Annotated in this window: 37 protein-coding genes (1 of these 37 cut by a window edge); 18 read left to right on the forward strand and 19 right to left on the reverse strand. The window is 68.7% G+C overall.

All coding sequences use genetic code 11. The features are described 5' to 3' along the window. From ABD089_RS00675 to argG, 3 genes are all read left to right on the forward strand, one after another. A protein-coding gene (locus tag ABD089_RS00675; protein WP_343884219.1) for an NAD(P)H-quinone oxidoreductase crosses the window boundary here: on the forward strand, positions 1-115 show its 3' portion. Its footprint begins 893 nt before the window's first position; 115 of the gene's 1,008 nt are visible here — the last part of the coding sequence; the start codon falls outside the window, past its left edge; its stop codon occupies positions 113-115. A gap of 3 nt (positions 116-118) precedes the next feature. Continuing rightward, positions 119-1,288, forward strand: coding sequence for an MFS transporter (locus tag ABD089_RS00680; RefSeq protein ID WP_343884220.1), 1,170 nt, complete (start codon positions 119-121; stop codon positions 1,286-1,288). A gap of 73 nt (positions 1,289-1,361) precedes the next feature. After that, a complete protein-coding gene (gene argG, locus ABD089_RS00685) occupies positions 1,362-2,780 on the forward strand; it encodes an argininosuccinate synthase (protein ID WP_343884221.1) in 1,419 nt (472 codons plus the stop codon). Between the two features lie 161 nt (positions 2,781-2,941). Here argG and ABD089_RS00690 read toward each other — a convergent pair whose 3' ends face one another. Continuing rightward, the gene (locus ABD089_RS00690) at positions 2,942-4,684 is read right to left on the reverse strand and encodes a pyruvate dehydrogenase (protein WP_343884222.1); all 1,743 of its coding nucleotides are present in this window, start codon (positions 4,682-4,684) and stop codon (positions 2,942-2,944) included. A 98-nt stretch (positions 4,685-4,782) separates the two neighbouring features. On the opposite strand from ABD089_RS00690, the gene ABD089_RS00695 reads away from it, so the two are divergent. From ABD089_RS00695 to ABD089_RS00705, 3 genes are all read left to right on the forward strand, one after another. Continuing rightward, positions 4,783-5,421 (forward strand): Crp/Fnr family transcriptional regulator, encoded by a 639-nt coding sequence (locus tag ABD089_RS00695; protein ID WP_343884223.1) that lies wholly within the window; start codon positions 4,783-4,785, stop codon positions 5,419-5,421. Positions 5,422-5,552: 131 nt separating this feature from the next. Next, positions 5,553-7,199 carry a hydroxylamine reductase gene (gene hcp / locus ABD089_RS00700; RefSeq protein WP_343884224.1) on the forward strand — a complete coding sequence of 549 codons (1,647 nt, stop codon included), beginning with the start codon at positions 5,553-5,555 and terminating at the stop codon, positions 7,197-7,199. Beyond that, complete coding sequence (locus ABD089_RS00705) at positions 7,196-8,275, forward strand: 2Fe-2S iron-sulfur cluster-binding protein (RefSeq protein WP_343884225.1); 1,080 nt, start codon at positions 7,196-7,198, stop codon at positions 8,273-8,275. The genes hcp and ABD089_RS00705 overlap by 4 nt, the downstream gene beginning before the upstream one ends. Before the next feature lie 86 nt (positions 8,276-8,361). On the opposite strand, the gene ABD089_RS00710 is transcribed toward ABD089_RS00705, so the two are convergent. The 3 genes from ABD089_RS00710 to ABD089_RS00720 form a co-directional block, all read right to left on the reverse strand. Then, on the reverse strand, positions 8,362-10,302 hold the full coding sequence (locus tag ABD089_RS00710) for an ABC transporter ATP-binding protein (RefSeq protein ID WP_343884226.1): 1,941 nt from the start codon (positions 10,300-10,302) through the stop codon (positions 8,362-8,364). Next, the gene (locus tag ABD089_RS00715) at positions 10,299-12,191 is read right to left on the reverse strand and encodes an ABC transporter transmembrane domain-containing protein (protein ID WP_343884227.1); all 1,893 of its coding nucleotides are present in this window, start codon (positions 12,189-12,191) and stop codon (positions 10,299-10,301) included. Before ABD089_RS00715 ends, ABD089_RS00710 begins: the two co-directional genes overlap by 4 nt. Before the next feature lie 104 nt (positions 12,192-12,295). After that, on the reverse strand, positions 12,296-13,534 hold the full coding sequence (locus tag ABD089_RS00720) for a hypothetical protein (RefSeq protein WP_343884228.1): 1,239 nt from the start codon (positions 13,532-13,534) through the stop codon (positions 12,296-12,298). A 93-nt stretch (positions 13,535-13,627) separates the two neighbouring features. On the opposite strand from ABD089_RS00720, the gene ABD089_RS00725 reads away from it, so the two are divergent. Further along, positions 13,628-14,227, forward strand: a complete 600-nt coding sequence (locus tag ABD089_RS00725) for a TetR/AcrR family transcriptional regulator (RefSeq protein ID WP_343884229.1) — start codon at positions 13,628-13,630, stop codon at positions 14,225-14,227. On the opposite strand, the gene ABD089_RS00730 is transcribed toward ABD089_RS00725, so the two are convergent. After that, positions 14,182-15,501, reverse strand: coding sequence for a DUF4921 family protein (locus ABD089_RS00730; RefSeq protein WP_343884230.1), 1,320 nt, complete (start codon positions 15,499-15,501; stop codon positions 14,182-14,184). The genes ABD089_RS00725 and ABD089_RS00730 overlap by 46 nt on opposite strands. A gap of 418 nt (positions 15,502-15,919) precedes the next feature. Between ABD089_RS00730 and ABD089_RS00735 the strand changes: the two genes are divergently transcribed. Together ABD089_RS00735 and ABD089_RS00740 are read left to right on the forward strand one after the other, a co-directional pair. Beyond that, positions 15,920-16,522, forward strand: coding sequence for a WhiB family transcriptional regulator (locus ABD089_RS00735; RefSeq protein ID WP_343884231.1), 603 nt, complete (start codon positions 15,920-15,922; stop codon positions 16,520-16,522). Positions 16,523-16,631: 109 nt separating this feature from the next. Continuing rightward, on the forward strand, positions 16,632-17,396 hold the full coding sequence (locus ABD089_RS00740; protein ID WP_343884387.1) for an HAD family hydrolase: 765 nt from the start codon (positions 16,632-16,634) through the stop codon (positions 17,394-17,396). Positions 17,397-17,423: 27 nt separating this feature from the next. On the opposite strand, the gene serS is transcribed toward ABD089_RS00740, so the two are convergent. Both serS and ABD089_RS00750 read right to left on the reverse strand, forming a co-directional pair. After that, entirely contained in the window at positions 17,424-18,698 is a 1,275-nt protein-coding gene (gene serS, locus ABD089_RS00745; RefSeq protein ID WP_343884232.1) for a serine--tRNA ligase, read from the reverse strand. 28 nt (positions 18,699-18,726) lie between these two features. Further along, positions 18,727-19,461 (reverse strand): response regulator transcription factor, encoded by a 735-nt coding sequence (locus tag ABD089_RS00750; RefSeq protein WP_343884233.1) that lies wholly within the window; start codon positions 19,459-19,461, stop codon positions 18,727-18,729. Between the two features lie 121 nt (positions 19,462-19,582). On the opposite strand from ABD089_RS00750, the gene ABD089_RS00755 reads away from it, so the two are divergent. Further along, positions 19,583-21,157, forward strand: coding sequence for a bifunctional phosphatase PAP2/diacylglycerol kinase family protein (locus ABD089_RS00755; RefSeq protein WP_343884234.1), 1,575 nt, complete (start codon positions 19,583-19,585; stop codon positions 21,155-21,157). Between the two features lie 34 nt (positions 21,158-21,191). Here the strand turns inward: ABD089_RS00755 and ABD089_RS00760 are convergent, their stop codons facing one another. The 6 genes from ABD089_RS00760 to aat form a co-directional block, all read right to left on the reverse strand. Then, positions 21,192-22,247 carry an LLM class flavin-dependent oxidoreductase gene (locus ABD089_RS00760; protein ID WP_343884235.1) on the reverse strand — a complete coding sequence of 352 codons (1,056 nt, stop codon included), beginning with the start codon at positions 22,245-22,247 and terminating at the stop codon, positions 21,192-21,194. Between the two features lie 294 nt (positions 22,248-22,541). Continuing rightward, positions 22,542-22,979, reverse strand: a complete 438-nt coding sequence (locus tag ABD089_RS00765) for an SRPBCC family protein (protein WP_343884236.1) — start codon at positions 22,977-22,979, stop codon at positions 22,542-22,544. Beyond that, on the reverse strand, positions 22,979-23,893 hold the full coding sequence (gene pheA / locus ABD089_RS00770) for a prephenate dehydratase (protein ID WP_343884237.1): 915 nt from the start codon (positions 23,891-23,893) through the stop codon (positions 22,979-22,981). Before pheA ends, ABD089_RS00765 begins: the two co-directional genes overlap by 1 nt. 59 nt (positions 23,894-23,952) lie before the next feature. Then, on the reverse strand, positions 23,953-24,561 hold the full coding sequence (locus ABD089_RS00775; RefSeq protein ID WP_343884238.1) for an HAAS signaling domain-containing protein: 609 nt from the start codon (positions 24,559-24,561) through the stop codon (positions 23,953-23,955). Positions 24,562-24,597: 36 nt separating this feature from the next. Then, positions 24,598-25,461 (reverse strand): Fpg/Nei family DNA glycosylase, encoded by an 864-nt coding sequence (locus ABD089_RS00780; protein ID WP_343884239.1) that lies wholly within the window; start codon positions 25,459-25,461, stop codon positions 24,598-24,600. Further along, entirely contained in the window at positions 25,454-26,173 is a 720-nt protein-coding gene (gene aat, locus ABD089_RS00785; RefSeq protein ID WP_343884240.1) for a leucyl/phenylalanyl-tRNA--protein transferase, read from the reverse strand. The genes ABD089_RS00780 and aat overlap by 8 nt, the downstream gene beginning before the upstream one ends. Before the next feature lie 183 nt (positions 26,174-26,356). On the opposite strand from aat, the gene ABD089_RS00790 reads away from it, so the two are divergent. Further along, entirely contained in the window at positions 26,357-27,037 is a 681-nt protein-coding gene (locus tag ABD089_RS00790; protein WP_343884241.1) for an EcsC family protein, read from the forward strand. Positions 27,038-27,109: 72 nt separating this feature from the next. On the opposite strand, the gene alr is transcribed toward ABD089_RS00790, so the two are convergent. After that, positions 27,110-28,306 (reverse strand): alanine racemase, encoded by a 1,197-nt coding sequence (gene alr / locus ABD089_RS00795; RefSeq protein WP_343884242.1) that lies wholly within the window; start codon positions 28,304-28,306, stop codon positions 27,110-27,112. A 143-nt stretch (positions 28,307-28,449) separates the two neighbouring features. On the opposite strand from alr, the gene ABD089_RS00800 reads away from it, so the two are divergent. The 4 genes from ABD089_RS00800 to ABD089_RS00815 are packed head-to-tail and all read left to right on the forward strand — an operon-like array spanning position 28,450 to position 32,513. Then, the gene (locus ABD089_RS00800) at positions 28,450-29,112 is read left to right on the forward strand and encodes a LuxR C-terminal-related transcriptional regulator (protein ID WP_343884243.1); all 663 of its coding nucleotides are present in this window, start codon (positions 28,450-28,452) and stop codon (positions 29,110-29,112) included. 44 nt (positions 29,113-29,156) lie between these two features. Continuing rightward, complete coding sequence (gene hemG, locus ABD089_RS00805) at positions 29,157-30,686, forward strand: protoporphyrinogen oxidase (protein WP_343884244.1); 1,530 nt, start codon at positions 29,157-29,159, stop codon at positions 30,684-30,686. Further along, on the forward strand, positions 30,683-31,906 hold the full coding sequence (locus tag ABD089_RS00810) for a TIGR04053 family radical SAM/SPASM domain-containing protein (RefSeq protein ID WP_343884245.1): 1,224 nt from the start codon (positions 30,683-30,685) through the stop codon (positions 31,904-31,906). The genes hemG and ABD089_RS00810 overlap by 4 nt, the downstream gene beginning before the upstream one ends. 7 nt (positions 31,907-31,913) lie before the next feature. Beyond that, positions 31,914-32,513, forward strand: coding sequence for an HAD-IA family hydrolase (locus tag ABD089_RS00815; protein WP_343884246.1), 600 nt, complete (start codon positions 31,914-31,916; stop codon positions 32,511-32,513). A 19-nt stretch (positions 32,514-32,532) separates the two neighbouring features. On the opposite strand, the gene ABD089_RS00820 is transcribed toward ABD089_RS00815, so the two are convergent. From ABD089_RS00820 to ABD089_RS00830, 3 genes are read right to left on the reverse strand one after another with little or no spacing between them, the layout of a single operon-like run. Beyond that, positions 32,533-33,144: a peptidyl-tRNA hydrolase gene (locus ABD089_RS00820; RefSeq protein ID WP_343884388.1), complete on the reverse strand. Its 612-nt coding sequence runs from the start codon at positions 33,142-33,144 to the stop codon at positions 32,533-32,535. A 59-nt stretch (positions 33,145-33,203) separates the two neighbouring features. Next, positions 33,204-33,722 (reverse strand): signal peptidase I, encoded by a 519-nt coding sequence (lepB, locus tag ABD089_RS00825; protein WP_343884247.1) that lies wholly within the window; start codon positions 33,720-33,722, stop codon positions 33,204-33,206. After that, positions 33,625-34,212, reverse strand: coding sequence for a DUF6448 family protein (locus ABD089_RS00830; protein WP_343884248.1), 588 nt, complete (start codon positions 34,210-34,212; stop codon positions 33,625-33,627). The genes lepB and ABD089_RS00830 overlap by 98 nt, the downstream gene beginning before the upstream one ends. Before the next feature lie 109 nt (positions 34,213-34,321). Here ABD089_RS00830 and ABD089_RS00835 point away from each other — a divergent pair, with 109 nt between their 5' ends. Together ABD089_RS00835 and ABD089_RS00840 are read left to right on the forward strand one after the other, a co-directional pair. After that, positions 34,322-35,011 (forward strand): Crp/Fnr family transcriptional regulator, encoded by a 690-nt coding sequence (locus tag ABD089_RS00835; RefSeq protein ID WP_343884249.1) that lies wholly within the window; start codon positions 34,322-34,324, stop codon positions 35,009-35,011. A 569-nt stretch (positions 35,012-35,580) separates the two neighbouring features. After that, complete coding sequence (locus ABD089_RS00840; protein ID WP_343884250.1) at positions 35,581-37,641, forward strand: bifunctional metallophosphatase/5'-nucleotidase; 2,061 nt, start codon at positions 35,581-35,583, stop codon at positions 37,639-37,641. A 150-nt stretch (positions 37,642-37,791) separates the two neighbouring features. Here the strand turns inward: ABD089_RS00840 and ABD089_RS00845 are convergent, their stop codons facing one another. Both ABD089_RS00845 and ABD089_RS00850 read right to left on the reverse strand, forming a co-directional pair. Continuing rightward, on the reverse strand, positions 37,792-40,977 hold the full coding sequence (locus ABD089_RS00845) for a GH92 family glycosyl hydrolase (protein ID WP_343884251.1): 3,186 nt from the start codon (positions 40,975-40,977) through the stop codon (positions 37,792-37,794). Positions 40,978-41,059: 82 nt separating this feature from the next. Then, positions 41,060-42,547, reverse strand: coding sequence for a DUF2079 domain-containing protein (locus tag ABD089_RS00850; RefSeq protein WP_343884252.1), 1,488 nt, complete (start codon positions 42,545-42,547; stop codon positions 41,060-41,062). Between the two features lie 484 nt (positions 42,548-43,031). On the opposite strand from ABD089_RS00850, the gene ABD089_RS00855 reads away from it, so the two are divergent. Then, positions 43,032-43,238 carry a cold-shock protein gene (locus ABD089_RS00855; protein WP_343884253.1) on the forward strand — a complete coding sequence of 69 codons (207 nt, stop codon included), beginning with the start codon at positions 43,032-43,034 and terminating at the stop codon, positions 43,236-43,238. Positions 43,239-43,253 lie beyond the last annotated feature (15 nt).

The following is a 43,253-nucleotide window of genomic DNA, read 5'->3' on the forward strand; positions in this document are numbered from 1 at the left end:
CCCACTGCGCGAGGCGCGGGCCGCGCACGAACAACTGGCCGGCGGGGACAACATCGGCAAGATCATCCTGGTGGTCGAGGACGCTGCGTCCGACGCCCCTGAGCCCGCACGCTGACAGGTGGACTTCTCCGCCTACCGTCGCCTCTGGGCCATCCCGGTCGTCCGCAACACACTGCTGGTGGGGGTGCTGTCGCGCCTGCCCCAGTTCGCCATGGGTCTGGTGCTGACGCTGCACGTCGTCGGGAACCTGGACGACCGCTACTCCGCCGCTGGCGTGGTGGCCGGCGTGTTCACCGTCGCCGCCGCCATCGCCGGACCCTGGCGTGGGCACCTGCTCGATCGCCATGGCCTGCGCCGGACGCTCGTCCCCTCGGTTGCCGTGCTGTTGCCGGTCTGGGCGATCGCACCCTTCGTCGGCTACTGGGTACTGCTGGGGCTGATCGTGGTGGCCGGGGCGATGACCTTCCCGGTCTTCTCGGTGGTGCGGCAGGTGCTGGTCACCAATGTCCCGCCGGACCTTCGCCGCAGCGCGCTGTCGTTGGACTCGGCCATAGTCGAGTTGTCGTTCATGGCCGGGCCAGCGCTCGGGGTCATGGCCTGCCAGTGGTGGAACCCGCGCTGGGTGCTGCTGGTGTGCGCAATGGGCTATGTCGCCGGCTCGACGGCCCTGCTCGTGCTCAACCCGCCGATCGCCAACGCCGTCGAACTGGACGCCGAGGGTGCCGGGTCGACGTCCTGGCTGGGATTGCGCGCCTTGGCGATCCTGCTGGCGGTGGCGGCGGCGGGCTTCGTGCTCTCGGGCACCGACCTGGCGATCGTCGCCTCGCTGCGCGACCTCGGTCACGCATCCTGGGTCGGTATTGCCTTCACCCTGTGGGGGTTGGGATCGGCGATCGGGGGCATCACCTACGGGGCGATCAGTCGCTCCATCCCCACCTTCGTGCTGGTCTTCGGGCTCGGCATCACGACCGCCCCCTTGGCCTTTGCGCACCATCCGGCGCTGATCGCAGTGCTGCTGGTGCTGACCGGACTGTTCTGCGCGCCGTCGCTGGCCAGTTCGGTGGACGAGTTGTCGGCCCTCATTCCCGCCTCGGCGCGCGGACAGGTGATGGGCTGGCACGGTTCGGCAGCCACCGCCGGCAATGCGATGGCACCACCGCTGGTGGGCTGGGCGATGGACTCCCACGGCTGGGCCTGGGGTTATGTCGTCACCGGCATGATGGGCGTCGTCGCGGCGCTGGTGCTGATGAGTGCCGTCATGGCGCGTCGGACGATCAGGAGAGCCTGAGCGCGGACGTCCACCCGCCCAGTTTGGAATACCTATTCGGTGGACGGAATAGTTATGCGATAGAGTCTGGGACGTGTCCAAAGTCCTGACCTCACTGCCCGCCGGCGAACGCGTCGGCATCGCCTTCTCCGGTGGCCTCGACACCTCGGTGGCCGTTGCCTGGATGCGCGAGAAGGGCGCCGTCCCGTGCACCTACACCGCCGACATCGGCCAGTACGACGAGCCCGACATCGAGTCGGTGCCCGGCCGTGCGCTGGAGTACGGCGCCGAGCTGAGCCGCCTGGTCGACTGCCGCGCGGCCATGGTGGAGGAGGGTCTGAGCGCTCTCGCGTGTGGCGCCTTCCACATCCGGTCGGCCGGGCGTGCCTACTTCAACACCACCCCGATCGGACGCGCCGTCACTGGCACCCTGCTGGTGCGCGCGATGGCCGACGACAATGTCAACATCTGGGGCGACGGTTCGACCTACAAGGGCAACGACATCGAGCGCTTCTACCGCTACGGCCTGATGGCCAACCCCCAGCTGCGCATCTACAAGCCGTGGCTGGACGAGAACTTCGTCGGCGAGCTGGGCGGGCGCGACGAGATGAGCCAGTGGCTCTCACAGCGCGACCTGCCCTACCGCGACTCCAAGGAGAAGGCCTACTCCACAGACGCGAACATCTGGGGCGCGACCCACGAGGCGAAGACGCTGGAGAGCCTGGACGTGTCGCTGGAGACCGTCGAGCCGATCATGGGCGCGAAGTTCTGGGATCCGTCGGTTCAGATCGACACCGAGGACGTGGCGATCACCTTCCACCAAGGTCGTCCCGTCGAGATCAATGGCGAGAGCTTCGCCTCCCCCGTCGAGCTGGTGATGAAGGCCAACGAGATCGGCGGACGTCACGGTCTGGGCATGAGCGACCAGATCGAGAACCGCATCATCGAGGCCAAGTCGCGTGGCATCTACGAGGCGCCCGGCATGGCCCTGCTGTTCGTCGCCTACGAGCGGCTGCTGAACGCGATCCACAACGAGGACACGCTGGCCAACTACCACTCCGAGGGCTTCCGCCTCGGCCGTTTGATGTACGAGGGCCGCTGGCTGGACCCGCAGAGCCTGATGCTGCGCGAGTCGATCACCCGCTGGGTGGCCAGCGCGGTGACCGGTACCGTCACCCTGCGCCTTCGCCGTGGCGAGGACTACACGATCCTCAACACCGACGGCCCCAACTTCAGCTACCACGCGGAGAAGCTGTCGATGGAGCGCGTCGAGGACGCTGCCTTCGGCCCCACCGACCGCATCGGCCAGCTGACCATGCGCAACCTCGACATCGCCGACAGCCGCGAGAAGCTCGAGATCTACGCCAGCCAGGGCATCCTCGGTGGCGCCTCTGCCGACCTTGTGGGCGAGCTCAAGGCCGGTCAGGCAGGGTCCATCCCGTCGATCGGCAAGGGTTCCGACAACTCGGACGCGGTGCTGGAGCGCGCCGCCTTCGACCTCGGCACCGACTAGGTCACTGACTGTCTGTGGTGAGTCACCCCCATCACAGCCAACCGAACGCCCGGGAGCTTGCTCCCGGGCGTTCCGCTGTTCTTGGGGTACGCCCCGCACCACCGCCGCGTAGCAGCCGCCGCGAAGAGTCCTTCAGCGGCCTCCCAGTCTGGACGAAAGCCCTAGCCGCGCGGAATGTTGCGCAGGTTCGACCTGGCCATCGCGACCACCTCCCCGGCGCCTGAGTTGAACACCGTCCGGCTCATCGCCGTCGCGAAACCGTAGACCTGGTCGAGGGTCACCTGCGGCGGGATCGACAACGCATTCGGGTCGGTGATCACCTCCACCAGCACCGGGCCGGGCTCCGCGAAGGCCTGCCGGTAGGCGTCGGCGAGGTCCTCCCCACGCTCCACCCGGATGCCCTTGATGCCCACCGCCTCCGCGACCGCGGCGTAGTTGGCGACCGGCACGTCCGTCCCCGTGCTGGGCAGGCCGTTGACCAGCATCTCCAGCTTCACCATGCCCAACGTCGAGTTGTTGAACACGACGAGCTTCACCGGCAGCCGGTAGGTGGCCACGGTCAGCAACTCCCCCATCAGCATCGACAGCCCGCCGTCCCCGCAGACGCCGATCACCTGGCGACCCGGGTAGGCGAACGCAGCGCCGATGGCGTGGGGCAGGGCGTTGGCCATCGAGCCGTGCAGGAAGGATCCGATCAGCCGGCGCCGACCGTTCGGGGTGACATAGCGCGCGGTCCAGACATTGCACATGCCGGTGTCGGCGGTGAAGACGGCGTCGTCGGCAGCCATGTCGTCCAGCACCGCGGCGGCGAACTCGGGATGGATCGGCGTCAGGTGCTCCACCTTGCGCGTGTAGGCATTCGTGCCCTTGTCGACGATCCGGTGGTGCTTCTTCAGCATCTGCTTGAGGAAGCGGTCCGAGCGCTTCCTCTTCACCAACGGCAGCAAGGCTGCGAGGGTGGGCGCAACGTCCCCGTGCACGGCCACGTCAACGTCCGTGCGTCGTCCGAGCTTCTCGGGGTGCCGGTCGACCTGCGCGGTGCGAACGTCAGGCAGGAATTGGTCATAGGGAAAGTCGGTGCCGAGCAGGACGAGCAGGTCGGCATCCTCCATGCCCGCAGCAGCGGCGCCGTAGCCGAGCAGCCCGGTCATGCCGACGTCGTAGGGATTGTCGTACTGGATGAAGTCCTTGCCACGCAGGGTGTGCCCGACCGGGGCCTTCACCAGTTCGGCGAGCTGCAGCACCTCGTCCCGGGCGCCCTCGACACCGGCACCGGCGAAGATGGCAACCTTGTCGGCGGCGTTGATCGCGTCGGCGAGCGCGGCGAGGGACTCCGGAGCCGGGGTCACCGCACCCCGCACGAAGGGCGTGTACAGCGGGGGCTCGTTGGTCACATCCAGGTCGGTGATGTCGCCGGGAACGGTGATCACCGAGACGCCCTGCATCGCGACGGCGTGCTGGATCGCGGCCGACACCACCCGCGGCGACTGGGCCGCGGTGGAGATCATTTCCGAGTAGACCGAACACTCCACGAACAGCCGGTCGGGGTGCGTCTCCTGGAAGTAGGCCTGACCGATCTGGGAGGACGGGATGTGCGAGGCGATCGCCAACACGGGAGCGTGCGAGCGGTTCGCGTCGTACAGCCCATTGATGAGATGGAGGTTTCCCGGACCGCACGAACCGGCACACACGGCCAGTTCCCCGGTCAGCTGCGCGTCGGCGGCAGCGGCGAAGGCAGCCGCCTCCTCGTGCCGGACGTGGATCCAGTCGATGCCACCCTTCTCGGAGCCTCCAGTGCGTCGGACGGCGTCCACGATCGGGTTCAGCGAGTCGCCGACGATCCCGTAGATGCGGCGAACCCCGGCGGCCTGCAACTGGGCGACGATTTGTTCTGCGAGCTTCATGACTTCCACGCTAGGTCGCAGCACAGGTCCGCCCAACACCCGCGGGTGGGTTGCGCTACCGGGGAAAACAGCTACCTGGCATGGTTTGATCGTTCCCGATGAGCACTACCGTGAGCGAACACCTGCGACGCCTCCCCCTGTTCACCAGCCTGCCTGATGCGGCCCTCGACAAGCTGGCTGCCGCCACCACGGTGGAGACCTACGGCGTCGGGGAGCTCGTCTTCACTCGCATGACCCCGGCGAACTGCTTCTTCGCGCTCACCGGGGGCGCCGTCCAGCTGCAGGTCGGCAACAGTCAGGGCACCGAGAAGGTGGTCGAGATCATCCGCCCCGGCCAGACCTTCGGGGAGGCCGTCATGTTCGTCGGACGTCCCTTCCCCGTGGACGCCGTCGTCACCGAGGCGGCCGAGGTGTTGCGCGTCCCCGCGTCGGCCGTCGACGAACTGCTGGCCACCGACCCATCGGCAGCGCGCGCGATGCTGGCCTCGTTGTCGATTCGGCTGCACCAGCTCGTCCAGGACGTCGAGATGTACACCGTCCAGCCGGCCCGCGAGCGGGTGTTGGGACACCTGCGCCAGCACGCCGATGCCAGTGGACGGGTCGTCTTCACCCCCTCCAAGCGGGCGATCGCCAGCCGTCTGGGCATCACCCCCGAGACCCTTTCGCGCACCCTGCGCCAACTCGCGGACGAGGGATTGCTCGCCGCAGCCGGGAGCGCCGTCGTCCTGCTGGGCTGACCCCTGCTGGGCTGATCCCTGCTGGAACAGGAATTGCCAGCCCGCCGGACCTTGACGCAGGTCAAGGCGTAGACCCCTCATCACCTCCTAGCCTCGGGTCGACTACACCCCCAACGACTCGGAGGATTCCCATGTTCTGCTACCAGTGCGAGCAGACCGACCGCAGCGACAACCTGCTGCTCGGCTGCCACGCCCTCAAGGGAAACTGCGGCAAGGACGACCGCACCGCGGCGCTCCAGGACATCCTGGTGCGCATCTGCGAGGGCATCGGCCAGTACGCCACCGCCCTGCGGGCCCTCGGCCAGCCGGACGAGCATGCCGCCGCCCGCGGCGCTGAGTGGATGTTCACCACCCTCACCAATGTCAACTTCAACGCCACCGCCTTCCAGCGCTACATCGCTGACGCCTACGCCTTCGAGCTGGAGCTGAAGGAGCGCTACGAGGCGACCGGCGGCCCGGAGCTGACCGGCGCCGCCCAGTTCGTCCCGGCCACCGGGATGGCCGGTCTGCTGGCCCAGGCCCCGCTGGTGCGCGTCGACGCCGACATCGACGTGCTCGGCGGCGACGTCGTCGGTGTCCGCAACCTCAACCTCTACGGCCTCAAGGGCACCTGCGCCTATGCTCACCACGCCCACGTGCTGGGACATCGCACCGACGAGACCGACGCCGGCATTGAGTCGGCGCTCGCCTTCCTGGGCAACCCGCCCACCGACCTGGACGCCCTGCTCGCGCACGCGATGACGCTGGGCCAGGTGAACCTCAAGGTGATGGAGATGCTGGACGCCGCAAACGGCGGCACCTTCGGCGCCCCCACCCCGACGCAGGTGAAGGTGACGCCGGTCATGGGCAAGGCGTTGCTGGTCAGCGGCCACGACCTCGGTGACCTGGTGGCGATCCTCGAGGCGACCGCCGGCACCGGCATCAACGTCTACACCCACGGCGAGATGCTGCCCGCCCATGGCTACCCGGGTCTGAAGAAGTACGAGCACCTGGCCGGCAACTACGGCTCGGCCTGGCAGAACCAGCACGCCGAGTTCGCCGCATTCCCCGGCCCGATCGTCATGACGTCCAACTGCCTGATCGAGCCCCAGCCCTCCTACCGCGCCCGCATCTTCACCATGGGTCCGGTTGGCTGGCCCGGCGTCCGCCACCTCACCCACGACGACCTGTCGGTGCTGGTCAAGGCGGCCTCCGCACTGCCCGGTTTCACCGCCACGGAGCCCGAGCGGACGATCACCGTCGGCTTCGGCCACGAGAGCGTGCTCAGCCAGGCTGACGCCATCGTCGAGGCCGTGAAGGCCGGCGACATCAGCCGCTTCCTGGTGATCGGCGGCTGCGACGGCGCCAAGCCCGGCCGCAACTACTACACCGAGATCGCCGACAAGTCCGGCCCGGACACCGTGCTGCTCACCATGGGCTGCAACAAGTTCCGGATCAACGGCCACGACTACGGCACCATCAGCGGCATCCCGCGGCTGCTCGACATCGGCCAGTGCAATGACTCCTTCACGGCCGTCAAGATCGCGCTCGCGCTGGCGGACGCCTTCGAGTGCGGCGTGAACGACCTGCCGCTGAGCATGTTCGTGTCGTGGTTCGAACAGAAGGCCGCCGCCGTGCTGCTGACGCTGCTGGCACTGGACATCAAGAACATCCGCCTCGGCCCGACCCTGCCGGCCTTCCTGACCCCGGCCGTGGTCGACATCCTGGTACGGAAGTTCGCGCTGAAGCCGCTCGGTGACCCCACCGAAGACCTCGCGAATGCGATGGCGGGCGCATGAGCGAGGTCTTGGCCGACGCAGGCGTGAACCCGCGCGTCCGGCTGGTCACCACCGACGGTGACGAGCGAATCGTCGAGGCCATGCCCGGCCAGTCGGTGGTTGAGGCCGCTGCGGCGGCGAGCATCATCCTGCCGTCGCTGTGTGGCAAGGGAACCTGCGGCACCTGCGTCGGCCGGTTGTGGTCGGGGGAGGTGCACATGCGTCCCTTCGAGGACGACGCGCTGGGCCCCTCGGCCGGTGAGGACGCGGTGTTGTTGTGCTGCGCCGAGCCGACCGGAGACCTGGAGGTGGGGCTGCCCTTCGACTCGTCCAAGCTGGTCGAACAGGCCCCCGCCGAGCGCACGGTGAGCGTCACCGACCTGACCCACCTGACGCCGCACATCGTGCGCCTGCGGGCGCAGCTGGAGCCGGACGAGCTGATGGGCGCCGCCGCGGAGTTCGAGGCCGGGCAGTACATGCAGCTGCAGGTGCCCGGGACGGACGTGCTGCGCGCCTACTCCATGTCGAATGTGTCGAACTGGGACGGTGCGCTGGAGTTCCTGATCCACATCCGTGACCAGGGCCTGTTCTCCACCTGGCTCGACCAGCAGGCGTCAGTCGGCGACCAGCTGCGCGCGGTGGGGCCGCAGGGCACCTTCGCGCTGGTCGAGAACGGGATGCGGCCGCGCTGGTTCGTCGGCGGCGGGTGCGGACTGGCGCCGCTGCTGTCGATGCTGCGCCGGATGGCCGAGTGGGGCGACCCGCAGCCCACCCGGCTGGTACTCGGTGTCAACACCACGAACGACATCTTCGCGCTGGACGAGGTGCGCGAGCTAGCCGACCAGCTGCCCGAGCTGACCGTCACCCTGGCGGTCTGGGAGGGCGAGGTGCCCGACGACGAGGGCCAGATCCGCTACGTCAAGGGCTCCTCGGTGGACGTGCTGGCGCACGACCTGGACGCCGTCGACGATCCGGAGCAGCTGCCGGACATCTACGTCTGCGGTCCGCCCGGGATGGTGAAGGCGTTGGAGGAGTCGGTTGCCGAGCGTGGCATCGACCCCGAACTCGTCCACACCGAACGGATCACCCAGAACTGACGATCCACGACAGCGGGTCCGCTCCCTCGAGGGGGCAGGCCCGCTGTTCTCCTTCCCCCTCGACAGGGCTCGGGGATCGCGGAAGGTCAGCTGGTCCAGGCGCGCCACAGCCCGGCGTACTCACCGTCGCGTGCCATCAGCTCGTCATGGCTGCCCAGTTCGGCGATCCGCCCGTCGATCACCACCGCGATCCGGTCTGCGTCATGGGCGGTGTGCAGCCGGTGCGCGATCGCCACCACCGTGCGTCCGTGCAGCAGGGAGGCCATCGAGCCCTCCAGGTGCCGCGCGGTGGTGGGGTCGATCAGGCTGGTCGCCTCGTCGAGGACGAGCGTGTGCGGGTCGGCGATCACCAGCCGGGCCAGCGCCACCTGCTGCGCCTGCGCCGGGGTGAGCACCTGGTTGCCGGAACCCACCTTGGTGTTCAGCTGCTCGGGCAGCCGCTCCACCCACTCGGAGGCGTCCACCGCCCGCAGCGCCGACCACACCTCGTCGTCGGTGGCGGACTCCTCCCGGGCCAGCACGATGTTGTCGCGCAGGCTCCCGACGAAGACGTGGTGCTCCTGGGTGACCAGGGCCACGTCGGTGCGCAGCCGGTCCAGCGGCAGGTGCATCACGTCCACACCGCCGACGGTGACCGCGCCGGTGCGCGGGGCATTGATGCCGGCCAGCAGCCGCGCCATCGTCGACTTGCCCGAACCGGACGGCCCGACGATCGCGAGCCGCTCCCCCGGCACCAGTTCGAGGTCGACGCCGTGCAGCACGTCGTGGCCCTCGCGGTAGGCGAACCGCAGGTCACGGCCGACCAGGTGCTCGTCAACCGGAACCTCATCGGTCGAGGTGCGATCCTGCGGCACGGACGCGATGCCGAGCAGACGGGTGGTGGAGGCCATACCGACCTGCAGCCGGTCCATGGTCTGGATCATCCGGTCCATCGGTTCGATCAGCTGCTGGGTGTACAGCGCCGCGGCCGTGATCTGCCCCAGTGTCACCCAGCCGTTGGCGTGGCCCCAGGTGCCCAGCAGGACGATGAGTGCCAAGGGCCCTTGGTAGGCGTAGTCCATGCTCAGGAACATCAGGTTCCGCAGCGTCATCGTGTAGCGCTCGGCCTGGGCGGAGTTCTCGATGTCCTCGTCCGTGCGCTCCGTCCGCTGCCGGTCCAAACCCAGCGCCTCGATCGTCCGGGCGCCCTCGATGGACTCCGTCAGGCCGGTGTTGATGCGCGAGTAGGTGCCGCCCTCGGTGATGTACCCCTTGGGCGCGTGGCGCAGGTAGGGGCGCACGACCACCACCAGCAACAGCACCGACGCGAGCGACGGCAACGCCAGCAACCACGAGTTCCAGAAGACGGCGACGAAGGTGAGCACAAGCGTCACCACCGAGATCACCAACTGCGGCAACGCCCAGCGCACCGCCTCCGACATGGTGCTGACGTCGCGCGTCACGCGGGTGACCAGGTCACCGGTGGAGGCCTGTTCGACGGTCGACAGCGGCAGCCGCAGCACGAAACGGACAACGTACTCACGCGCTTCGGCCAGCAGGTCCTGCCCGAAGATGGACGAGGTGAACCGGGCGCCATAGGTGAGCAGCGCCTGCGCCACGACGACGGCGACGACGACCAGTGCGACCTGGTTGAGGCTGTTGGCCAGCCCGGCTCCCTCGCGTCCGGCCCGGTCGACGAGGTTGCCCAACAGCCTGGGCACCAGCAGCCCGGCGACGCCGGCGAGCGCGTTCAGCAGCACCAACAGCAATGCGACCGCGCGGCGCTTGGCCAGCAGCCGCCGAACGAACGCCACCACGGCCGAGTCATCGGCAACGGGAAGACCACGTTCGGGGTTGCGGCTGGTGGCCCAGAAGGCCTCGGCGCGCTCGCGCCGCGTGAGGAATCGCTGGTGCCAGCCCTGCATCCGTCCGAAATAGCCCTTGTTCAGGTCGACGCGCAGGTCGTCTGGCACCCGGTCGACCCGGGTGCGGTCGTCGCGCCAGGTCTCGGCAGAGCTGGCCAGCAGGTCGATGCTCGCGGGGCTCATCGCTGGCCTCCTTGGGTCTCGTCGGTGTGTGCGGAGTGCTTGGGGCCCTCGGTGCCGCGCGCCACCAGCGCGCGATAGTCGTCGCGGGCGAGCAACTGTTCGTGGGTGCCGTGGGCAACGGCCCGCCCATCGGCCACCAGGACGACGTCGTCGGCGTGGTGCAGCCACAGCGGGGAGACGGTGGTGACGACGGTCGTGCGCCCGCGGCGGAGCTCGGGGACGCGTTGCGCGATCCGGGCCTCGGTGTGGGCATCGACGGCCGAGGTGGGTTCCACCAGGACGAGCACCTCCGGCTCGGCCAGCAACGCACGGGCCAGCACGAGCCGTTGGCGCTGGCCGCCGGACAGCCCTCGTCCGCGCTCGTCCAGACGCCCCTGCCAGCCGCCCGGGAGCGCGTCGTAGACGTCCTCGGCGGAGGCCGCCCGCAACGCGGCCTCGGCCTGCTCGCGTGTGGATCGTCCATGCGGGTCGAGCAGTTCCTGCAGGGTCCCGGCGAAGACCAGCGAGCCAGTGTCGCTGACCAGCACCGTGCGACGCAGTTCGGCGAGGTCGACGCGCGACAGGTCGACGCCGCCGATGGTGACACCCCACTCCTGGTCGGCGGCCTGCTCGTCCTCGGCCGCGATCTGGTCGCGGAGTTCGGCCTTCTCGGCACGGGCGCGCTTGGCCGCGCGTCCCTTGAGCCCCTCCTCGATCTCGAGGCTGACGGGCTCGGTGGCGGCAGGAAGATAGCGTCCGAGCCGGTCGGCCAGCGCGGCGGTGCTGTCTGGGACGGCGCTGACCAGGACGGTCAGCCGACCGGGCTGGATGCGCAGCCCGGAGGGCTCGTCGACGATCTGGGCGGCGCTCGGGATCGCCACCGGGGCGGCCGGCTGGTTCCACGGCGGCTGCTGCCCCAGCACGGCGATCGTCTTCTTCGCGGCGACGGTCGCTTGCACCCACTTCTGCGCGAACTCGAAGATCGTCGAGATGGGCCAGACCAGGAACATCGCGTAGCCGAAGAAGCTGACCAGCTGCCCGATGGTCAGCCGTCCGGCGATCAGTTCGCGGGCGCCGAGCCAGGTCAGGGTCACCAGCAGCAAACCGGAGAGCAGGACGCCGAGTGAGTCCACCGCGGCCTGCCAGGCACCCGTCCGCACGCCCGCGGAGCGGACCCGCTGCGACTGCGCCGCGTAGTTCTGCCCGAAGGTCTGCTCGCCACCAATGCCGCGCAGGATGCGCAGGCCCGCCACGATGTCGGTGGCCATGCCGGTGAGCTCGGACGACCGTCCGCGCTCGGTCGCCTGGGCGCGCTGGAGCGGACGCAGGAGCGGGGAGGCAGCGCCCACCAGCACCGGCGCCGCGACCAGCGTGACGATGCCCAGCACGAAGGACTCATTGAGCACCAGCACCGCGACGAAGATGAAGGCCACCACGGCGGCGATGGTGCGGGCGACGATCTCGGCCAGCGCGCCGAAGGTGTCGGCGTCACCTGAGGCCACCGAGAGCATCTCGCCGGCGGGGGTGCGGCGCGGGGCCACGTGGCCCATCTGCACCACCTTGCGCAGCACCAGCTTCATGGTCTTGTACATCGCGACCAGCCAGGCGGTGACCACCGCGCTGTGCATCGCGACGCCACCGACGACGCCGACGGTGATCGCCACGGCCATCCAGGCCGCCCACTTGAGCGCGGCCACCATGTCGTGGCGCATGACGCCATTGTCGATCGCCTGGCCGAGCAGCCAGGGGTTCACGGCGCTGGGGACGAACCACATCAGCCCAAGCACGGTGCACAGCGCCAGCAGGTCCTTCTGACCCCGCAGCACCCAGCGAAGGAAGGCCTGCGGCGAGCGGGTGTCGGGGTCGTCAGGGTGCGGCCGGGCGCCATACAGCTGGCTGCGTGAGCGCACGCTGAATGCTTCGGTGGTCGGTGGGAATGTCTGCATGTCGGGGCCCACCCTAGAGGCGGGCCCCGACACTTTTCACCGGGTTTTCAGGGGCCTGCCAAACAGGTTCATTCGGCCTCGACGGCACCCTGGATGTGGATGACCTCGTCGTCGCGGTGGTGGCCGACGACCAGCAGCACCATTCCAACGAGCAACCAGCCCAGCAGCACCAGCCAGCTGGTCAGTTGGGGAGCGTCGGGGAAGTAGGACTCGATGCGCATCAGGTTGCCTGCGGCACCGGGGACGAAGTACTGGCCGATCTGGCCCCACGCGCCTGGCAGCCACTCCTTGGGCATGGCCAGCGACGAGATCGGGTTGCCGACGAACATCGTGACCACCGCACCCAGGGCGATGCCGGGCTGGCCGAGCAGGGCCTGGGCGCCGGTGATGAAGGCGGCGGTCGCGGCGATCGCGGCACCACAGACGGCCCAGATCATCGCGAAGCTGCCGGTGACGAAGCCGAACCAGGTGTGCAGCACCAGCGCGAGGCCCAGGCCACCGAGGATCCCATAGCCGAGTACGGCGACGGCGCGACGCTTCCAGCCGACGACCAGCATGGAGATCATCACGCCGCCGATCATGCCGCCCATCGCCAGCGGAAGGCCGGCGATGGCGAAGCCGGAGCCGCGCGAGTCGCTCGAAGCCAGCGGGACGATGTCGGCCACCTGCACCGACGGGGTGGTGATCGCCTCGACGGCGGCCTTCTGCTTGACCACCTCGGCGGCCAGTGTCTTGGCCTGGGCCTGGGCGGTGGCGAGCTGGGTGGCCAACGCCTTCTGCTGGGCGGCGGGCAGGGACGCCTGCACCTGAGCCAGCGTCTGGGCGGAAGCCTGCGCTGCCGCGGCCCTGGCGGCCGTGGTGGCGAGTTGCTGGGCAGCGGTCTGCTTGGCGGTGGCCGCGACAGTCATCTGCTGGGCGGTCATCTTCTGCGCCATCTGCGCGAGCATCTGGGTCGCGGCGGACGATCCGGCCGAGGCGGTCAGCACCTGGGTGGCCTCCCCCGCCTTCGTCGGCATGATGACGGCGCCGTAGACCTCACGCTGCTTGATGGCCTCCTCGGCCTCGGCGGTGCTGGGGTAGCTGGTCAGTTCGAAGGGATCGTCTGCGGCATCAAACGCCTGCTGGAGCTGGGCCTGCTGCTCGCTGGTCGCGACGACGCCCAGCGGCATGTCCTTGACCTTGGCGGTGTAGGTGGGCCAGCCGAAGGCCAGCAGCACGAGGACGACGACCAGCGAGGCGCCGAGGATGGTGCGGATGGTGGCGTTCCACGTCGAGTGGACCTGCGGGGTGGTGACCGAGGACGACATCGGGCTTCCTTCCAAAAAGAATGTTCGTTCTCCATGGTGGGGGCTCTCCACGGGGCTGTCAAACTGAACATTCGTTTTGTTAAGCTGCCTCTCATGCCAAAGGTCTCCGACGAACACCGGCTCGCCCAGCGCGACCGCATCCAGCACGCCGCGATCGCGGTGGCACGCCGAAAGGGCGTACAGGCGGCGACCATGGCCGAGATCATCGCCGAGTCCGGGCTGTCGGCCGGTGCCATCTACGGCTACTACGCCAGCAAGGACGACCTGATCCTCGACCTGGCGCAGACGGTTCTCGGCTCGCGGATCGGGATTGCCGAGGGCCTGCTCGGCCTGCCAGAGGTCCCACCCCCTGCCGTGGCGATGCAGGTCCTTATGCGTGACCTCCCTGAGGACTGGCTCGCTGGCGGCCTGATGCTGCAGTTCTGGGGCGTGGCCGCCGCAGACGACCGGATGCGCGAAGCCGCACTCGAACTCGGCCATACGATGATCATGGTGATGGAGCGATACCTCACCGCGTGGTACCACCACGGAGGTGCCGATGTCGATCAGGCAGCTGCCATGGCCGGGAAGGCCACTCCGGCCATGCTGGCCCTGGCTCAGGGCTACATCATGCAGCGCAGCATCGGCCTGCTGACCGACTTCACGCCCTACGGCGAAGCCATCGAGCAACTCGTGGGCAATGCCCCCCGCTGAATGCCGCACTCGTCCCCCAGCCGGACGTCCGCGATCGCCCTCTGTTGCCGCAGGGTGCGCAGCTTGGGCAACAACCGATCACGCAGCGACCAGGGCGAGATGGTGTTGAGGTAGATCCCGGTGCTGCCCTCGAAACCGGCCAACGTCGAGATGCGCCACACGACCTCCACCCGCCAGGGCACCAGCTCGGCGACATCGGGAGGGCGGTGCGTCCACTCCTCATTGCACGGGATCTCTGGGCCGGACGCTGCGTGCATCGCATGGACGAGGTCCGACATGGCGGCGACCTGCTCGTCCGACTGCTCCCACGGACGACGGCTGGACCGTGACCAGACCTCGACGGTCGGATAGCGGTGCCCGAACCCCACCCAGGCGACCGCATGGTCGTTCTCGGCCAGCACCAGACCATGCTCGAGGGCAATGTCGAGCCCCAGCACATTGCAGGCATTCGCGTCCCGGGCCAGTGCCGCGGCGATGGCTTCGACGTCCTGCCCGTGCTCGTCGATGGCCACGACCTGTTTGTGCAGGTGGTCGAAGGATGCCCCGGCCGGTTTGAGCCAGTTCTGGAAGGTGGCGACGTAGCGGACGTGTGAGTTGGCCCGGTAGAGGTGCGCCATCGCGTCCAGCGTCATCCGCAGGTACTGCCGGTGCTCTTCGACAGCAAGGGTTCCCGAGGACGCCAACTGGTCGGTGGAGACGGCCTCTTCGACGAAATGACGGCGCGGTACCACGAGCTCATGGCCACTGGAGAACCATCCCAGTGAGATCTTGACGATTTCCTCAAGACCATTCTCCTTTTCAATTCCCGCAGCCTTTGCCCGTGCCTCCACAAGGGCCGTGAGGTGGCGTTCTCCAGCCTCGTCGGACACATAATCGCGCGCCCGCTGCTCGTCCTCGGCCGGGGGCTGAAAACCGTGGTTCTGCGTCCAGTAGGGGAGGGGCAGGATCTCGAAGAGATTGGGAATGCGCCGAAACTCGGCCACGGTCTCCTGTAGTTCACGGGCCATCAAGCCCTTGACCTCCATCATGGTGCCGGACGCGTTCACCACTCGTGACTTCTCTGGGGGCGTGTCCAGGTAGCGCTCGCTGCAGAAGGCGCAGAAGCGGCGCTCCTCGCCGGCGAGCAAGGGACGCGCGTCGATGGTTGGGCTCGCCAGCGGCCTGTTGCCTCGCCCTGGGACGGTCCACACCTGCGTCCCCGTGAAGGGATTGCGCTGCTTGGTGGTGCCGTCGGGCAACGCCACGAGCGCCTCATCGGGTCGTACACCAGCCATGCAAGGAGACTAGCCTCCGCCAACCCACCACGAACCCAACTCCGTGTCGAAACCTGTCCACTGGCTGAGACTCAGTATTCACTTTCGGCCAGAACTTCGCAGCAATTGCGCAGTCATGACCCTCGCATACGGAACATGTCCGGCCCCAACGCGTTTCACCTTCGCCCATTGAGAGTTCAGCGTGAGTCCATCAAATGTTGAATCAATCATCCCCTCAGAGCATGAGTATCGATACTCAGATCAGCGTAGGTGTGAGCACCAGCCCCGCTCAGTGGAAGGGGTTTTGCGTGAGTCGATTGGCCCAAGGAGTTCGTGCAAGTCTAGGAATGCGGGGGCGAAATGTCGGGAACGGAGCAGGTCTCCGTCTCGTCGGAATGTGCGGTACACCCCTGCTGCACCGACAGAGAGACGAGCAGTCATGAGCCTTGAGATCACCACGGATGTGAGCAGCATGACCCACGACGGGCCCGCGCCCTGCGCCACCAACAGCGAGTTGTTCTGGCATCCCCTGGTGGAGGACGCGCGCCCGGCTGGCAGCCCCGGCGAGCGTCGCGAGCAGCAGCAACTCGTGACCCGCGCCCTCCAGGTGTGCAGCGGCTGCCCCTTGGTCCAGCAGTGCCTCTACCAAGCGGTGGCCGAGCACAATGTCTCGGGCGTGGCGGGTGGGACGACCCCGCGCCAGCGGAGTCTGATCCGTTCCCACCTGGGTCTCCACGTGGCCGACGAACGCCTGGACGCCTTCGCGAGCACGCCCGGCGGGCGGGGTCTCGACCACCTGGCCGTGCTGCGGATGCGGCTGTCCAACCCGAACGAGAGCCTCGAGAACCTGGCGCACCGCCTCGGCTGCAGTCTGTCCACCGTCAAGCGTCACCTACGCCGCGCCCGCGAACTGTCGAACAACACCCATCCGGCGCCCCACCTGCAGTCGGTGCAACCGAGCCGGGAACAGGTTCTGCACGCAGCGCGCGTCGTCCTGGGCGGCGGACGCCCCGAAGCGGTCCGTTCCCAGCGGGCCGCCTGAGGCAGCTCGGGCCGGGTCACATCCGAGTGGGTCAGGTCCGGGCCACCAAGAGTCAACCTTCTGGAAACCCGGGCGTGGCACTGTGGTCTCCATGACCTTTCGACCACACCTGGTCGCCTTCGACATCGACGGAACGCTCGTCGACCGCGAAGGGCGGCTGCCGGACGAACTGGTGGAGGCCGTGGGGCGCATCAAGCGCAGCGGCACCCCCATCGTCTTGGCCACGGGCCGCAGCTGGATCGACGCGCTGCCGATCCACGAGGCACTGAACCTGCCCGCCGGCCCGAACATCGTCTCCAACGGCGCAGTCATCTGTGACTACCCGCCTTTTCGCCTGCGCAAGCAGGTGACCTTCGACCCGGCACCGGTCATCCAGAAGGTGGCGACCCTCGCACCACACCTGCACATCGCCGTCGAGGACCCGAACGGTGGCTACCGCCTCAACCAGCCCTTCCCTGACGGTGAGCTGCACGGCCCGATGAACCTGCAGAGCGTGGACGAGCTGTGCTCCTCGCCCGTGGTGCGCGTGATCATCCGCGACCCCAACGGCTCGTCCGACGACTTCAAGGGTCTGGCCAAGCAGCTCGGCATGCACGAGGTGAGCTACTTCATCGGCTGGTCCGCGTGGCTCGACATTGCGCCGATGGGCGTCACCAAGGCCACCGCGCTCAAGCAGGTGGCTGCCTGGCTGGGTGTCAAGCGCAAGCGCGTGCTGGCACTTGGGGATGGACGCAATGACGTCGAGATGCTGAAGTGGGCCGGTCGAGGGGTCGCGATCGGCGACGCCCCGCCCGAGGTGCAGGAGGTCGCCGACCACGTCACAGGCCTGTTCGACGAAGGCGGGACCCTCGCCGAGATCAACCGCTGGTTCTGAGCCGGTCGAGCGCGCGCCCCAGGGCTTTCAGGCCTTGGGGACGAGCTTGTCCAGACCGCCCATGTAGGGGCGCAGGGCCGCGGGGACGTGCACCGAACCGTCGGCCTGCTGGTGGTTCTCCAGCAGCATGATGATCATCCGGGTCATCGCGCACAGCGTCCCATTCAGGGTTGCGACCGGACGCACACCGTCCTCGAAGCGGCCGCGGATGTTGAGCCGGCGCGCCTGGAACTCGGTGCAGTTCGAGGTGGACGTGATCTCGCGGTAGCGGTTCTGGGTGGGCAGCCAGGCGTAGCAGTCGTACTTGCGCGCCGCGGACAGGCCCAGGTCACCGGAAGCGACGTCGAGCACCTGGAAGGGCAGCTCGAGGGCGGTGATGAACTCCTTCTCGAAGCCCAGCAGCTTCTCGTGCTCCGCCTCGGCCTGCTGCGGGTCGCAGTAGACGAACATCTCCCACTTGTCGAACCAGTGGACGCGGAAGATGCCGCGGGTGTCCTTGCCGTAGCTCCCCGCCTCGCGACGGTAGGCGGGGCTGAAGCCGGCGTAGTGCAGGGGCAGGCTCTTCGCGTCCAGGATCTCGTCGGAGTGGTAGGCCGCCAACGGCACCTCCGCGGTGCCGACCAGGTAGAGGTCGTCCTCGGCGAGGTGGTAGACGTCCTGGGCGGCCTGGCCGAGGAAGCCCGTGCCCTCCATCGCGGACGGCTTGACCAGCGCCGGCGGGATCATGGGCGTGAAGCCCCATTCGAGGGCCTTGGCCATCGCGAACTGGCTCAGCGCGAACTCCAGCTGGGCGCCGACGCCGGTGAGGAAGTAGAAGCGGCTGCCGGAGACCTTGGCGCCACGCTCCATGTCGATGGCGCCGAGCATCTCGCCGATCTCGAGGTGGTCACGCGGGGTGAATCCCTCGGCCTCGAAGTCGCGGGGGGCCCCGACGGTCTCGACAATTGCCCCCTCGTCCTCGCCGCCGGTCGGGACGCCGTCGATGACGAGGTTGCCGAGGGTCTTCATCAGGTCGGTGAAGGTCGCGTCGGCCTCCTCGGCCGCCGCCTGGGCGGTCTTCACGTCGGCGGAGAGCTGCTTGGTGCGGGCCAGCAGCGCCTGCTTCTCGTCCCCGGACGTCTTGGCGACCTGGCTGCCGAGCTGCTTCTGCTCGGCTCGCATCGTCTCGAAGGCCTGGATGTTGGCGCGACGGGCCTCGTCGGCGGCCAGCAGCTGGTCCACGACCTCGGGCGATCCGCCGCGAGCCACTTCGGAGCGTCGGAGGCGGTCGGGGTCGGTGCGCAGCAGCTTGGGATCGATCATGAGTCCCAGCGTATCGAGCGCCGGGCGGTCAGCGCGCGGCGAGGGCGCGGCGGACCAGCTCCCGCTGGGCGACGAGGGCCGGGTAGGTGTCACTGGGGCTGATGCCCAGTGACCAGGCCAGCTGCGCCGTGGAGGTGCAGCCGAGATGGGGTGCGAGCTTGGCCTCGAGCGCTGCCAGGTGTTCGCGGGCGACTCCCTGGGTGATGAACATCTCCTGCGAGAGCTCGCGCCAGGAGCGGCCGGCGAGGCGCCCCATCAACACCTGCCACTGACGGTCGGTCAGCATCGGGACGCCGAGCCGACAGACCCCGGCCAGTGCTGGCACCGACGGACTGGTGAACCCGCTCTCACTGCGGGCAACGGCCTCGAGCGCGACGCGCAGGGCCGCCGGACCGTCGGCCTTGCTGACGATGGCCACGGCACCTGCACGCTGCGCTCGCGCCAACACCAGCGGACGTTGCTCGAGGGTGTGCAGGATGACCTGGTAGCCAGCCTGCGTCAGGGCCTCCACCTCGAAGCGCCGGACGAGTCGGTTGCCGTGCCCCTCGAGCATGTTCATCTCGACCAGCAGGACGTCCGCCGGGGGACGGTGGATGAGTACGTCCAACGGATCGACCTCGACCCCAGCCCCCTGCACCTGCGGGCAGGTCGCCGACAACCCCGCGTGTACGACCGCGGCTGGATCCACCACGACGACACGAAACTGGTCCTGCTGGGCCCTGTGCTCGGTGACCGGCGGCAGGAGGGTCAAGGTGGCCGACATCTTCTTCCCTTCGGTGCTCTGCCTCGACACTAGGGCGCACGACATGGATCGTCACGTCATCACAATTGATGACGCTCCCCCGAGCGATCAGCGAACCCACGGCCAATGGCAGACTGGCGCCATGCGCCGCCGGATCTCCAGACACGCCTCACTGGCGGGATTCCTGATGTTCGGCGCGGCGTTCGCGGTGTGGACCTGGGTGGTGCTGCGCACCTCCTGGCTGGTTGCGCTCGACCGCCACCAGCTCAACCCCCACCTGCAAGCCAGTTCCACCGCCGCCCAGTACTGGGCAGCCTTCGCGATCATCACCCAGCCGGGCATCGTCGCCGTGGCCCTGCTCGCCATGGCGGCCTGGGCCTGGCAACGCCGGTTCCGTCGGCTGTGCAGCGCGCTGGTGCTCGGGGTGGGGTTCACCTGGCCGGCGTCGGCACTGGTGAAGCACCTCGTCCACCGGGTTCGGCCCCCGTCCCCGCTGGCTGACGTGGTGACCCACCACGGCTGGTCATACCCCAGCACGCACATGTCGATGGCGATGCTGGCGGCCGTCATGGCGATCGCGGCCATGACCACCACCCGGCAGGCACGGGACATCCTGTGGGCCTGGCGGATCGCCTCGGTGCTCGGCGTGCTCTCGGTCGCCTGCTGCCGGTGGGTGATGAACGCCCACTGGCCGAGCGACATCGTCGGCGGAGCGCTCCTGGGTGGCACGACAGCTTCTCTGGCCGCCTGGCTGGCGGGCCTGCACATGATCCCGGAGCTGGACCGGCCCCGGCGCCAGAGCGGCGTGGCCAGCCGGCGCGCCGCGGTGATCTACAACCCCACCAAGGTCTTCGACCGGGCGACCTTCCGGCGCAACCTGGAGTGGGAGTTCGAGTCCAGGGGCTGGCTGGACCCCCTGTGGCTGCAGACCCGCGCCGATGATCCCGGACGCGAGATGGCGCAGGCCGCGATCAAGGCCGGGGTCGACCTGGTCGTCGTCGCCGGCGGTGACGGGACGGTTCGCGTGGTGTGCTCGGAGCTGGCGTCGACGGGGGTTCGCCTCGCGATCGTCCCGGCTGGCACGGGAAACCTGCTCGCCCGCAACCTCGGCGTCCCGCTGGATGAACCGAGCGCGCTGCACGTCGCCTTCTCCGGCAAGGCTCGTCCGATTGACCTGGTGAAGGTGACGATCGATGACGAACCGGCGTCCGCGGACCACTTTGCGGTGATGGCCGGGATCGGCATCGACGCGCGGATCATGGATGCGACCCGCCCCGAGCTGAAGCGCACCGTGGGCTCGGCCGCATACTTCCTGGCGGCTCCCCAGCAGCTCGCCTCCAACCCGATGGAGCTCACCTTCAGCGTCGACGGCGGTGCCGCCCAGGAGCGCCGCGCGATGATGGCGGTGGTGGGCAATGTCGGTTCGCTGCAGGGCGGGATCCAGTTGTTCCCGCACGCGTCCGCGATGGACGGGAAGCTGGACGTGGTGATCGCCTCACCGCGTCGGATCGTCGACTGGGCGCCGATGCTGGCGAAGGTGCTCACCCGGCGTCCGCAGGACGAAGGCCTGGTGGACGAACTGGCCGGCCGCAACGTGCGCATCGAGGTCGCCGAGCGGATGCCCTACGAGCTGGATGGCGACACGGCTGGCACCGCCCGGGTCTTCGAGGCCGAGGTGGTGCCGGGGGCGCTCCAGCTGATGCTCCCCCGCGACTGACCCGGGTGTTTCAGGCGCAGATGCACGGAACCGATCAGGCCAGCGGGTAGCCGGTGACGGGACCCTCCGTATTGGGCTGCCAGCCCAGCGCCGGAGCGACGTGCTCGGCGAAGGAGCTGAGCAGGTGCAGGTTGAGCTCTGGGCCCATCTGCGAGGGGATGGTCAGCATCAGCGTGTCCGCGCTCATCACGGCGGCGTCGGCCTTCAGCTCGTCGATCAGTTCGTCGGGCTCGCCGACATAGGTCTTGCCGAAGGTGGAGGTGAAACCGTCGATGACGCCCACCTGGTCGCGGCCCTCGCGGCGGAGCTGGCCGAACATGGCCTGGTCATCGGCGTCCACGATCGGGAAGATCGAACGGCTGACGCTGGTGCGCGGCGTAAACAGGTGACCGCCCTCGGTGAAGGCGGTGCGGTAGCGCTCCAGCTGCTCCGCCTGCAGGTCGCCGAAGGACTCCCCCGTGGCCTCGGTGAGCAGGGTCGAGCTCATCAGGTTCACCCCGACGCGACCAGCCCATTCGGCGGTCTCGCGGGTTCCGGCGCCCCACCAGATGCGCTGGGCCAGGTCAGGGACGAAGGGCTCGATGCGTAGGCGTGAGCCCATCCCGAACTGCTTCGGGTCGGCGTCCACCATGGTCTCGCCCTTGATGGCGCGCATGAAGGTGTCGAACTTGTCGCGCGCGAGGTCGGCGCCGCGCGGGTCGGACGAGCCGGTGTAGCCGAAGGCCTCCCAGCCGCGATCGGCCTGCTCGGGCGACCCACGGCTGATGCCGATGGCGAGGCGCTGGTCGGCCAGCAGGTCCAGCTGGGCCAGTTCCTCGGCGAGGTAGAGCGGGTTCTCGTAGCGCATGTCGATGACGCCGGTGCCGACCTCGATGTTCTTGGTGCGCGCCGCGATCGTGCTGAGCAGTGGGACGGGTGAGGCCGCCTGCCGGGCGAAGTGGTGGACGCGGAAGTACGCGCCGTTCACACCGATCTCGTCGGCGCCCTCCGCGATCTCGACGGCGTCCTTGAGGGACTGCTTCGCGTCGGGGTCACCGGGGCCACGGCCAGAGCCGTAGTGGCCGAAACTCAGGAATCCGAATGCCTTCATGCCCCTCCCAACTTGGTTGAGCGGTCAATTATTCCTGGTCGGCCCCGCCAAAACGTGCGCGCGGGTGCGATTCGGCCCCGCCACGGGACCGATTTGCTCTCAGGTGGCGAAATTGGCGGACGGACACTCACCGTCCACGAACTGTTCTGGGGCAGGACATTGGCCCGTCGACAGGGATTCCTGGCGTGGCGCTGGCCGGAGGGACCCTTCGACAGGCTCGGGGAACGTGCAGGGGGGCGGCTCAGGAATGTAGGGGTGCGGCTGGGTGATCGCGCCGGTCGGGGGAACGTCCCGTCAGGCGTTGGCCTCGCACCAGGTGCGGAAGCCCTCCATCGCGTGCTGCGTGTTGGTTCGGAAACCCTCAACGGCGTCCGGGCCGAGGCCCTGCTCCATCCCCGGCGGGAACTCGAAGACGTGGTCGGCGGTCCAGCGCGTCCGTCCGTCCCCGAGGTCATCGAAGCGATTGACGTTGACGTTGCGCACGGGTCCATGACGGTAGACCACCTCGAACTCCGTGGCCTCGACGCGCACCACGTGCTCGACCATCACGCCGTCGCCGGGAACGCCGTCGAAGCGCAGCTCGTTGACTGAACCGGCGCGGCCTCGCTCCCCCTTCACGGTGTCGTGGGAGCGCAGTCCGCTCGTCCACTCCGGCGCCCGGTCGAAGTCGGTCATCAGCTCGACCACGCGTGCCACGGGCGCGGCGATCTCCACCTGGCAGACGTAGTGCATCAGTCGCGCCCCGTCGCACGCAGGGTGCCCAGCCAGTCGGTCGCCAGCCGGTACTCACCGTCGCTGGCGCCGTAGGGCACCTCGGCCGGAACCTCGTCGGCGCGCGGGTAGGAGCCCAGGAAGACCACGTCCTGGCAGACGCGGTGCAGCCCGCGCAGGGCCTCACCCATCCGCTCGTCCAGTACGTGCCCCTCGGCGTCGATGCTGAAGCAGTACGACCCGAGCTGGGTCTTGGTCGGGCGCGACTCGATGCGACACAGGTCGACCCCGCGCAGGCTGAACTGCTGCAGGATCTCCAGCAGCGCGCCGGGTCGGTTCTCGTGCATGTAGGCGACCAGCGTGGTCTTGTCGGCGCCGGTTCGCTCGCTGGGAGCGCCCTGGTGGCCGACCAGGACGAAGCGCGTCACGGCCGCTTCATTGTCGGCGATTCCGGAGGCGGCGGGCACCAGCCCGTACATCTCGCCAGCGACGGCCGCGCAGACCGCCGCATCCCACTGCGACCCTGGGTTGGCGACCTCGGCAGCCGCGGCGGCCGTCGAGCCACCCTCGGTCACCGTGGCCTGCGGGACATTGGCGGCCAGCCAGCCGCGGGTCTGGGCCGCCGCGTGCGGGTGGGTGAGGACGCGTCGCACGTCGGCCAGGTCGGTGCCGGGACGCACATACAGGCCGAACTGGACGGGGAGCAACACCTCCCGGATGATCATCAGCCGCTCGCCGTCGGCCAGGGCATCGAGCGTCGCGGAGACCCCACCCTCGACCGAGTTCTCGATTGGGACGAGCGCGGCCTCCACCTCGCCGGTGCGCACCGCGTCCAGGGCAGCAGGCACCGTGGGATAGGGGCGCGCCTCGTCCTGGGTCACGGTCTGCAGGGCCTGGTGCGTGAAGGTCCCCGCGGGGCCGAAATATCCAAGCATGGGCTCAGGCTAGCGAGGCGGACGCGACCCCCATGCCCACGCTCACCCCCGGATCTGCTTCACCGGCGCACGCGCCGCAGTGCGAATCCGAGCCAGCCGAGCACCAGCAGCTGCGTCACCGCGAACAGGCCGATCAGCATCGGGCCGATGTTGGGCTGGGTCACCGTGTCCTCACAGTTGTCGACCCCTTCGATGCAGGAGGTCTGGGTGACATTGCCCCAGGCCGTCAGGCCCGCGCCCACGATCAGTGGCACCGCCAGACCCAGCACGACCAGGGCGATGATCTTCTGCGGCCAGGAGAACACGCGCGAGGTGAGCAGGCAGTAGACGCCGGCCGCGGCGAGCAGCAGCGCCACCGGCCAGATGACGAACATCAGCTCGGCCAGCACCAGCAGCACGAGCGCCATCACCTCACGTCGCCCGTCCTCGCGCGGCGCCTCGGCAACGGTCGGTGCCGGGGCGACAGCCGCGACGACCTCAGCCGGGGAGCCCAGCCGATCGAGCACGGTACGCGCCTCGGCCTCGGAGTGGACGCTGCCCTGGGCTGCGGTGAGGTGCTCGGTGATGTCGGCGACGACGTCGTGGGCGTCCGTGGCGGGCAGCGCGGAGGCGCGCCGAGTCAGGTCGTCGAGGTAGGCGGAGAACAACGGGTTGAGCTGGGTGGTCATTGGTTCGTCCCCTCCAGGATCGTGTCGACCGAGCCGCTACTTGAGGAGCTTCGACATCCGGCGATCGGCCAGCGGTTTGCCGCCAGTCTGGCAGCCCGGGCAGTACTGCAGGGAGGACTCGGCGAAGCTCACCTCGGCGATCACCGATCCGCAGACCGGGCAGGGATTGCCGGTCTTGCCGTGCACCTGGAGGTTGGTGCGCTTGTCGTCCTTCAGGTCCTTCGCGGCCAGTCCGGCCGCCCGCTCGATCGCTGCCCGAAGTTGGGCCTGCATCATCTGGAAGAGTCGCGTCCGCTCCTCGTCCGAGAGCCCATTGGCGGGCTTGAAGGGGCTGAGCCTGGCGGCCCACAAGATCTCGTCGGAATAGGCATTGCCGATGCCTGCGATCGTCTTCTGGTCGCGAAGTACCCCCTTGAGCTGGGAGCGCCCCGCGCCGGTGATGATCGCGTCGAAGGCGGCCTGGTCGAAGTCATCCGCCAGCGGGTCGGGGCCCAGCGACGCGATGCCGGGCACCTGCGATGGGTCGGTGACCACGTACACGGCCAGGTGCTTCTGCGTCCCCGCCTCGGTCAGGTCGAAACCCGAATCATCCTCGAGCACGACGCGCAGCGCCAGCGGACCCTTGCCCGGTTTGGGTGGCGTCGTGGGCGCCAGCTCATGCCACTTGAGCCAGCCGGCGCGGGCCAGGTGGAAGACCAGGTGCACGCCCTGGGCGTCAACGTCGAGGAACTTGCCGTGCCGCGAGACCTGCTCGACCTCGAGCCCGGCAAGCGCCTCCAGTGGCGGGTCGAAGGTCTTCAGGGCGCTGATCGCGGCCAGCTGGACGCGTGCGAAGCTCTTGCCAACCAGGCGTTTGATGAGGAAGCCGCGCAGGGCCTCCACCTCGGGCAGTTCAGGCATCAGGGGCTCCTTCGACCTCGACAGGCTCGCACATCGTGGTGGGCGGCTCGGGCCACTCGACCGGGGGTTGGTCCAGGGCGCGTTCCAGCAGGAAGAGATAGGTGGGACGCTCGACCTCGACCACCCCGAGCGAGGCCAGGTGGCCGGTCTGCCACTGGACGTCCAGCAGCCGGTCGGGGTTCCCGTCGTCCAGCACCTCGACGAGCCGCATCAGCGCCACCTTGGACGCGTCCCGACCCAGCACCGGGTCATGGAACATGGACTCACCCGCGAACAGCCCGCCGATCGCGATGCCGTACAGACCGCCGACCAGGCGCCCCTCGGCGTCCCAGGTCTCGACGGAGTGGGCGATGCCCTCCTCATGCAACTGGCGGTAGACCCGCCTGATGTCGTCATCGATCCAGCCATGCTCACGCCCCGGGTCAGCGCAGCGCTCCAGCACCAGCCCGAAGGCCGCGTCGATGGTCGTCGTGTACCTCCTGGACGACTTGCGCAGCGAGCGTGGGACGCGCAGACCGTCCAAGGGCAGCACGCCGCGGAAGACCGGCGACCACCAGCCCATCTCGCCGTCGAAGCCGGTCTCGTGCAGGGGCATGGGGAAGACGCCGGAACAGTAGGCCGCGACCGCCAGTTGGGCGTCGAACTCGGCGGAGAAGCCGATCAGGTCCTGCTCCGGCCATTCGCTCTCGTCCCCGAACACCTTGGCCAGCACGCACGCGAGTCTGCCACCGCCCACTGACAGTTTTCGCGAGGCTGCCCTGTGCGACCTACGCCCGTGGCGAAGGGGACGGGATGAGCGGGGCTGCACTCGCCACCTGCTCCCACCGGGCGGCTACCGTGGAACATGACACGTCACCCCGCATCGTGCCGCGACGTGGCAGAACGAGGAGGAACCGTGGCCATCGCCAAGGACATCGGACGTCAGTTGCTCGCGCAGGCCCCCCAGGTCGCGCCCGGAATGGCGAGCACGGTGCTGCGCCGCGCCCTGGACCTGTCGATCGATGGTTTCTCGAAGGTGCCCGGCGCCAAGGCCACCGCCGCCAGCGCCCTGCAGAAGACGACCAACTCCGAGGCGGCGATCGACCTGCTGGTCAAGCAGCACGTCGCCATGGCCGGCGCGCAGGGCTTCGTGACCAACCTCGGCGGCCTGGCCACGCTGGCGGTCTCCATCCCCGCCAATGTGTCCGGCGTCACGATCGTCCAGTGCCGCATGGTCGCCGCCATCGCACACCTGCGTGGCTACGACATCGAGGACCCGCGGGTGCGCTCGGCGATCCTGATGTGCCTGATGGGCCCCGGGACGACGAAGGACGCGATCCAGTCCCACGAGCTGCCCAGCTCCCCGATGGCGGTCGCGACCGCGCCGGTCTACGACTCCGCGCTGGACGCCACCATCGCCGAGAAGGTCTTCTCGAACCTGGTCGAGCAGGTCGGCGGCAAGCGCGTCACCCTGCTGGCCGGCAAGCGGATCCCCGGCATCGGAGGTGCCGTGGGCGCCGGAACCGACGGCTACGCGACCTGGAACACCGGACGCTTCGCGAGGCAGGAGTTCCGGAACCGACGCGCGGCGAGCTGAGCGCTCGACAGGCTCGGGCGGCGCCGTCTGGGCGCTCGGGGATCGTGAAGAAGGGGTCCAGTCTCGCCGGACCTAGTACCAGTTGGCCGAGCCGGCGCCGCGCCAATCCTCGTCCAGGTAGGTGCGGGTGACCCGCGGTGCGATCAGACAGGTGACCTCGTAGCTGATCGTCCCCATCTGGGCCGCCAGCTCATCGGCGTCCACGACCTCGTCCCCGCTGCGCCCCATCAGGACGACCTCGTCACCGACGCGGACCTCCGGCGTGCCCGGGCCGAGGTTGATCATGGTCTGGTCCATGCACACCCGTCCGACGATCGGGTAGCTGCGGCCGCGCACCAGCATCCGTCCCCGGTTCGAGTTGAGCCGCGAGTAGCCGTCCGCGTATCCCACCGGCACGGTGGCGACCCAGCTGTCCTCGGTCGCGGTCCAGGTCCGTCCGTAGCCCACCGACTCTCCCGCAGGCACCTTCTTGACGAAGGACACCCTGCTCACCAGTGACATCGCCCGCTTCAGGTCCACCGGCCGAGCCGTGCTCGCGTCCGGGAAGTAGCCATAGGCAAGGATCCCCGGACGGACCATGGTCATGCCTGCCAGGTCGTGCTGCAGCAGGCCACCCGAGGGGGTGGCGTGCACCAGGTTCACTGGTCCCACCGCGGTGGTCACGGCGTCGACGGTGGCACGGAAGCGCTCCAGTTCGGTGCGGGTGAACGCCTGGTCGTCATCACCCCCCATGTCGCTGACGGGAAGGTGGGTGAAGATGCCCTGCAGGCTGAGGTTCGGGGACGCGACGATGCGCGCGGCCAGTGCCGCCGCACCCGCCGGTTCGACACCGATGCGGCGCATGCCCGTGTCCACCTTGAGCTGCACCGGGTGCTCCCCGCCGAGCCGGGCACCGGCGGCTTGCGCCGCGTCGATGGACGCTTCGTCCACCACGGCCACCGAGATGTCGTGCTCGAGGGCGGTCATCACCTCGTCCCGGAAACAGTGCGAGAGCTTGAGGATCGGCAACCCGACCCCTGCCTCGCGCAGCTCGACTCCTTCCGGGACGGTGGCGACGCCCAGCCAGTCGGCACAGCCGGTGCGCGTCACCATCCGCGCCACCTCCACCGCTCCGTGGCCGTAGGCATTCGCCTTCAGTGCCAACAGCACCGCCCGCCCGTCCGCCAAGCTGCGCGCCTGCGCCAGGTTGTGCCGGATCGCGGCCAGGTCGACGATCGCCCGGGTCGAGTACATGGAGCCAGCGACTCGGGGACCGGGGGTCTGGGACATGGCATCCATCTTGGACCCAGCCGCCCCCCGACAGCGCCATCGTCCAGCCACCCCTTTGGGGGAGAGATGCCAGGCCACCCGCCGACGATCCCAGGTAGGCTCCTGACGAGCAGTTTCACGGTGGACGTGGAATAATCGACAAAGTGATCCACTCGCCGCTGCGCATTGCGCTCATGAACGACTTCGAGATCGTGCTGGCCGGAATTCGCGAGATGCTGGCCCCCCACCGGGACCGGGTCGAGGTCGTGGAGTTCGATGTCAACGAGACCCAGGTGAAGAACCCGGTCGACATCGTCCTCTACGACACCTACGGGCAGGACACTGCGGCGCTGGTCCAGGTGCGCGATGCCCTCAATTCCCAGCGCGTGGGCAAGGTGGTGCTGTTCAGCTGGAACTTCGACGCCAAGCTCGTCGAGGCCGCCCGCGCCGCCGGCGTCTCCGGGGTGCTGGCGAAGTCCCTCACCTCCGACCAGTTGGTCGCCGCACTGGAGAGCATCGCCCACGGCACGCCGCTGGTCAGCCCGCAGCCGCTTCGCCCCCGCGACCTCAAGCCCGAGGAGCGTCGCAGCAATGACTGGCCGGGACGCACCGCTGGGCTCACCATGCGCGAGGCCGAGATGGTCAGCCTGATCTCCCAGGGCCTGAGCAATGCGGAGATCGCCTCGCGCACCTACCTGAGCCCCAACTCAGTGAAGTCCTACATCCGCAGCGCCTACCGCAAGATCGGCGTCCAGCGCCGCTCACAGGCCGTCGCGTGGGGCATCGACAACGGGCTCGTTCCCGACCGGGGCCGCAACTACGCCTGACCCGGCCGCAAGGACGGTCTGACCCTCTCGGTACAGTGCCACGCATGGACGAGCCACGCAGGGACGAGCCGCACATGTCACCCAGGGTCATGATCATCGGAGCCGGTGTCACCGGCCTGGTGGCGGCCCACGAGCTGGGCAAGGTCCGCGGGGCTGACGGCCAACCACGCTTCGACATCACCGTCCTCGAGTCCGCTGATCGCGTGGGCGGGCAGATCCGCACCGTCGACGTCGACGGAGCCCGGGTGGACGTGGGAGCGGAGGCTGCGCATCTGGGCGCTCCGCACGTCGCAGCCCTGGTGCGCGAACTGGGAATTGGGGAGTCGGGCATCGGCGCCGAGCCCGGCAGTTCCGTACTGGTGACCCGCAAGGGCGCCATCCCACTGCCTGAAGGCGTCGGACCCACCGGCCCCACCAAGCTGTGGCCCGTGCTGAAGTCAGGCATCCTCACCCTTCCCGGCATCGTCCGCGCCGGCCTCGAACCGATCACCGCTCGACGCCGCCACAGCGACGACCTGAGCGTCGGCGAGTTCACCCGTCGTCGTTTCGGACGCGAGGTGACCGACACCTTCGTCGACCCGCTGCTGGGCAACCTGCACGGCGGCGACGTCCACCAGCTCTCCCTGCATGCGACCGCCCCGCAACTGGTCGCCACCGCCGCCAATCGCGAGTCGATGGTCTGGAAGAACCTGCGCAACGCACTGCCCGGTGGCAAGGCCAAGGCCGCTCCGGCGCCGACGCAGCCTCGTCGTGCCACTGCCGAGCAACCGCTGCCGATGTTCGCCAACTGGCCCGATGGCCTGTCCACCTTCACCGACGCGCTCGCCAAGGGCTCCCGGGTGCGGCTCAACTCACGCGTGAAGGGCGTCGACCGATCCCCCACCGGTTGGTACCTGACGCTAGCCGACGGCCAGGTGCTCGAGGCCGAACACGTGCTGTTCACCACCCCAGGGCCCGACACGGCACGCCTGCTCAAGGACATCGCCCCCCAGACCGCGGCCGCGCTCGACCAGGTGCGTACCGCCTCGGTCGCCACCGTGCTGCTCGGCTACGACAAGCAGGCCGCGGCCACCAGCCGCATCCTGCGCGAGCACAACGGCGTGCTGGTGCCGAACCGCTATGTGCGCACCATGAAGGCCGCCACGAACCTGGGCCGCAAGTGGCCGCATCTCGGCTCCACCCACCACCTCGTCCGCGCGTCGGTGGGTCGCAGCGACAACGACCTGGCCACCTCGCTGAGCGACGAACAACTCATCCGCCGCGTGGGCGAGGAGTTCGGTGACTTCGTCGGCCTGGACGCTGAGCCGACCTTCGGCGCCGTGTATCGCTGGCCCGAGGCGATGCCCCAGCTCGCGCCGGGCCACCTTGAGCGGATGCGCGTCGCCCGCGAGGAGGTCGCTGCCTTGCACGGCCTGCACCTGGCGGGTTCTTCGGTGGACGGCCTGGGCATCGGCGGCACCGTGAAGTCAGGCCAGCGCGCCGCCGCCGAGATCGTCGCCGCCACAGCCACTGCACCCACCGTTTCCCCGACTGCCAGCAGCACCGCCGTCACGACCTTTGAGGACGCACAGTGACCACCACCTCCCACCCGCACCACGCGCCCCTGGTGCGCACGATCAAGCACGACCTGAACGAGAAGCCCTTCATCGTCATCTGGGAGACCACCCGCGCCTGCGCGCTGGTCTGCAAGCACTGCCGCGCCGACGCGCAGCACCGCGCGCACCCCGACCAGCTGACCACCGAGCAGGGAAAGGCCCTGCTGGACGACCTCGCGGCCTACAACGCCCCTCGTCCGATCATCGTGTTCACCGGCGGTGACGCCTTCGAGCGCGAAGACCTGGCGGAGCTGTGCCGCTACGGCACCGACAAGGGCCTGTCGATCTCGTTGTCGCCCTCGGTCACCCCGCTGGTGACCCGGGAGCGCCTGCACGAGATGCGCGAGGCCGGCGGCAAGGCGATCTCGTTGAGCCTGGACGGTGCCCGCGCCGAGACCCACGACGCCTTCCGCGGCTTCCCGGGCACCTTCGACGCCTCGCTGGAGGCGGCCCAGTGGATGCGCGAGGAGGGTTTCCGGCTGCAGGTGAACTCGACCTTCACAAAGGGCAATATCCACGAGGCCCCCGAGCTGCTGGAGACCGTTCTGGGGATGGGTGCCTTCATGTGGTACACCTTCATGCTCGTCCCCACCGGCCGTGGCGCCGACCTGCAGGCGCTCACCCCAGACGAGCGGGAGGACGTCCTGCACTGGCTGCACGACATCTCCGACCGGATCGCCATCAAGACCACCGAAGCGCCCCAGTACCGCCGCATCGCCATCACCCGCGACCGCCTCAGGGAGGCTGGCCTGCCGATGGAGCCACGCGGCGAGCTGTACCACTACCTCACGGAGGAGACGACGAAGCGTCTGGGCGCGCAGGCCGAGAAGCCCCGCCGTCCGCGGGCACCGATGGCCGTCAACTCGGGTTCGGGCTTCGCCTTCGTCGACCACATCGGCGACGTCTACCCCAATGGCTTCTTGCCGATCCACTGCGGCAACGTGAAGCAGACACCCTTCCATGAGGTCTACAAGGAGTCGCCGGTCTTCCAGGCGCTGCGCCGGCCCGACCAGTTCAAGGGCAAGTGCGGGGTGTGCGAGTTCAACAAGCTGTGTGGTGGCTCCCGCTCGACCGCCTACGCAATGACCGGTGACCACCTGGCGAGCGACCCGACCTGCGCCTACATCCCACCGGCGTGGGCCGCGAAGCTCTCCGAGGGCCCGGTCGACGTGGCCACCAGCCCCCGTCGCATCGGCTAGGCACGCGATGGCGATCCGGGCCGTCCTGTTCGACCTGGGCGGCGTGTTGGCGCACGAGACCGACCAGGTGACGGCGCTTGCCGACACTCTCGGACTCGACCTCGAGGCGGTGCGCGCCAGCTACTGGCAGTACCGACCCGACTACGACTGGGGGCGCTCCACCGACGTCCAGTACTGGTCGGCGGTCGCCGGACGAACCTTGGACGAGCGACGCGCCACCCAGTTGGCGTCCGAGGACTCGGCGCGCTGGATGCGGATCCGTCCGGCGGCCAGGGAGATCCTGGGCGATCTGCGCGACGCGGGGGTCCCGCGGTTCGTCCTGTCGAATGCGCAGGCGCCGATCCAGGCGGCGATCGACGCTGCCGAATGGCGGCACCTGGTGGACGGACGCTTCGTCTCCGGGCAGCTCAGGCTGGCCAAGCCGGGGGCCGCCATCTACCGCCACGTCGAGGACGCTCTGGAACTATCAGGAGCCGAGCTGGCCTTCATCGACGACCGTCCCGCGAACCTCGAGGTGCCGGTGGAACTCGGCTGGCAGACCCACCTGTGGCGCGATGACGCCGACACCCGGGACTGGCTGGTCGGGCTGGGGCTGCTGCCTGCCTGAGCCCTGTGGCCCGGCCGGATCACCACCAGGCGCGGGTGGTCTCCGTCGGGCCCTCGAACTCGGTGAAGCCGGCATCGACCACCTGGACCCGTCCCACATCACTGGCCCAGCGGGCCTCGGCGATGGTTTCGACGCGCAGCCGGAAGTCGTCCGCCTGCCACCGGTCGCGTTCGGTCTCGGTCATCGCCTCCCACGCGAGCTGGGCCGCGTGCCCGCACTGGGCGCAGGCCTTGCCCGTGGTCATCGCCGCCAGCGGCGATACCCCCACCAGCACCATCGCGCCCTCGGTGTGGGAGGTCTGCTCGTCGGGTAGTTCGGTGCCGCTGACCTGAAGCTTGTCCAGCGCCGGCGGCAGCGGACGGGCCGGGCCCGGGACGAAGGCCCGTGCGGCCGCCCGCCCCTGATCGATGGTCACCCCGGGCAGCGCCTGGACGTCGTCCCAGCGCTTGCCACGCGCCCGGCGGACCAGCTTGCAGATGCGCCCATCGCGCCAGTACTCCACGGCTGCGCGCCACTCGCCCTCGCGGGCCTCGGTGGACGCGAGCAGCGAGACAACCGCGCGGGCGGCCGCCTCACAGGCGTCCACCCGCGCGGCGGGATGCTGCTTGTCGTGGCGAAGGGCGATCTGCATCGCCCACGGGACCTCATGGTCGGCGGGAATTTGCTCGAAGAAGTCCTCAGTGCTCTCGGTCACCGGTTCACGATAGGCGCGACGCCCAGCACGCGCCCCTGGATGGCCGAGGACGGGACGAAGGGTTCGGCCCAACTTCGGGAATCCGTGGAGACGGAGCGGTTGTCCCCCACCACGAACCAGTGCTCCGGGGGCACCGTCCACGTCTGGACGAAAGCACCCGGGACGCGAGGACCATCCAGCTCGACGTCGTTGACCCGCAGCCGTCCCGACTCCAGCTCCACGATGTCGCCGGGCCCGGCGACAAGGCGTTTGACCAGCCGGGGACCGGCGCCGAGGTGCAACGCCACGACGTCCCCGCGGCGGGCACGGCCCCCGACGGGCAGGGTCATGACGACCCTGCCGTCCGCAAGCGATGGTTCCATCGAGTGACCCCGGACCAGAAGCAGCGGCCGCCAGCGACGAGGCCGACCCGTGACCTCAGTGCGCATGGACGTTCTGGTTGCCGTGGTCGTGATGGGCATCCCCGTGGCCGTGGTCGTGGTCTTCCCCCTCGGCGTACTTGAAGTAGGAGACATAGGCGGCGACGAAGTCACGTCCGGCGGCAACGTCGTTCGGGTCGAAGCCACGCTTCGACCTGGCCACCTCGAAGCGGCGGACGAGTTCGTCGCGGCGGCCGGCGGGAACCAGGGCGCGCAGCGGCTCGGGGTCACCGGTGTCCAGGGCCCGGTCGGCGGCCACGACGACGGGTTCGATGTGTGCCCCAGTGGGGGCGATGCCCGTGAAACCCACCCCTTCGGCCATCCGGTGCACCCGGACGAGGGTTTCGAGGAAGAGTCGGTCGGCGATCACGCTGGCCTCCGGGCTGAGCGTGCGGACGCGCTGGCCCAGCTCGAACACGGCCCGCACCTCGGGCTCGCCGCTGGCCGGGATCCACTTGAGGGCGTGGTTGAGGTTCCCGGTCTCCAGGGCGCGACGCCCGTCGGTGACGGCGGGACCGTCGGTGGTGTCGCAGTGAGCCTCGGCGACGGGGATGAGGCGGTTCAGGTGGCTGATGAGGTTGGACATCTTTCTGGGTTCCTTTCGGTTGCTGGTGACACCCAAGCTAGGAGCGACTGGGCGCCGCCGCCTTGTCACATGACAAGTGCCCGGGTGCGGCATCTGTCAGGCTGGAACCATGCGCGACTTGCCCGTGGTCCAGCCCGTGGTACACACCTGCGTGCGCCACGTTCCGGTCTTTGCGCGGCTGCCGCAGGACGAACAGGACGCGATCGGTGCCCTGGCCCGGCCACTGGGCGTCCGGGCGGGGGACTTGGTCTTCCATGCCGGTCACCGCACGGCGCGGCTGTTCGTCGTCCACCACGGAGCGCTCCGGGTCGAACGCACCACCGCCGGTGGACAACGGCGTTTGCTGCAGTTGGCCGAGGCAGGCAGCGTCGTCGGCGAACACGCCTTCCTGACTGGTGTACGGCCCGACGTGGAGGTGCAGGCCGTCACGGACGCCGAGGTGTGCGTGTTGCGTCATGACGACCTGGCCCAGCTCGTGTCGGCCAGGCCCCGGATCGCGCTGGCGCTGCTGCGCTCTGTCACCGGACGGCTGGAGGACGCGGAACGGCGGCTGGGCCTGTTGGCGCTGGAGGTGCCGCAACGGGTCGGTACCTTCCTGCTGGACCAGCCCGTGGAGCCGGGTTCCGATCCTGGCCGGGCGACGGTGAGGTTGCCCTGGCCCAAACGCGACGTCGCCGCCTATCTGGGGACCACCCCGGCTTCTTTCAGCCGGGCGCTGCAGTTGCTCAGCCGGCGCGGCGCCATTGCCGTGGACGGTGACTTGGTGCACCTGTTGGACGTCGAGGCACTCGAGGGCTGAGGAACTCGGTCGCCGGGTGACCAGCCTCGGCAGGCCACTGCGGGATCGACTCGGTGGCCCTGGGTGCAGTCGAAGTTGATGGCGAGCTCGTCCCCCAGGGACGGTGTGGGCTGGCCTGCTTGGCCCCCATCAGCGGGAAGGGGCAGACCTCGCCGCCGGTTCCAGGATGTGGTTTGCCGTGGTGGTTCTCCTTGGTGTGTACGGAATGCGGTTGGGTGTGGCGTTGATCGGACGGGTTGATGGGTCAATGGTGCCGGTGTCTACGGAGCATGGGTCTTCCCCTTCGCGGGGTGTGGATGAATCCATCGGTGGCATGTCCGATGGACATGCGAGCTCGCGTCCATGACGCGGACGATGCCGATGGCGCGCCGCGTCCCCACCGGTGCGGGAATGGCGCCTTGGGTCGTGATCCGGGGTTGCGTCGGCGCCTTCGGGAGCCCGTGAACGTTTGGCGAACTGGCACCCTGCCGCTTGCCATGATGCGCTTCGATCAGCGACCGTTGGCAGTGACCTGCGGCCCTCCCCACGGTGCCGTGGAAACCATCCGTGAACCACTCACAGGAGTAGCCATGACCAAGCCCGGACTGGCCAGGGCGGCCGCATCACTTGCCGCCGCCGCCGTCTTAGCCACCGCCGTCGGAACCGCCGACGCAGCCACCAAGACCAACCCCGGCTCGAAGGCCCCGGTTGCGTGCACCGACCACACCGCCCAGCTGTCGCTGCTGAGCTTCAACGACTTCCACGGACGCATCGCCACCGCGAGCCCCGACACCGTCGCCTTCTTCGGGACGATCGAGAAGGAGCGCGCCGCCGCTGGCGAGGGCAACAGCCTCGTGCTGAGCCAGGGCGACAACATCGGCGCCTCGCTGTTCGCATCCGCCGTGCAGGACGACAACTCCACGATCGACATGCTGAACGCGATGGACATCGACTCGTCCACGATCGGCAACCACGAGTTCGACAAGGGCTTCGCCGACCTGACCGGTCGCGTCGAGACCCGCTCCGACTTCGGCTACCTGTCGGCCAACCTGTACAAGACGGGCACGACCGAGCCCTACTTCCAGCCCTATGAGATCTTCGACCGTTCGGGCGTGAAGGTGGCCGTGATCGGCGCCGTGACCGGTGACCTGAAGTCGCTGGTGGCCCCGGACGTGTTCAACAACGTCGACCTGGTCGACCCGGTCGAGGCGGTCAACCGCTACGCCGCCCTGCTGAGCGACGGCAACCCCTCCAACGGTGAGGCCGACGTCATCATCGCGTCGTACCACGAGGGTGCCGCGGTCAGCGAGCCCAAGACGCTGGCCGACGCCACCGCCTACGAGGCCTTCGACTCGATCGTCAACGAGACCTCCCCCGAGGTGGACGCGATCCTCACCGCGCACACCCACCAGAGCTACGCCTACACTGCGCCGGTCCCCGGCACCGACCGCACCCGTCCGGTGGTCGAGTCGGGCTCCTACGCCGCGCTGGTTGGCAAGACCGTCCTGACCATCGACACCACGCCCGTCACCACGACCAGCAAGGGCAAGGGCAATGGTAAGAGCAAGGGCAAGGGCAAGACCATGGGCGAAGGCCTCGCTGGCACCGTGTGCTCTTTCACCACCGCGAACCTGCAGCCGGTCGCGAGCACGCAGGTCGCCGGTCTGGTGGCTCAGTACCCGCGCCTGGCCGAGGTGCAAAAGCTCAACACCGACGCGATCGCACAGGCGAAGATCGTCGGCGAGCGCGTCATCGCGTCCTCGACCGCCCCGATCACCCGCGGTGTGAACGCCAATGGGACGCTGGACAACCGCGCCGTGGAGTCCACCGCGTCCGACCTGGTCGCGCAGATGTTCTACGACACGCTGAGCAATGGCGACGCCGACTTCATCGGTGTGCAGAACCCCGGTGGCACCCGGGCCGACCTGCCTGCCGGTGACATCACCTACGCCGCCGCCGCGGCCGTGCTGCCCTTCGCCAACACGCTGATGACCACGCAGATCACCGGCGCGCAGGTGAAGACGATGTTGGAGCAGCAGTGGCAGACCAACGCCGATGGCACCATCCCATCGCGCGCCTACCTGCAGCTGGGCCTGTCCGAGAACGTCACCTACACCTACGACGAGACCCGTTCGATCGGTGACCGGATCACCTCGATCTCGGTCAATGGTGCGCCGATCGACGCGGCCAAGCGGTACACGGTGGGTTCGGGCAACTTCCTGATCACCGGTGGCGACAACTTCCGCGTGCTGGCCCAGGGCCAGAACACGCGCGACACGGGCGCCTCGGACCTTGCCGCGTGGGTTGACTGGCTGACCGCGCAGGGCACCGTCTCCCCCGACTTCGCCCGTCAGGCCGTCTCGGTACAGGGCCCGACCACGCTGACCCGCGGCACCTCCGCCACCTACAGGGTGGGCGTCCCGGCCGGTCTGCAGGCCGACACCCTCGACATGAAGTCGACCGGTGCCGTGGCGAACACCTCGCTGGTCGCCACCATCGGCGGCGTCGAGGTCGGCACCGCGTCCGTCACCAACGGCCAGGCCACCATCACGGTGACCGTCCCGGCCACGGCGGCCGCCGGTTCGGCCACTCTGGTGCTCACCGCCCAGCCGTCCGGCACCACAGTCACCCTCCCGGTGACGATCGCCTGACCCGTTCACGCTGAAAACATCGACTCGCACTGAACACGGCGACCCCCGAACTGGGCTGGCTTCAACGGTCCTGTTCCGGGGGTCGTTGCGTGTTGTGCATGCGCGATCAGTCAGGGGATGTGTGACTCGGCAACGAGCAGTGCGCGGCAGTCAGTAGACCTCAACCTGCGAAAGGTGGGTGGCAGCCGTCGCGCGCAACCGCAGGCCGGTGATCGGGGCCGGCGGCAGCAGGTAGGCGCGGGTCTGGTCCGGGTGCTGGGGGGCCTTCGGGACGAGATCCGTCGGCACCCAGCAGCCGTCCGACTGGACCTCGACCGTGAGCGCTGGCGCGGCGGCCTCGGGGGTGGTCAGCGTCAGGAAGGACGGTGTGAACTCCTCGCGCCAGTGGAGTTCGACGACCTCCTCGGGCGCGAGCTCCACCGAGCGCTTGCCCCGGTCGTCCACCAGGCACGGATGCCCGACCAGCTTCGCGTCCCTGGACCTGTCACCCTGCCAGGAGCGCAGTGAGCCGTCCGGTGTCCGACTGGCGGAGAAGGGACGCGTCCCACGCCCCCAATCGCTCGGCTCGGGCCCCAGCTCGAACTCCAGCAGGCAGTCGCCCTGCATCACCGCCACCGGGATCGTCACCGCGTCCCACGGCTTCCCGTTGACGCGCAGCGACTGGATGTAGCGGTGTTCAACGCCATTGGCTCGCACCTCGAGCCGAGTGCCGTTCGACCGCGTGAAGGCGAAGCGCTCGAACAGCGGGCTGGTGATTGCCCATTCGCCACCGCCCACGAACAGCGGGAAGAGCCCCATCGCGAGGCAGAGCCAATAGCCGGACATTTCGCCGTTGTCCTCATCGCCGGGATAGCCCTGGCCGATCTCGGACCCGACGAACTGCTTGTCCAGCAGCTCGCGCGTCAGCCACTGGGTCTTCCACGGCTGGCCCGCGTGCAGGTACATGAAGGGGATGTGGTGCGCGGGCTGGTTCGAGATCGCGAGCTGCCCGAGCCCCGCGGCCTGCGCCTCGTTCATCTCCTGGGTGTTGTAGGTGTAGGTGCCGTACATGCTGGGACGGGTGACAGCGGGCGTGGTCTGCATCTCGTCGATCGCGGCGGCCAGGGCGTGCTCACCGCCAAGAAGTGCGGCCAGCCCCGCGCCGTCATGGGGCGCGTGGAAGCGCTGCCCCCAAGCGGAGGTCTCGGTGTAGTCATGGCCCCACTGGGCGGGGTCGAAGTTCTTGGGGTCGACGCGCCAGCTGCCGTCGGGCTTGCGTCCGAGGTAGAAGCCGGTGCGGGTGTCGAGGCACAGCTGGTGGGCCAGCGCTCGATTGGCGAACCAGACGGCGTTCGCGGCGAACTCGTCGTGACGGGCGAGGAGTTCCGCTTCGGCGAACCCTTGGACAGGCTCGGGGAACGATCGAGCTGCCAGGCGCGCAGACCACAGGCCGATGCCAGCATCGCAGTTGGCATTGTCCATGGTCCAGGCCAGGCCCTCCTCGGTGTCGGTGTCGACGTAGCCGACGAAGCGCGCGCGGCCGATCCCCTTGCGGCCGGTCAGCACGTCGTCCGATGGCCGGGTGGCATTGAGCAGGGCCGAGTCGTAGGCGTCCAACTCGTCGCGCAGGCAGGCGAAGGTGCCCTGGATCGAGGCGTCCGCGAAGACCGCGTCCGAGCTCGTGCCCGGCATGCAGTCCACATAACCTGGCGCCGACCAGCGGGCCAGCCAGCCGCCGTCGCGGTACTGCTGCAGGATGCCGGTCAGCAGTTCCGGCGCCTTCTCGGGTGTCAGCAGCGAGTACAGCGGCCAGCAGGTTCGGAAGGTGTCCCAGTAGCCGTTGTTGACGCTCAACATCCCGTCCACCAGCTCGCACCCGGTGTGGGACGGCGTGTGCAGCCCACCCCGACGGAAAGGGGACGCATAGCCCCAACGCCCCTCGGGGCGCGTGTCATCGACCAGCCACTCGTGGTGGTCGTTGGGCCAGGAGTACAGCGCCGCCAGGTTCGACCAGGCATTCGTCCGGTCGTCGAGGGTGCCGCCGTCGATCTCCAGCCGTCCCAGCAACTCGCGCCAGGTCTGCTGCCCGCGCCCGGCGATGTCGTCGAAGCTCGCGTCGCCGACCTCGCGGCGCAGGTTCTCCCGCGCCTGGTCGACCCCGATGAAGCTCATCGCGGCGCGCAGTTCCAGCGTTGGAGCCTCAGTCTCCAGGATCGCCGCCTGCGGACGCGGCACCGGCAGCCGCACATTGCGCCCGAACCATGAGTTCGACAGCCGACGGCCGCGGATGGTGATGCTGTCCAGGGGCGAGCGCGTCTCCCAGGCCCGGAGCACCTTCACGGGCGCGGAGGTCTCCCCGTAGACATAGGCGGGCGGCTGCGGACGGTGCGAACCGGCCGACCAGCCCTCCTGCGGAGCGATCGCCGCGCGGAAGGCCAGTCGCCCGTCGGGGAGTTCCTCGGTCGACATCGTCCCGAGGAAGGGCTGGTCGAGGATCACGCCGTGGCGGGTCTCATGGTCGTCCCAGCTGAAGGAGAACACCCCGGCGCGCGAGGTCGGCGTCATCTCACACGTGATGCCTCCCTCCAACCGCACCCGGTAGTAGTGCGGACGATCACACTCGTCCCCGTGGTCGAACTCGCGCGCCCGGCGCATCGGCGTCACCGACGGTCGATCGGTCTGCCAGGCCATCACCTGGAAGGCGGATCGGTCGGCTATCCAGGGCGAGGGCTGGTGACAGAAGGCCAGCGCCTGCAGCTTCGGACGAGGCCCACCGTCGCGGTGGTAGCCGTAGAGCCAGTTCCGGTCGCGCGCCTCGGTCAGGGGCACCAGGAAGTTGAATCCCTGGGGCAGGCAGGTCAGCGGCAGGGCATTGCCGCGCGAGTACAGGAAGGCCGAGTGGGTGCCACGGGTGGTACGCACCCGGTCGACCACGTCGGGTTCCTCGGCCGGGGTCGGGGCCGCCCCGAGGGTCTGGAACCAGCCCGACCCGTTCTGCCCGTCCGGGCTGAGCAGCCGGACCTCGCCGACGTGCTCACCGGCCAGGGGCGACAGGTCGAGCCGCAGCAGGTTCCAGTTGTCGGCGACCAGACATTGCCTGGTTCCGTCGATGGGGTGCCCGTGCTGGTCGTGCAGGGTGTGCACGACGCCGTTGACGACGAACTGGACGCCCAGGTGGCAGCCACCGAAGTTGGGATCGGGAGAGGTGTCGGAGGTTGAGTCGTGCTCGAGGTCGGGGAAGACCGCGAACTCCCAGACCGTCCCCGGCTCGACGTCGAACCCCTCCGCGATGCGCACCGAACCGGGACGCTGACGAAAAGCCCACACCGGGCCGGTGCGCAGGCCCGTGCCCGGCATGGATGCCATCGGACGCGTGGGCCCCGGGCTCGGGACGATGGCTGGGCCGAGGCTTTCCATGGTGACCTCCGGGGTCGGCCCGTCAGGGCGAGGTGGGAGTGCAGTCCTGCGTGGGGCCAGCGTAGTCAGGGCGTTGCAGCATGATCAGCGGGCCGCTGCTGGCAACCTGTGTGTAGCCACGGGCCAGCGCGTCGGCCTGGATCTGCTGCGGGCTGGGCAGCGGGTACCCGACCTGCTTCTGGGAGAGGTCGAGGACGATGAAGTCGCTCATCCGTCTGGTCAGGGTCGGCAGGGTGACGCGGTTGCTCCGGGTCAGGTGGGGAGCCAGTCGGTCGTCCACCTCGACGCACGTACCCGCCGGGACGAGCGCCACCATTGCCTGTTGGTCCCGCATGATCGGCTTGGTGTGCCAGGCCGACCAGAACAGCCGGATGAGGGGCGTGTTGGTCATCCGCACCGCGGGGTCGATGACGGGGACGACGACCATCATCGCGGCCATCGCCGTCGCGGCGATGCGCCTCCAGTCACGCGCTGCATTCGGCAACCGTCCGATGGTGTCGACCGCAGCGAACAGCAGGATCAGGAAGATCGGAGCGTTGTAGTGGAACTGCGTGGTCCACAGGTGCGTCCGGCTGGACAGGAAGCGCTGCGCCAGCAGCGGCAGCGTCACCAGCGCATAGGGCGACCCCAGCGGCAGGAAGGCGAGCGGCAACAACAACCACACCAGGGTGAACGACTTCACCCATGGTGTGAAGAAGATGCCTGCGGTGCGCAGCGGGTGGCTGAGGATGAACCGGATCGCGCTCGGGGCATCAGGCCCCAGCGCGTCGTAGGTCCAGTAGGCGAACTCACCCGAGGGCGCGAAATGCGGCAGGACGACCGTTGTGACCAGGACGAAGACGACCGATCCGATGGCTGCCAGGAAGACGGCGAGGCCGATCGTCCGTCCCCAACGCTGCGGAACGCCCGCGCGGGCATCTCGCCAGGCCAGCAGTGCCCGGACCACGCCGAGCAGCAGCACGACCATGCCCATGTCCTCCCGCACCAGCAGTAGCGGCAGCGCTCCGAGCAGCAGGCGCCGGTCACTGCGCCGGTCCAGCCCGTCGAGCGCGATGGCCAGCAGCGGCATCGCGAAGGCGATCTCATGGAAGTCGAAGTCGATCATCCGCTGCACCGGCCAGGCCAGCGCGTAGCCGAGCGTCACCACCAACGTCCGCCAGCCGTCGCCGAGATGTCGCCGCACGAAGCCATGGACGACGGGGATGGAGGCGGCCACCAGCACGTCCTGCGCAAGGACGAGCATTCGGGGGTCGTCCCAGACCCAGTACAGGGGCGCCAACAGCGCGAGGACCGGGTGGAAGTGGTCGCCGAGCAGGTTGTAGTTGTCGCCCTTGAGCGCGACATAGGGGGGGTTGAAGTGCGAGTACTGCCGCACGGCCTGGTCGAAGATGCCCAGGTCGTAGCCGGCTGTGAGGAACTGCGGGTAGCGGGTCATCGTGTAGACGACGTAGAGCGCCAGCACAGCCAAGGTCAGCCACCAGACGCGGGGCACACGCGTGGACGGGGTCACGAACTCTCCTCCGATCGGGGCGGCGCCAGCCTAGCGGGGCAGAGGCTCCACAATTTTTCGGCCTGAGTTTCGTTGGAAGCAGAGGTTGCGCTTTCCATTTACCCCACGTCGTAGCGCCGGCGACGAAAGTTGATCGTGCACAAGGAATCAGGCCGCACCTGTTCCGCAAAGTTCCGAACTGATCGACATGCCGTTGACTACGTACGATGCGCTGCATGATCGGTGCGAGCAGAGCTCGGCAGATCCAAAAGGAGGGGAATTTCCTAGCGGCACGGGTTGGGCCATTGTTCACGCTGGCCAGCCCAGCCGCGCTGGCACCTGACCCAACACACTGGTAGTGTCGACACAAGTTGTTGTACTTGTTTAGATCTTGCACGAGGTACCACCGGTCCCGCCGGACCTTGCTGGAGGGCGCAGGAGGACAACAGCCCCTCATGGGGTCGTCACAATGGCGACTCCGCAACACATTAAGGAACACCGCATCATGGCTACTGGCACCGTCAAGTGGTTCAACGCCGAAAAGGGTTTCGGCTTCATCGCTCCCGAGGATGGCTCGGCCGACGTGTTCGCGCACTACAGCGCGATCCAGACCAACGGCTTCAAGACGCTGAACGAGAACGACCGCGTCGAGTTCGAGGTCGTGCAGGGCCCCAAGGGCCTGCAGGCTGCTGACATCCGCGTCATCAACTGACCCCCACTGTTCTCC

The sequence above is a fragment of the Luteococcus sanguinis genome (assembly GCF_039527675.1).
Taxonomy (GTDB): Bacteria; Actinomycetota; Actinomycetes; order Propionibacteriales; family Propionibacteriaceae; genus Luteococcus; species Luteococcus sanguinis.

Coding starts and splice junctions, on each gene's coding strand:
- ABD089_RS00690 (WP_343884222.1), bottom strand. CDS start 4,684: ATGAAGCTCGCAGAACAAATCGTCGCCCAGTTGCAGGCCGCCGGGGTT.
- ABD089_RS00695 (WP_343884223.1), top strand. CDS start 4,783: ATGAGCACTACCGTGAGCGAACACCTGCGACGCCTCCCCCTGTTCACC.
- hcp (WP_343884224.1), top strand. CDS start 5,553: ATGTTCTGCTACCAGTGCGAGCAGACCGACCGCAGCGACAACCTGCTG.
- ABD089_RS00705 (WP_343884225.1), top strand. CDS start 7,196: ATGAGCGAGGTCTTGGCCGACGCAGGCGTGAACCCGCGCGTCCGGCTG.
- ABD089_RS00710 (WP_343884226.1), bottom strand. CDS start 10,302: ATGAGCCCCGCGAGCATCGACCTGCTGGCCAGCTCTGCCGAGACCTGG.
- ABD089_RS00720 (WP_343884228.1), bottom strand. CDS start 13,534: ATGTCGTCCTCGGTCACCACCCCGCAGGTCCACTCGACGTGGAACGCC.
- ABD089_RS00725 (WP_343884229.1), top strand. CDS start 13,628: ATGCCAAAGGTCTCCGACGAACACCGGCTCGCCCAGCGCGACCGCATC.
- ABD089_RS00730 (WP_343884230.1), bottom strand. CDS start 15,501: ATGGCTGGTGTACGACCCGATGAGGCGCTCGTGGCGTTGCCCGACGGC.
- ABD089_RS00735 (WP_343884231.1), top strand. CDS start 15,920: ATGAGCCTTGAGATCACCACGGATGTGAGCAGCATGACCCACGACGGG.
- serS (WP_343884232.1), bottom strand. CDS start 18,698: ATGATCGATCCCAAGCTGCTGCGCACCGACCCCGACCGCCTCCGACGC.
- ABD089_RS00750 (WP_343884233.1), bottom strand. CDS start 19,461: ATGTCGGCCACCTTGACCCTCCTGCCGCCGGTCACCGAGCACAGGGCC.
- ABD089_RS00755 (WP_343884234.1), top strand. CDS start 19,583: ATGCGCCGCCGGATCTCCAGACACGCCTCACTGGCGGGATTCCTGATG.
- ABD089_RS00760 (WP_343884235.1), bottom strand. CDS start 22,247: ATGAAGGCATTCGGATTCCTGAGTTTCGGCCACTACGGCTCTGGCCGT.
- ABD089_RS00765 (WP_343884236.1), bottom strand. CDS start 22,979: ATGCACTACGTCTGCCAGGTGGAGATCGCCGCGCCCGTGGCACGCGTG.
- pheA (WP_343884237.1), bottom strand. CDS start 23,893: ATGCTTGGATATTTCGGCCCCGCGGGGACCTTCACGCACCAGGCCCTG.
- ABD089_RS00775 (WP_343884238.1), bottom strand. CDS start 24,561: ATGACCACCCAGCTCAACCCGTTGTTCTCCGCCTACCTCGACGACCTG.
- ABD089_RS00780 (WP_343884239.1), bottom strand. CDS start 25,461: ATGCCTGAACTGCCCGAGGTGGAGGCCCTGCGCGGCTTCCTCATCAAA.
- alr (WP_343884242.1), bottom strand. CDS start 28,306: ATGTCCCAGACCCCCGGTCCCCGAGTCGCTGGCTCCATGTACTCGACC.
- hemG (WP_343884244.1), top strand. CDS start 29,157: ATGGACGAGCCACGCAGGGACGAGCCGCACATGTCACCCAGGGTCATG.
- ABD089_RS00815 (WP_343884246.1), top strand. CDS start 31,914: ATGGCGATCCGGGCCGTCCTGTTCGACCTGGGCGGCGTGTTGGCGCAC.
- ABD089_RS00820 (WP_343884388.1), bottom strand. CDS start 33,144: ATGCAGATCGCCCTTCGCCACGACAAGCAGCATCCCGCCGCGCGGGTG.
- lepB (WP_343884247.1), bottom strand. CDS start 33,722: ATGTCTCCTACTTCAAGTACGCCGAGGGGGAAGACCACGACCACGGCC.
- ABD089_RS00830 (WP_343884248.1), bottom strand. CDS start 34,212: ATGTCCAACCTCATCAGCCACCTGAACCGCCTCATCCCCGTCGCCGAG.
- ABD089_RS00835 (WP_343884249.1), top strand. CDS start 34,322: ATGCGCGACTTGCCCGTGGTCCAGCCCGTGGTACACACCTGCGTGCGC.
- ABD089_RS00840 (WP_343884250.1), top strand. CDS start 35,581: ATGACCAAGCCCGGACTGGCCAGGGCGGCCGCATCACTTGCCGCCGCC.
- ABD089_RS00845 (WP_343884251.1), bottom strand. CDS start 40,977: ATGCCGGGCACGGGCCTGCGCACCGGCCCGGTGTGGGCTTTTCGTCAG.
- ABD089_RS00855 (WP_343884253.1), top strand. CDS start 43,032: ATGGCTACTGGCACCGTCAAGTGGTTCAACGCCGAAAAGGGTTTCGGC.